Raw genomic sequence first — 56,737 nt, forward strand, 5'->3', positions numbered from 1 at the left:
GCTCGCCGTGCCCGTGGTGCCGGTTTCGCCCTGGAGGGGCTTGGCTAGGGTGCGCGCCCCCGCGTTATATCCCGGGGGTGCGCCGCCGCGACCGAAGAGAACTCGGCGGCGCACGCCAGGCGGATGTCATATGCGTTCGTCATATCGCGCTGGTCAACGTACCCAAATTCGTGTGACGGTGTCGCAGTCTTGCTGCAATCCCGGGAAAGGGCGTGGGATGCTCGCTGATGACGGCGGCGGCAGCGGGGATATGTGGGTGAATACGCAATGGGACTTGGGCAGAGACCGCTTGCCAGGACGGTCGATGTCACGGTAGCCAGCGTTGCCCGGATGTATGACTTCCTTCTGCGCGGCAAGGACAACTACCCGGCCGACCGGGCCGCGTGCGACGCGTTGCTCGACGTGACGCCCAACGCCGTTGCTCTGGTGGAGGCGCAGCGGGCGTTCTCACTGGCGACAGTGGACCGTCTCGCTACACAGCACGGGGTGCGACAGTTCCTGGACTTCGGCTGCGGCCTGCCCGCGTGGGTGAACACTCATCAGGTGGCCCAGCAGGCACATCGGGACAGCCGTGTCGTCTACATCGACAAGGATCCGATGGTCGTGGCCCACGGCAGAGCGCTCCTCGACGGCGACGGAAGCACCACAGTCGTGCAGGGTGACCTGCTTGATGGCGATGAGTTGTTCGACCACCCGCAGGTGAGCGAACTCATCGATCTCGACGAGCCGGTCGTGGTCCTGATGACGTCGGTACTTCATTGCGTTCACGACGACGAACTGCCTGGTGCCGCGTTACGTAACCTGCTGAGTCGGCTTGCCGGCGGGAGCTTTCTCGTCCTCAGCCAATGGGTGAGTGAGAATCCCGGCACCCGCAGGCGCGTTGCGCAGGTGATGCACCGTTCGACAGCGGGCGCCTGGGGACAGGTACGCACGCGGGCCGAGGTGGAAGGATTCTTCGACGGGCTCGACCTGGAGGAGCCGGGCCTGGCGGACATCTCCGGGTGGGTGCGCGAGGACCACAATTCCGCTGAGCAGCCGACGGGAATGGTCGAGTACGGCGGCGTGGCTCGTATTCAGTGGTAGCGCTTCAAGGTCTCGATGAGCATTCGACGCGTCCGGGCGGGGCTGTGGGCGATCGTCGACAGCGGGTCCAGCAGCGCTCTGAAATGCTCCGTCTGCTTCGGCCGGTCCAGGTAGTCGGCGTCCAGTGACTTCTCCAGGTAGACGATGTCGGGCAGCTCAAGAGGGAAACGGATCAGCGTGACCGGCGCTGTCACCGTCACGAAGTCCTTGGGAACGAGCTGAAGTGTGATTCTCGGATGCTTCGTCAACGCGATCAGATGCTCGATCTGCCCCCGCATCACCTCTCGGGAGCCGATCGGGCGCTCCAGGACGCCGCTGTCCATGAGCGCCCACAGCCGCGGGCCGCCACGCTTCTCAAGGATCTCCTGCCGGTCCATCCTGAGGTCGACCCGTGCCTCGATGTCCACGCGATCGGCAAGGGGGAAACCGCTCTTGGTGACGGCGAACGCGTACTGCCGTGTTTGCAGCAGCCCCGGGACCAGCAGCACCTCGTAGGTCCAGATGACGGAGGCGCCTTCCTGAAGTCCGATCAGCTTGTCGAACCACTCCGGGACGACACTTCCGTAATGCTGCTTCCACCACCCCGGTCGACTCGACAGGGCCACCAGCTCCGGTGCCGCCGCCCGCTCGACGTGGTCCGCCCCGTACAGGTTGAGGAGGGCCAGGACATCGCGTTCCTTGAGCTGGACTTCTCCGCACTCAAGACGGCTGATCTTGGAGTCATGACAGCGCAGGTGCTCGGCCGCGTCCGTGGCGGAAAGGCAAGCGGACTTGCGCAGTTTCCGCATCCGGGTACCGATTGCCTTGCGCAGCACGATGGCGCTCGAACCAGGGTCGGTGAGCATCCGGTCGAGGGAAGGGAATCCGGGGATCGAGTACGCAGACATGAGGACTCCTGCGGGGTGATGTTGGAGCGCAATTGTCCCACGCAGGAGTCCCCTCAACGCCGCGAATGCGTTATGTCCCGATAATCGTCAGGCGGTGAACGAGGTGAACTCACCGTCGTTGACGCCGGAGATGAACGCGGTGATCTCCGCGCGCGTGTAGATCAACGCCGGCCCCTGTGGGTCGCGGGAGTTCCGCATGGCGACGGTGCCGTTCGAAAGCGCTGCCAACTCTACGCAGTTGCCCTCGTGGGCGCTACGCCGGCTCTTCACCCACGTAACACCTTCGAGTGAATTGGCCGGAATCCCATTGCGATACATGTCCATTGTCTTGCACTCCTTCGCCCTTGTGTCTTGCGTCCTGTGCGTGCCATCTCGTGGTCATCACGCTCCGTTCGGATCCCGCCCCCCTCCTTTCGTCATGCAATTGCTGGTGCAATTGCATGGGCGGGAGAATGGCCTGGATACTAGCCGTGCGGCCCGACGGTGGCTCGGGGTAATCGATCGCCTGTCTGGGGGACGGATGGCGTGGACACCAGGTGTGATTACTGACGGCGACGAAGGGGAGGGGGGGAATCTCGCCGACCTGGCCGGAATGATCCCACTCGAAATCGGTAACCTGACCCTTTCAAACCCCCCGGACTGGGGTCTTGCTCTGGGGGTGAGCGCCGCAGGGTTCGCTGCGAAGAGCCTGAGTGCCGAAGAAGCTTCCGGCGTGCGTGTCCGGGCGTTCACCCGGACGGTGATGGAACAGTGGGGTGTGACTGCGGGTGCGGAGACGGCCGTGGTCGTGGCCTGGGAGCTTGCGGCCAACGCCATTCGGCACACCCTGTGCGAGGGGGCGAAGGACGGCGTACGGGGCCGCGCGTGGCTCGGCCTCGTACGCAGGGACGAGGCGGTCGTCTGTGCCGTCACCGACGATGGCCCCGCGTCCCCGCTGCTGAAGGCGGCTGATCCGGCGAAGAGCCATGGCCGGGGGCTTCAGTTGGTGGACCGCCTCAGTTCGCACTGGGGGTGGTCACGTTCCTTGAGCGGGACCAAGACCGTCTGGGCAAGAGTGCCCACCACGTGGTGAACCCGCTCCGGAAGCGCAGTCGGAATCCGAGGTGACGTCAGCGGGGGATGGTCGGCTCGTGCCCGGTTGGCTGTGACGCCCGCCTTGCCAGCTCGTTGGGCCGCTTGTGGCGCGGATCGCCGGCATGTGCCTTGATATGCCGGCGCGTCGAGGCCCCGGGCCTTTCGACGGCCGTGGCCGCCGATCCGGGGTCGGGGCCGGGGTCGCTCCGGCAGACCCGGGGAGACGCCGAGCCGTCAGACCGATCACGTCGTGAGCGGTCGGAGCGGACGCGATGTACGAGCCGACCTTCGTCGTACGAGCCGACCTTCGTCGACAGGCTCGGGCCGTACCGGGTCATCCGCGGCACGGCGTTACCGGTGAACCGGCAGTGTGCACCGATGCGCGGAGCAGCTTCGCCAGCCAGTGCGATGTACACAGAAACCAGTCCGCAAACCTGTAGCTCACGGGAAGCGGCAGGTGACATCGACGAGCGGTGTGGTCGCACCGCGCGCCGTCGTCCGGCCCGCCGGAACTCCGCCTCCCGGGAGGTCCGGTCACACGGATCCGCCGCTGCCCCGTGGGGCGTAGAGATCGAGGAGACGTATCCGGGTGGCCTGAAGCCGGTGGGCGAGGACCTGCCCGACCCAGTGGCCGACGGCCGAGCCCAGCGCGGGGTCCTCCTCCATGATGGTGCGTACGGTCGCCGCGTCGAACTCATGGGTGCGGACCGGAGTCATCGCCTCGGCGCCGAGGTGCCAGACATAGGGCTCGAACAGCCAGGCCCAGCCGACCAGTTCGCCGGGGCCGAGGCTCTCGATCACCACCGGTGGGCTGCCCGGTACACGGATGTCGAGCGTGATGGTGCCCGAGCGCAGGATCCAGAAGCGGTCCGCGTGGTCCCCCTCCTCGAAGAGACGCACTCCCTGGGCGAAGTTGGCCTCCCGTCCGGTACCCATCAGGCGGGCACGGTACTGGGCGGGCAGGGCTGCGGTGATGCGGGTCGGAGAAGCGCTCATCGACGGACTCCTCTGTCGGTTCGGGTTCCAGCATGGGCGCGCAGCCGGTGCGCGGACAGGGGCCGACCGGCCCTTGGAGCGGTTCCGTCCGGCCCCAGGAGGTCCCGGCGCGCGGGCCCGTGCGCGGCGGGGCGGGAGCAGGGCCGGGGCGCGGGAGCCCGCCCGTACCTTTTCGGTGCGGGTCCGCTTCCGCTCCCGCGGCTTCATGAGTCAGGCCCGGAGCCGCTGTCGCCGGGGCTGATGCGCCGCCCGGTGAGGCGCGTGGGCCGGATCGACACCCAGGTGTCGCGTCCGCCTCCCGCCCACGGCGTGCTGTGGGCGTGGGCGGTGAGCCGCCGCACCTCCTCGGGTTCCGTGACCGTCCGGGCGGGGCCAACGGCGAGCACGCTCCAGCCCTGTCCCACGGTCTCGTCCACGTGGTCGACCTCGAACGCGACGTCCTTGTCCGTGGCCGTGGCGGGCCCGGATCCGGGGGCGGTCCGGAAGGCGATCGTGTCGTCGACGACCTCGTAGTTCACCGGGAAGACCCCCGGGCCGTCGGCTGTCGACAGCGCGATGCGGCCGACGCCGTGGGTGGAGAGCCTGGCGCGGCATTCGTCGGGGGTCAGGTCTTCCAGCCGGGGGTTCGTGAGCGCCTGGCCCCGGCCGGGCGGCAGACCGGTGTCGCTGCCGCGCAGGGCCGAGACGGTGGTGCCGAGTACGTCGGCCAGGCTGACGAGCGTCGCCGGGCTCGGGTCGGCCGGTCGTTGCTCGATGTACGCCAGGTAGTCGGGCGCCATCCTGGCGCGGCGGGCCGTCTCGGCACGGGTCAGCCCCTGCCGCTCGCGCTCCATGGCCACGCGTCGCCCGATGTCGCCCGCGCCGGGCGTCCCGTCGGGCCGGATGCCGGCGCCCTCGGCAGTGCCCGGCCCGGACGGCGCGGGGGAGACCGGGGACGGGGATTCTTCCGGGTGGCGGAGAAGGGCATCGGGCCCGGGGAACACGAGCGTCACCCGGCCGGTGTCCGACCAGCGCACATCGTAGGGCGGGGTGCCGTCCACGTGGTGGAGTCCGACGATCTCGCCGTCGCGCCTGTCGGCGCCGTCGGCCGGGCCTCCGACAACAAGTCGATCGCCGAGATGAGCTCGCATGATCGCCGCCGTTTCCTCAGCAGGGTGCTCTTTCCAACGTGCCACGCGCGGCGTGCCGTCGCACGGGATGAGGAGCCGCGAGACCGCGAGGTCGTGCGGCTCCCCGTCGCCGGATCCGTGCCCACGGGCCCCTCGGCGGACGGGGCGGCCGCGCCGGGTCCGGCATGCGGCGCCGGAGGATGTGCGGTACTCCTCGAACGAGGAGCAGCCGTGACCGCCGTCCAGGCGCGGCCGCCCGCGGCCGCCGCGCCGACCGGCAGCAAGGACAGCCGTGAGCGGCGCGCAGGCGCGGGCGCCCGCGCCTGCGACGGCCCGTCCCGTCCGGCCGGTGCCCGCCGACGACACGGAGGCGGCGGCGGACCGGGGGACCGGCCGCGCTCGCCGTCGTCCCGCCCGCAGGACCGGACGACACCTACGAGACGGAGACAGTCGCCATGGACCCAGTCGTCACCGTGGGCCTCGACGGCTCACCCGAGAGCCTCGCCGCCGCCCACTGGGCCGCCGAGGAGGCCGACCGGCGCGGGCTCACACTGCGTCTGCTGCACGCATGGCCCCTCCTGGTGCCCGAGCCGTCCCGGGTCCCCGCGGAGATGGACCAGAACTACTGGGCCAGGCGGATCGTGCACAAGGCGCGGGCGGAGCTCCAGCGACGCCACCCCGGCCTGTCCGTCGTCGGCAGCCTGGTCGCCGACGACGCCCAGCACGCGCTGCTGCGGGCGGCTTCGGAGTCCGAGATGGTCGTGCTCGGCTCCCGCGGGCTGGTGCCCGTCGAGAGCTTCTTCCTCGGAGACATCAGCCTGCCCGTCGTGGCCCGGTCCGAACGACCGGTGGTCCTCGTACGTGCCCCCGCGGACGGGCACGGGACGCGTCCGGAACCCGCCGGGAAAGCCGGCGTCGTAGTGGCGTTGAAACTCCACGGCCCCTGCGACGGGCTGCTGGAATTCGCCTTCACCGACGCCGCGGCGCGCCGCGTGCCGCTCCGGGCCGTCCACGGCCAGAGCCTGCCGGTCGCCGCCTACGCGCCCTGGGGCGTGGATCACGACGTGACCGAGGAGATCGCCCAGGACGCGCGGAAGCGGCTCGACCAGGTGCTGCGCCCCTGGCGCGACAGGTTTCCGCGGGTGGAGGTGGACGACCGCATCGTTCTCGAAAGTCCCGCCAAGGCCGTGGTGGGCGCCGCGCACGGCGCCGGACTGCTGGTCGTCGGCCGACGCGAGCACCATCCCGCCCCGGCGCCACACCTGGGCCCGGTGGCCCAGGCCGCCATCCATCACGCGCACTGCCCCGTCGCCGTCGTCCCGCACACCTGACCGGCGACGGGCCCGGGTCGGCGCGGTCCGGGGCAGGGGACCGTGCCGCCAGGGCGTCACGACCTTGGAAAGGGCCGAGGCGTGCATGGACGTCACACGGGGTCGGTCGGAGCCCTTCCCGGTGGGCGGCGCTGGGCTTCCCGCTCGCCGCTCCCCGAGCAAGCCCGCAGCCGGAGCCCCGCCGGGCACCGCCGCCCCTCGCCTCGACGAGCATCGCTGCGTCCCCCGCCTGCTCGCGCCGACGAGCGTCACGCAGTGACCCGGCCGTCCCCGACGCTGCTCGCTGTCCCCGCCGGGCACCGCCACGTCCCCCGCCTGCTCGCCCCGACGAGCGTCACGCAGTGACCCGGCCGTACCCGACACCGCCCGCCGTCCCCGCAAGCACCGCCACACCGCACCCCCGCCCGACGCCCCCGCCGGGCACCGCCACACCGCACTCCCCGCCCCTCGACCCGACCCCATCGGTGTACCGGCCACCCCGCTCGGCCCGACGCCTGCTTCGAACGAATGAGCCCTGAGCTGGGCGGCAGCCCGTCGCTCCGCCGCGCCCCCGGACCGCCGTCCCCGTGCCGCGGGGGCAGCGCCGCGTCGCATCCACGAGGGCGTCCGTCGGGGGCTCCTGCCCGGTCGCGGTTCGAACGCGACGGCCCGGCTCGGTTCCGGCAGCCGCCCCGCCCCGTACGAAGAGCGCAGCCGGGGCGCCATACTGGACGGGCCGGGGAGGGCGCGGGAACAGGCGTAGCGACGGGGGCGACTGCGGGAGATGGCGGACACCAGGCTGATCCAGAGCCGGTACCGGCTGCTCGATCTGATCGGGCGCGGAGGCATGGGCGAGGTGTGGCGCGCCCGCGACGAGTCGCTCGGCCGCCAGGTCGCCGTCAAATGCCTCAAGCCGGTGGGGCCCCAGCACGACCAGTCCTTCACCCGTGTCCTGCGCGAACGCTTCCGCCGCGAGGCCCGGGTCGCCGCCGCGCTCCAGCACCGCGGCGTCACCGTGGTCCACGACTTCGGCGAGCACGAGGGCGTCCTCTACCTGGTCATGGAACTCCTCGACGGCCGCAACCTCAGCCAGCTCCTGGAGGACAACAAACAGCACCCCCTGCCGGTGCCCGACGTCGTCGACATCGCCGAACAGGTCGCCGACGCCCTCGGCTACACCCACCAGCAGGGCATCGTGCACCGCGACCTCAAGCCCGCCAACATCATGCGGCTGGCCGACGGCACGGTGAAGATCTGCGACTTCGGCATCGCCAGGCTCGGCCACGACATCGGCTTCACCTCCCGTCTCACCGGCACCGGCATCGCCATGGGGACCCCGCACTACATGTCTCCCGAGCAGATCAGCGGCGGCCAGGTCGACCACCGCAGCGACCTCTACTCACTGGGCTGCGTGCTGTACGAGATCGCCACCGGGGCACCGCCGTTCGACCTCGACGACGCCTGGGCCGTCCTGGTCGGGCACCGGGACACCCAGCCCCGGCCGCTGCGCACCCACCGGGCCGAACTCCCGGGCTTCTTCGACCGCGTGGTGCTGGAACTGCTGGCCAAGACCCCCGAGGAGCGGCCCGTCGACGCGGGCGACCTGCGGCGGCGGATCATCGTCGGCCGCACCGGCGAGCAGCCGCACCTGCCGTCCACCGGGCCGGTGCCGCTCGCACCGCCCGTTCCCGTCCTGCGCCCCGGGCAGCAGCTGCCGGCCTGGGCCCGCTCCATGACCACCGGGCACAAGGCGACCGGCGCCCTCCCCGGGCTCGCCCCGCCCGACCACTCCAGCGGTCTCACCGGCGAGTGGACCACGGGCGCCGCCCCGGGCCGCCTCACCGGCGAGCTGATGCCGGTCAGGGACGGGCGCCCGACCCCGTCGCCGGAACTGCTGTCCGTCCTCGCCAACCGGCACAGCGCCGGGCTCAACCTGGGCCGGCTCGGCCACTGGGAGGAGGCCGGCGAGGTGCACCGGGCGGTCGCCGCCGAACGCGAGCACGCCCTCGGCCCCGACCACCCCGACACCCTCGCCAGCAGGTACGAGATCGGCTTCACGCTCAGCCGCACCGGACGCGCCGCGGACGCCCTGCGGGAGTACGACCGGGTCGCCCGCGGCCGTGAACGTGTCCTGGGCCCCGACCATCCCGACACCCTGGCCGCCCGCCAGGAGGCGGCGTACGTGCTGGGCCGGCTCGGCCGGCACTTCGAGGCCCACCAGATGTACGCGGAGGTGCTGGCCTCCCGGGAGCGGTCGATGGGCCCCGACCACCCCGACACCCTGCGTTGCCGCCACAACCTCGCCTTCAACCTCGGCAGGCTGGGCCGTCTGGAGGATTCCTGCCGGATGGCCAGGGAGGTGGTGTCGGCCCGCACCCGGCTGCTCGGCGCCGACCACCCCGACACCCTGGCGACGCTCTACGAGGTGGCGTACACGCTCGGCAGGCTCGGGCGCTGGACGGAGGCACTCCAGGCATACCAGGACGTCGCCCACGCCCGGTCGCGCTCGCTCGGCGCCGACCACCCCGACACGCTCTCCGCCCGCTACGAGGTCGGCATCAGCCTCGGCCGCCTGGGCCGCAGCGAGGAGGCCCTGGAGCTGTACCGCCTCCTGGTCGCGGACCGGACCAGGGCGGGCGGCCCCGCCGACCCCGAGACGCTCCGCGCCCGCCACGGCCTCGGCGTCAACCTGGGGCGCCTGGCCCGCTGGGAGGAGGCACTGACCGAGGCACGCGAGGTGTGCGCGATCCGCGAACGCGTCCTGGGCCCCGACCACCCCGACACCCTCGTCAGCCGCCGCGAGGTCGCCGTGGGCCTGGGCTGGCTCGGCCGCTGGGCCGACGCCCTCCCCGTCTACCGCACGGTCGCCGCCGCCCGCGAACAGCTCCTGGGCCCCGGCCACCCCGACGCCCTCGCCGCCCGCAACGACGAGGCGCACTGCCTGGAGCAGCTCGGCCGCGGTGCCGAGGCCGTCGAGCTGTACCGGCAGGTCGCCGCGTTGCGCCGCGAGCAGCGGGCTTCGCCGGGCTGACCGGGCGCCACGGCCTCTGGCCACGGACGATCGCACCGTGCTACGAAGGGCCATGCCCGCACCCGACAGCTATGACGCAGTGATCGTGGGCGGCGGCCACAACGGTCTGGTCGCCGCCGCCTACCTCGCCCGCGCCGGACGGTCCGTCCTGGTCCTGGAGCGCCTGGCCACCACCGGGGGAGCGGCCGTCTCGACCCGCCCCTTCGCCGGGGTCGACGCCCGTCTGTCGCGCTACTCGTACCTGGTGTCGCTGCTCCCGCACAGGATCGTCCGGGAGCTCGGACTCGACTTCGCCGTACGCAAGCGCACCGTCTCCTCGTACACCCCGACCGTGCGCGGCGGCCGTGCCACCGGACTGCTCGTCGGCGGGGACCGCACCCGGGACTCCTTCGCCGCGCTCACCGGCTCCGACCGGGAGTACGAGGCGTGGCAGCGGTTCTACGGCATGACGCGGCGCGTCGCCGAACGGGTCTTCCCGACCCTCACCGAACCGCTGCCCGGCCGCGACGCCCTGCGCGAGCGGATCGACGACCCGGAGGCCTGGCGGACGCTCTTCGAGGAACCCCTCGGCGTCGCCGTCGAGAAGCACTTCGCCGACGACCTCGTCCGCGGAGTCGTCCTCACCGACGGCCTGATCGGCACCTTCGCCGACGCGCACGATCCCTCGCTGCTCCAGAACCGCTGCTTCCTCTACCACGTCATCGGCGGCTCCACCGGCGACTGGGACGTCCCCGTCGGCGGCATGGGCGCCCTCACCGACGCCCTCGCCCGCGCGGCCCGCGAGGCCGGCGCCGAGATCCGGGTCCGGCACGAGGCGACCAGGATCGAGACCGACGGGACACGGGCCGAGGTCACCCTGCGCTCACCGGGCGCGGAACACGTCGTCGCGGCCCGCACGGTGCTCGTCAACGCCTCGCCGCAGGCGCTCGCCGCGCTCCTCGGGGACGAGCCGCCCGCCCCGGCCGAGGGGGCGCAGCTGAAGGTGAACATGCTCCTCACCCGGCTGCCCCGGCTGCGGGACCGCTCCGTCGACCCGCGCGCGGCCTTCGCCGGGACGTTCCACATCGCCGAGGGGTACGGGCAGCTCGCCGCGGCCTACCGGGACGCCGCGGCGGGGCGGCTGCCCGCCGCCCCGCCGTCCGAGATCTACTGCCACTCACTGACCGACCCCTCGATCCTCGGCCCGGACCTGGCCGCACGCGGCTACCAGACCCTCACCCTCTTCGGTCTGCACACGCCCGCCCGGCTCTTCGCGGCGGACAACGCGGCGGCACGGGCCGAACTGCTGGCGGCGACGCTCGCCGAACTCGACGCGCACCTGGACGAGCCGCTCACCGACTGCCTGGCCCGCGACGAGAACGGCGAGCCGTGCATCGAGGCGAAGACCCCGCTCGACCTGGAACGGGACCTGAGGCTGCCCGGCGGCCACATCTTCCACCGGGACCTCGTCTTCCCGTACGCCACGGAGTCCACCGGCCGGTGGGGGGTGGAGACGGCACACGCCAATGTGCTGCTCTGCGGGGCCGGCGCGGTGCGCGGCGGCGGGGTCAGCGGGGTGCCCGGCCACAACGCCGCGATGGCGGCGCTGGGCCGGTGACCGGGTCCGCTACCGGCCGAACACGCCCCGCAGCGCGTCGAGCTTGCGCGGCAGGTCGTACTCGGCGCCGCCCTCGTGCCCGTTGTACGGGAACACCTCGATCCGTGCCGGGCCCGCATAGCGGTGGTAGGCGGCGAACACCGTGGACGACGGGCAGATCTTGTCCATCAGGCCGACCGAGAACCACGCCGGGGCGCTCGCCCGCGCCGCGAAGTTGACCCCGTCGAAGTACGACAGGGTCTCCATCGCCTCGTCGATCCGGAAACGGTGCCCGGACAGCCAGCGGGCGATCTCCGCGTACGGTCCGGCGTCCGTGATCTGCGAGGCGCGCCGGTAGTGGCAGAGGAACGGCACATCGGAGACGGCCGCCGCGACGTCGTCCCGCAGCCCGGCGACGGCCAGTGCGAGCCCGCCGCCCTGGCTGCCGCCCAGCACCGCCACCCGCGAGGCGTCCACCGCCCGATGGGCCTTCGCCGCGTCCACCGCCCGCACCGCGTCCGTGATCAGCCTTCGGTAGTAGTGGCGGTACGGGTCCTCGATGCCGCGGGTGAGGAAGCCGGGGGAGGAGGAGCCGTGCCCGTCGGGGCCGAGGTCCGGGGTGTCCGCGGTGTTCTTGCCGCCACCGCCCTGGCCCCGGTTGTCCATCACCAGATGCGCGTACCCGAGCGCGCTCCAGGTCAGCCAGGAGTACGGGATGCCCCGGCCGCCGTTGTAGCCGATGTACTGCACCACGGCCGGGAGCGGGCCGGACCTGGTCCTCGGCAGCAGCAGCCAGGCCTTCACGGGCTGCCCGCCCCAGCCCCGGAACGTCACGTCGAACACGTCGACGGTCGCGAATCCGGCGTCGTGGGGGACGAAGACGGCGTCCAGGCCGTGACGGGCCGTCTCGGTGAGCGTCTTCGCCCAGAAGGCGTCGAAGTCGGCGGGTTCCTCCGGCTTCGGCCGGTAGTCGCGCAGCCGGTCCAGCGGCATGTCGAACAGCAAGGGTCTAGCTCCACTTCAGGGTGAGGTTCAGGGTCGCGCCATGGCGGCCTGTGGTGTCGGCGGTGATCCGGACGCCGTCGCCGGTGGGCACGGCGGCGACCCCCGGATCGGCGGAGACGACGCTCAGGCCGCGCCGCGCGAGGTCCAGCACGACCGAGGACCGCAGCTGTGTCGGGTCGGAGAGCGACACCTTCACCGTCTTCCCGTCCGGCCGCACCAGCACCGAGGCCGGGCCGTCCGAGGTCAGCTCCTGCGCGGTGCCCGCGGTCCAGAAGTTCGCGGCGAGCAGTCCGTCCGAGCAGCGGCGCACCGCGTGCACGGCGGTGGAGCGGGCGACCGGTTTCACCGGCGGCGCGGAGGACCACTGCTCGGTCCGCTCCGGCGAGGCGGCCGGGGCCTGGAGCCAGTAGTAACCGGCGTCGTCCGGTGCGGAGCCGTGGTCCTGCCAGAGCGTCAGGTACGGGCGGGTGACCGGGGTGTCCGTGCCGTACTTGAGGTTGATCTCGCGCCAGGTAGCGGTGCGCTCCTCGCGCAGCCCGTTCAGTGTGACCGGCTCGGGGAAGACGTAGCCGCCGGTTCCGGCCACGTGCAGCCACCGGACCTGGTCGAGCCGCGCCGACCAGCCGGTGTCCGTGGGCGCCGCCGCGCCGTTGACGAGCAGGGCCGCCGCCGGGTCGCTCAGCTTCCGGTTCTCCACCACCGTCTCGGCCGTGCCCGCGTCGGCGGCGATGCCCGAGCCGACGCAGGCGATCACGTCGTCCAGACAGAACCAGCTCTTCAGCCCGCGCAGCGAACTGCCGTACGCGCGCAGCTCCATGCCGTACGCGCCGAGCGTGGTGCCCGGCAGCGCCGTGCCGCCCGCCCAGTCGGAGGTGCTGGTGGTGCGCTGCCCCGCCGCGTCGGCCGGGCGGCCCGCGACGACGGTGGTGCCGGGCAGCCGGGCCGGGTCGACGGTCGGCCAGTAGTCCTCGCTGTAGTGCCCGAGGTCGTCGGTGTAGAGCAGGACCATGCCGTCGGAGAGGTGCCAGCCGTGCAGGTTCTCGTTCTGGATCGACTCGTAGTTGTAGATCCGGGACGAGTACGCGGAGATGCCGAGCGAGAAGGACGGCCTGCGGTGCGCCGCCTTGTCCATGCGCGGGTGCTGCCTGTGCGCGACCAGCGGACCCCGGGCCGGCACCGGGGAGGCGATGACCCGGCGGGCGGCGACCAGCGAGGCGAGGTCGGTGACGGCCAGGAAGTCCCGGTAGGTGTCCTCGGCGATCCACTGCTTGACCAGGGCGGTGAACCGGTCGCCCGTCTCGCCGGGGAACCCCGGGGTCAGGCGCACCACCGCCTCGATGACCGTCTGCGCCGACACATGGCCCTGCTTGCTGGGCCGGGCGATCTCCCGCCCGCACACCGACGCCATCACGTCGCCGCGCACCAGCAGCGGGTCGAAGCCGTCGTCGACCCAGCCGCGGATGTTGTCGAGGTCGGGATCGGTGACGGCCCACGCGGTCCCGGCGAGGAGGTTCAGCAGCCGGGAGAGGGTGTTCAGCAGCTCCTTGCCGTATCCGCCGTTGTACGGGTGCTTGTAGTGCTGGAGGAACGAACCGTCTGAGTAGAAGCCCTCGCCGGTGCCCTCCGCCGCGGCGCTCACGTCGTTGAAGGCGAGGACGCTGTTGGCGCCCGAACCCTCGACGTCCGAAAGAGCGTCACGGACCCGGGTCAGGTCGTCGCCCGTGCCGCTGAGCACCGCGTTGACGGCGACCACGGTGGAGATCCACACCCGGTTGGCCCCGGTCGCGATCTGCCGGTCCGCCCGCCAGAGGTTCGGGTCGGGCGTGTAGTGCCGTACGGCCGCGGTGATCCGGCCCAGCCGCTCCGTCCCGAGCGCGTCGTACAGCAGCACGGCCGCGTCGTCGAGGGCGAGCGCGGAGCCGATCTCCCAGTCCCAGTCGTTGTCGAACCGGGTGTGGGCGGAGCCGTAGCGGTGGGTCAGCATCCAGTCGATGCCGGCCAGCAGCAGATCGCGCAGCGCGGTGTCGCCGTACTGCGGGGTGCCGGGGACGGCCCAGGCGGTCGCGACCGTGGCGAGCCGCTTGAACGACGTCGTCACATGGTTGGAGACCGTGGTGCTGGTGAGGTCGGGGAAGAGCCCGTCGGCCCTGGTCGGGTCGAGACCCTTGACCGCGGTGGTCGCGGCCCTGCCGATCCTGGCCACCGCCGCCGCGATCTGCGGGTCCGTCAGGTCGAGGCCGGGGCCGCCGGTGAGCAGGGTGAGCCAGCGGGTGCGCAGGGCGGTGGCGTCGTCGGTGACGGCGGGTCCGGCCGCCGCGCGCGCCGTGCCCGCGGTGGCGAGCGGCAGCGCGGCGGCGGCGCCGAGGGCCGCCGCCCCGGCGAGAACGGTGCGCCGGGCGGTGCCCGGAGTGGTGCCTGGCTTCGTCATACGGCCCTCACAGGAGGTGTCGGCGGTCGACGGCCGCTGCCAGCGCGGCATGACCGGAGGGGTTGGGGTGGAGTCCGTCGCCGCTGTCGTACGCGGGCAGCAGCCGCGACGGGTGTGCCGGGTCGCGCAGGGCCGCGTCGAAGTCGGCGACGGCGTCGAAGACCCGGCCGGTGCGCACCGCCGCGTTGATCCGCTGCCGCACCGCTTCGAGCCCGGGGGTCCAGCGGGTCCAGCCGCCGAACGGGGCGACGGTCGCGCCGACCGCCCGCAGCCCGGAGCCGCGGGCGCGCAGCACCAGCTGCCGGTACCCGGCCAGGACGAGCGCCGGATCGGTCTGGCTCGGCGGCTGCTGGAGGTCGTTGACGCCGAGGTGGACGAGTACCGTGCGCAGTCCGGGCAGCGACAGCACATCGCGGTCGAAGCGCGCCTGTCCGCCCGGACCGAACCGGTCGTCGTCCAGCAGCAGCCGGTTGCCGCTGATGCCGAGATTGGCGACGGCCGATCCGGGCAGCCGCCTGGCCAGCTGGTCGGGCCAGCGCAGATCGGCGTCGTCGGGGGTGCCGACGCCTTCCGTGATGGAGTCGCCGAGCACCGCGACCGCGGGCCCGTGCGCGCCCGTCACCTCGACGCCCGTCAGCAGGAACACGGAGGTGGTGCGCTCGCCGTCGACGGAGTGCGAGGCATGGGTGTTGCGGTGGAAGGAGAGCGGTCCGGTGGGGCCGGGCAGGCGGGTCTCCACGGTCAGGCGGGCCCCCTCGGCGGTGCGCAGTCCGGCGACCGGGTCGCTGGTCAGCGAGGCGCCCGCGGCGATCCACGCCTGCCGTCGCCCGCCGAACGTCACCGGCAGGTGGCCCGCCGTCACCGGGCCGATGAGAACGGGGACCGAGCCGAACGCGTGCCCGTAGCGCAGCCGGACCGTGCCGCCCGCCGACAGCCGCACGTTCGTGACGCAGCTCCCGTCGGTGAGGCCGGCGCTCGCCACCGTGTCTGTGTCGGTCGGCCGGGTCTGGGCGGTGGCCCACGACGTCGTCCAGCGCGAGGGGCTCGCCCCGCTCTTCGCGGGCCCGGCCGCCCGTGCCCCCGGCGCCGTGGCGGCGACAGCGGCGAGACCGGCCGCCGCCGTCAGTACCCCGCGTCTCGCGGGTCCACGCCCGCTCACCGGGGGCACGCACCGGTCGGGTCGTACGCGCTGCCGTAGGTGCCCACCGCGTCGCCGCCGGTGTTGCCGCTCATGGTGTTGGTGCACACCGGTCCCTGCGGGGTGCGCATGAACTTGATGCCGCCGCCCGCGTTGCCGGTGATGGTGTTGCCGTAGACGCTGGTGAGGGTGCCGTCGGTCGCGGTGTCGCCGCCGAGCCGGATGCCCGAACCGACGTTGTCGTGGATGGTGTTGTAACGGAAGACGTTGCCGCTGCCGCGTGCGTCCAGGCCGCCGGAGCCGGAGTCCTTCTGGCCGCTGCAGTCGTTGTACTCGACGTAGTTCTCGGTCGAGTTCTCCTTCACGTCGACGCACTCGTTGCCCTGGGTGGCGATGGTGTTGTGATGGATGCGGTTGTTCCTGCTGATGTCGGGGGCGGCGTCCGGGGCGCCGTTCGCGCCCTGCTGCTCGGGGGCGGTGCCGAGGTAGATGCCCTCGCCGTTCTTGCCGCCGCCGCCGAACCGGAAGTCGTCGACCCCGCAGTTGGTGATCGTGTTGTCGGAGATGTTGGCGCCGGTCACCAGATAGCGCACCCGAAGGCACTCGTCGGCGGCGTTCTTCAGTGTCATCCCGGTGATGCGCAGACCGCCCACCCCGTTGCCGGGCGTCGTGCTCATGACATAGATGAGCTTGAGGCGGTACCCCGACACATCGGTGGACGACCCGTGCAGCCCGTCCACGGTGAAGCCGCTGAGCGTCGTGGAATCGTGCCGCACCTGGACGATCCGGGCGTCGCCCGCCCCCTTCACCACGGCGTCCGCCGGGCCGGTGAGGGTGACTCCGGCGCGCCTGGTCACCACGTCCTGCTCGTACGTACCGGCGGCCAGGTTCACCACCGAACCCGTCGGCGCCAGATCGATCGCCTTCTGGATCGTGGCGAGCGGGGCCCCCGCCGACGTACCGGCGTTGGAGTCGCTGCCGGACGGCGACACGTAGTACGCCGCGGCGGCCCCGACGGCGACGGACGGCGGCGGGAAGGCGAGCGGCGCGCCGGCGGCGAGCGCGGCGACGAGGGTGGTGCGCAGTACACGGCTCATGGGGTGTGCCTCCTGGGGTCTGCGAAGGACAGGGCGAGCAGTACGGGGATGCTGGGGCCGAGGAGCAGGGGCCCCAGCGGGACGACGAGCGAGAGCAGCGCGGCGGAGATCACCGCGCCGAGCAGCGCGGTGCCACGGGCCGCCGACCCGAAGCCGAGCGCCAGCGCACCGCGTGACCAGGCGCGGACCGTTCCGTGCGGCGAGCGGCCCGCCTCGGCCGCCAGCGCCACATGGTGGATGGTGAGGGCGGCCGCGATGCCCACCTGCGCGGCGAGCAGCACGAACGTCCACGGCTCGGAGCGGCCCAGCAGATGGACGAGGTTGGCGGCCAGTACGACGGCCGCCGCGGTGGACGCCAGGGAGTGGCGCCACAGGGACCGCCAGTACCGCGGGAAGGCGGAGAAGGTGTGGGTGAAGCAGCGGCTGTCACCCTCCGCCCGCCACCGCTGGAGGGCGTGCCCCAGCGCGGCGAGCGCGGGAAGCCAGGTCACCACACCGAGCGAGAGCACGGTGAACGCGGCCCCGGCGGCCGCCGGGTAGGCCACGAACTCCAGCCGCCGCAGCAGCGTCGGCCAGGTGGACGAGAGGGGTGCCCGCATGGTGATCAGCCGACCTTTCCCGTGTACGGCTCCGGGACATCGAGCAGCACGCGGCCGTCCAGCTCCAGCCGGGTGGCCGCCACGACGTACGGCGCCGAGCCCTCGGCACCGAGCAGCACCGCCGCCGCGTCCGCCGACACCGAGGCGGTACGGATCCGGCGGGCGACGGGGGAAAGGAGCACGGTCTCCCCGCCGAACGCGACGCCCTGGCCCTGCGCGCACGGCACCCGCTCGGCGGCGGCCGGTGCCGCGCCCGGGACGATCACGGTGAGGAAGAGCGCCTGTGCCGAGCGGGCGGTCGTCGAACTCAGGGTGTGCAGCGTGCGGGTGAGCCGCAGCTCCGGCGTGCTGGACGTCGGATTGGCCTCGACCTCGGTGGCCTCGGAGACGGCCGGGGCGTCGAGCGGCGCGAACTGCCGCACCAGGGCGGTGGCCGTCCCGGACCGGATCAGCCGGCCGCCGTCCGGCCCCGGCTCGGTGGGCCGGTCGGTCTGGAGCAGAAACGTCCACTCCCGCTCCGCGTCCGCCTCGGCGAGATCCAGCAGCACGAGCCGTCCCGCCGGGGTGAACACCAGCGTGCGGTCCAGCCGCCGTACCCCGAGCACCGGGTCGTACATCGCGGCGATCTCCGCGGTGGCGTGCGCCCAGTCGCAGTCGGGACCGACGAGCACATCGCGCTGCCGGGCCTGCCGCTCGAACGGGATGTCCCGGTAGACGTGGTACCGGTCCTCATCCGCGTACCCCTGCCCGTCCACCAGCAGCAGATTGTGGTGCGCGGCCCGCTTGCGGTTGCTGTACCCCTCGTCGACCGCCAGGAAGGCACCCTGCGAGACCAGCACGAACGAGCCCGAATCGGGGTGGTGGTGCCCCTGGTTCAGGGTCTCCCAGCCCAGTTCGGCCCGGTGCTTCGCGGCGGTCTCCCACGCCTTGTGGCCACCGCCGGGGCTCGCCTTGAAGGAGACCAGCGTCGCATCGTCGTCCCACCCGGTGCGGGCCGCGAGCAGCCCCAGGTCCGGGAAGAACGCCCGGGTCTCCGTGGGCCGGGCGGCGGCCACGGACGGGTCGTACCAGAGGTATTCGAGAGAGGCCTCCGGCAGGATCCCCGGCCGCACCCCGCTCTCTGCCGCCTCCTGCCACAGCAGCTCGCCCGAGGCGAGGCGGCCCAGCCACTGCGCCTCGGGAATCCCGTACTGCGCCGCGAGACGGAAGTACAGTGCGGCGCTGTGCCCGCTACGCCGGTCGTGGCAGTCGCCGTGGTCGACGTTGAACGCGAAGCCCGGGGCCAGCTGGTGGAGCCGGTAGCGGAAGGTGTTCGCCAGGAAACCGCCCCGCCCCCACCAGTCGATGCCCTCCGCCTCCTGGAGGAGATCCAGATGGATGGCGAGGAAGGGCACGCCGTAGCGCCAGTAGACGACGCCCTCGGCGTGCGAGCCGTCGTCCGGCATCAGGTCGAGGACCGTGCCGAGGTTGTCCTTGGCGCGCTCGGTCCACGCCTCCTTGCCCAGCACATAACCCGCCGTCGCCAGGCCCGCGTAACAGATCCAGTTGTGGTTCTGCCAGTACGAGGAGGACCACCAGCGGCCCTCGGTCGCCACCGCGAACTCGTACATCCGCCGCCCCTGGAGCAGCAGCTTGTACCGCAGCAGCGCCCGCACCCCGTCCGGGAGTTCGTCACCGATCCACCGGTAGGCGAGCGACAGATGGTGCAGCAGCCAGCCCGCGTCCAGATCGTGGTCCGGCATATGGGCCTTGCCCCAGTGCGGCAGCCGCACCGCGGCCTCGATCCAGCGCCGGCTCTCCGCCAGATGGGCCGGATCGCCCCCCACCCGGTGGGCCAGCGCCGGATTGGAAGCGGCGGGCCCGAGCCAGGTGATGCTGGCCAGGGGGTGGGTACGCGGCGGGACCAGCCCGCGGTGGCGGGCGGCCTCCTCGTACAGCCGCGCCCGCTGCGCGGGGCGCGGGCCGGGCGGCGGGGTCGCCGAGAGCAACAAGGTCAGTCCTCCGTCCGGAACCGTGCGGTGTTGCCGTCGGTCAGCGACACCGTCAGCACCCCGTCGCCGTCCATCCGCACCCCGGTCACGGCGGGCCCGGCCGACGCCGCCTGGTACACCGAGGCAAAGGTGACCAGGCCCGACCGGGCGGTGAAGTCGACCCGGGTGCGCACCCGCTGCGGATCGTCCGCCGGACCGGGGCCCGGCCGGGAGACCGGGCGCACGGACGCACCGGGGGTGTGGGTGTGCCAGCCGTGCAGGGTCTCGTCGCCGTACCAGGTGGTGCGCACCTCGCCCGACGCCTGCGGCTGCACGTCCAGCGCCACGCCCGGGCGGAGCTGCGCGGCGAGGCACCGCTCCTCCCCGGCCCGCACCGTCAGCAGATCGACCAGATAGCCGCCACCGAGCACCACCCGCCGCACCGCGCGCACACCCTCGTACGCGGTCGTCACCTCGGCGGTGACGGACGAACCGTCCGAGCCGAGCAGCCGCCCGGCGCATTCGGCCTGTTCGGCACCGTCCACCCGGAACGCCGGGTGGGCCTCGGTCGATGCGTACAGATCACGGAACTCGGCGTGGGCGTAGGGAACCTGGCCCGGATCGGGCTGCCACGGCGTGCTGTCGCCGTACAGATACAGCGACAGCTTGTCCCGGTGGCCGTGCGAACCGCCGTGCGGGCCGAAGTCCAGCAGCGCGTGGATGCCCGCGTGGTGCAGCACCGCGTACCCGGCGGCCGGGAACACCGTCACCGGACCGGGCGCCAGGCGCTCGGCCGACGGCGGACCGGCGAACCAGCCGCCCAGCTCCCGGTCGAGCCCGTCGTCCCGGGCACCGAGCTCGGACCGGGCCCGTCCGGCCACCGCCTCCAGGGCCGGTGAAGGCACCAACTGCTGCGCCAGCGCCACGAGTTCCAGCCACTCCAGGGCGAGCGGACCGCGCAGATACGGGCCGTCGTGCAGCGCCGGCAGGATGCCGCCCGGAGTGGCGATCACCGCCAGCACGTCCGTCATCCCCGCCAGCACGTCCATCACGTCCGACGGCACGGACGCGGGGTCGGTGCCGCGCAGCGCCAGCAGCGCGGCCCGCAGCACGAACCCGTGGTAATAGGTGCTGCCCTCCCACTCCCAGCCGTCGTCGGCGACCGCGACCCGCAGATGCGCGTACAGCCCGTGCACGCCCCCCAGCCACCGACCGGCGCCGCCCCACGCCTCGCCGCGGGCCGCCGAGGCGCCCCGGCTCGCCGCCGCGCCGGCCGCGTTGAGCCACGCGGTGTAGTTGGAGGCGAGCAGGCCCTGTCCGGTGAGCACGACCCGGGCGTCGAGAGCCGCCCGCTCCAGCGCGTCCAGCAGCGGCAGCACCGGCGCCAGGTCCTCGGTGGAGTCCTCGGCGAGCGTGATCACGGCGTGCCCGATGTTCACCGCCCAGATGGCATCGGTCAGCGCCTGGTGGAAGAGGCGGCCGCGCAGCATCCAGGTCTGGGCCTCGCCGTGCCGCTCGGTGGCCAGCTCCGCGTACAGCCCCGCGTACTCCACCAGCCGGGCCACCGACTCCGCGCGCTCACCGCGATGGGCGAGCACCCGCAGGTGCCGTGCCCACGCCTGGTGCGAGAGCACCAGCCAGGCGCCGCGCACCGCCTCGTCGTCCACCCGGCAGCCGTACGCACAACGCGCGCCGCCCTCGGGGAACACCCCGGCGAGCAGATCGCCGTGGTCGAGCTCCACGCCGTGCGCCGGGCAGACGTACGCGTGCCACCAGCCGCCCCGCTCCCGGGCGATCCGCCTCAACGCGGCCACACGCCACCGTCGATGTCCACCGTGGTGGCGGTGAGGAAGCCGGACGACGGCGACGCCAGGTGGACGACCGCGGCGGCGACGTCCTCGGGGGTGCCGGCCCGGCCGACCGGGATGCCCGCCTCCATCGCCTGCTGCGCCTCGGGCGCGGTGAACGTGTCGTGGAAGGCGGTGCCCTTGATGAAGCCGGGCGCGACGGAGTTGACGGTGATGCCGGTGCCGCCCAGCTCCTTGGCCAGGCCCTTGGTGAAGCCGCGCACACCGGCCTTCGCCGCGGCGTAGGCGACCGAGCCGGGGCCGCCGCCGTTGTGCGCGGCCAGCGAGGACATCGTGATGACGCGGCCGGCCGACGACTCCACGAGATGCGGCAGGGCGGCGCGCACGGTGCGGAACGTGGACGTCAGATTGGTGGAGATGACCTGGTCGAAGTGGTCGTCGGACATCTCGGCGACGGTGGCCCGGCCGATCAGGTGCCCGGCGTTGCAGACCAGGACGTCCAGTCCGCCGAGGAAGCCGGTCGCCTCGTCGACGAGGCGGTCCACATCGGCGGTCACCGTGACATCGGCCCGGAACGCCTTCGCCCGGCGGCCCAGTGCCTCGATCGCGGAGACGGTCTCGGCGGCCTCGTCCGCGGAGGAGTGGTAGTGGACGGCGACATCGGCACCGGCCCCGGCGAGCGCGACGGCGATGGCGCGGCCGATGCCGTGGCCCGCCCCCGTCACCAGTGCGCGGGAACCGTTGAGATCAGCAGACATGGAGTAAGTACCTTTCGGGAAACGGTCGTTCGGGCAGCGACCGGTCACTTGAGACCTGCGGTCGCGAAGCCCTGTACGAAGTAGCGCTGGCCGATGAGGAAGAGCACGACCATGGGCAGGGTGGCCAGCGTGGTGCCGGCCATCAGGAAGTGCCACTGGGGCCCGTTCTCCGTCTTGAAGACGGAGAGCCCCACCTGGATCACCCGCAGGCTGTCCGTGCGGGTCACCAGCAGCGGCCAGAGGAAGTTGTTCCACGACGACTCGAAGGTCAGCAGCGCCACGGTGGTGAGTGCGGGCTTGACCTGTGGCGTCATGATCCGGGCGTAGATCCGGAACTCGCCCAGGCCGTCGAGCCTGGCCGCCTCCTCCAGCTCCACCGGAAGGTCCAGATAGAACTGCCGGAAGAGGAAGACCGCGAAGGGAGTGACGGCGCCGGGAACGATCAGCGCCCACCAGGAGTCCAGCCAGCCGCTGCCGCCCTGGCCGAAGAGGTCGTTGCCGCCGGCCAGCGGCATGAAGCGGACGATCAGGAACTCCGGCAGCACCTTGGTGTACGTGGGGATCATCAGCGCGGCGATGAAGAGGTAGAAGATGACCTCGCTGCCCCGGAACCTGATCCGCGCCAGCGAGTACCCGGCCATCGACGCCACGACCACGTTGATGAGGGTGTGACTGAACGCGATGATGAGGCTGTTGCGTGCGTACGTCGCGAACGGCGCCGCCTTCAGCGCGTCGACGTAGTTCCCGAACTCCCAGTGCTCCGGCAGCAGTCCGGCGTCCTGGGAGGCGATCTCCACCGGGGACTTGAGCGAGGTGAGCACCATCCAGACGAACGGCACCACCATCAGCAGCGAGACGACGGTGAGGGTCGCGTAGAGCGCGATCCGGCCGGCGGTGACCGGCCTGCCGTTCCTCACCGGCCGGGATTTCTTCGCGACCCCCGGCGCGTGCGGCTCAGTTGTGGCCACGGGTGCCTCCCATGATCCGCCGGTTGACCAGGGTGAAGCCCATCAGCAGCACGAACAGCACCAGGGACTGGGCACAGGCGTAGCCGACGCGGAACTCCCGGAAGGCGGACTTGTAGATCTCGTACGTCATCATCGTGGTGCTGTTGGCGGGGCCGCCGTCGGTCAGGATGTAGATCTGGTCGAAGGACTGGAACGCGGTGATCATCGACGTGATGAGGACGAAGAACGTCGCGGGCTTCAGCAGCGGCAGTGTGATCGAGAAGAACTGCCGCACCTTGGAGGCGCCGTCCACCGACGCCGCCTCGTACAGCTCCTTCGGCAGGTTCTGCAGCGCGGCCAGGTAGATGAGCATCTTCATCCCGATGCCCTGCCAGATGCCGACCAGGATCACCGAGGGCATCGCCCAGGAGGTCGACGAGAGCCAGGCCGGTCCGTCGATCCCGAGGAACGACAGGAGCGTGTTCAGCAGCCCGTTGCCCGGGTTGTAGATCCACAGCCAGACCAGCGCGATGGCGACGGTCGCCGTCACCTGCGGCAGGAAGACCGCGGTACGGAAGACGCCCCGGGCCTTGAGGCCGGTGTGCAGTGCCAGGGCGACGAGCAGCCCCAGCGTCATGCCGAACGGCACGGTGAAGAAGGTGTAGACGACGGTGTTGACGATGGACTTGCGGAAGACCGCGTCGCCCAGCATGTCGCGGAAGTTGTCCAGGCCCACGAACTGCGGCGCCGTCAGCACGTCGTACTTCGTGAAGGCCAGGACCACCGATGCGACGACCGGCAGGCCGATCCAGAGCGAGGCATGGAGCAGCGCGGGCGCCACCATCAACATGCCGGCGCGTTGCCTGCGGCGCCCCGGTCCCGTCGGGGCCCGTCCGGCGCGCTTCTTCGCGACCGGGTTCCCGGCCGACGGGGCGGGCGGCGCGGGGCGCGCCTTCAATACGGATGTCGCTCCCACAGTGACGGGTCCTTACATCCGGCCTATCGCGGCCTCGGCGAGCCGGCCGAGTTCCGCGATGGCGTCCTTCGCCGACTGGTGGCCCACGATCGCGGGCTCCAGCGTGGGCTTGATCTTCTCGCGGATCTCCATCCACGCGGGGGTGCCGCCCTCGGAGCAGGCGTCGCCCATGCTCCGCAGGGAGAGGTCGACGAACTTGTTCTCCTTCACGTACGCGGTGTCGCTGAGGTCCTTCAGGCCGGGCACCGAACCGCGCTGCTCGGCCGCGCCGAGGATCGACTCGGGCGTCGCGAGGTACTCGACGAGCGCACGGGCGGCGGCGGGATGCTTGGAGCTCGCGGACTGGGTGACGAGGGTGCCGCCCTGGAGCATCGCGGGCTTGCGGTTGGCCAGGACGAACGCTCCGAGCTTGTCGTCCTTGATCAGGTCCGGTGTCTGCTGCCCGGCCTGCCTCCACAGCGCGCTGGTCGTCATCATCATCGACGCCTTGCCGGTCTGTACGTTCGACGGGGCGCCCGCGTCCGTCTTCTTGGCGTAGTCGGCGGAGCCGTCCTCGATGAGGTCCTTGAAGAACTGCAGCGCCTCGACCCCGCGGGCGTCGGTGAACAGCACCTTCTTGCCGTCGGCGCTGAACAGACTGCCGCCGTTGGCGAAGAGGAAGGTCTCCCAGCACTGGCGCAGGTCGATGGAGAACGGGTCGAACCCGATCCGGCCGTCCTTGGTGAGCTGCTTGGCCACGGCGCGCAGCTCGGCCCAGTTCGCCGGGGGCTTCTTGATGCCGGCCTCGGCGAAGTGGTCCTTGCGGTAGACGACGATGCGGGTGTCCAGGACGACCGGCAGCGCGTAGAGCTTGCCGCCGTACCGGGACGGCTCCAGCACCCGCTTCTCGTAGTCGTGCGCGGCGGCGAACTTCTCCGGAAGCTCGGCGATCGCCTTCTTCGCCGCGAACGGCGGGATCCAGCCGACGCCCATCATCAGCACGTCGGGCAGCAGTCCGCCCGCGAGACCGGTGGTGATCTTCTCGTTGAGCTGGGTGTACGTGGTGTAGTCCACGTTCACCTTGACGTCCGGGTACTTCTTCCGGAAGCCGCCGAGTATCTCCTTCTCCAACAGCGTCTTGCCGTCGGATCCCTCGTAGATCGGGGTGAGCAGGGTGATCTCACCCTCGGCGGGGCCTTCGGCGGAGCCTGCCGTCGACGTACCGGTACCACATCCGCCGAGCGCGGCGGCGGCGGTACCGGCGCCGATGGCGGCAAGCAGCGACCGTCGGTTGAGTTGCATGGGACACCCCTTTTGAGGTGGAGGCTGTGGATCGATCCAGCGAGGGGTCCCGGCCATGGCTGGGAAGTGCTGGTAAATCGATGCACTGATGCTAGGAACGCCCTGAGAGCGACGTCAACAGCTGATGCACATGAATTTTCGGGGGTGTTAACGGGTGTACCGGTAAACGAAGTTCAGTAAATCGATACACTGGTAGGGTCAGACAGGTTCCGAACCGGAGGTGGCATGAGCGGGGTAACGATCCATCAGGTCGCGGAGGCCGCGGGGGTCTCCGCGAGCACGGTCTCCAACGTCCTCAACGGGCGGACGGACCGTATGCAGGCGGCCACGCTGGCCCGCGTGGAGCAGGTGATCGAGCAGCTCGGCTACCGGCCCAACCGCGCCGCCCGGATGCTGCGCACCGGCCGCATCAAGGTCATCGGCCTGATCGTGCCGTCGGTCGCCAACCCCTTCTGGGGGGCGCTCGCCCGCGAGCTGGAGGCCATCGCGCTCGCCGAGGGGTACCACGTACTGCTCTGCAACAGCGAGCGCGACCCGGCCCGCGAGCTCAAGTACGGCGAGGAGCTGCTGGCGGACGGGGTGAGCGGTGTGGTGCTGTGCTCCTCGCTGCCCTCGCTCGACCATGTGACTCCGCTGCTCAGCCGCGGGCTGAAGATGGTCGCCTTCGACCGCACCGCCCAGGCGGGCGACCCGCCGTCACTGGCCTCCATCAGTGTCGACAACGCGATGGGCGCCGAGCTCGCCACCCGCCATCTGATCGAACTGGGCCACCGCCGACTGGCGTTCGTCTCGGGTTCGGTCAACAGCGTCAACCGCCGTGAGCGGCTGCGCGGCTTCCGGGCCGCCCTGGAGTCCGCGGGGCTCGACCCGGCCGACGCGATCGTCTGGCCCGGCGCAGACGCCACCGAGTTCGGTGACAAGGACGCCGCCGAGCTGGGGCGCAACGCCGCCCGGGAACTCCTCGGCGGACCACGCCCGCCCACCGCGTTCGTCGCCATCAACGACATGTGCGCGATCGGGATCTGCCGGGGGGCCAAGGACGCCGGGCGCAGCGCGGGGCAGGACGTCTCCGTGGTCGGCTTCGACGACATCCTCCTCGCCGACCTCTTCGAGCCGCCGCTCACCACCGTCCGCCAGCCGCTGCCGGAGATGGCCGCGGAGACGTTCCAGCAGCTCCGGGCCCGGATCGACTCCGCTCCCTCGGCGGGACGGTCCCTGCTCATCCGGCCGAGGCTGGTCGTGCGGGAGTCGACGGCCCCGGCGCCGGCCGACGCGACCGTGCCGGTCCCCGCGCGGGACGGCGCCCGACGCCCGGCGGCGCAACGGGCGGGGTAGCCGCCGCGCCCCGGCTTCGCCGTACCCGGGCCGAAGGGGTCAGGGGTGGGCGAGTTCGAGTACGACGATCCCGGCGAGGACGGCCGCGCCGGCGGCGAGGCGCAGCCGGCCGAACCGTTCGCGGAAGAGAAGCGTGGCGATCAGCGCCGCGATGAGGATGCTGGTTTCGCGCAGGGCCGCGATGGTCGCGAGGTCGCCGTGGGCCTGCGCCCAGATGACCAGGCCGTACGCGGTCAGTGAGATGACACCGCCGGCCAGGCCGGTGCCGCAGGCCGGTTTCAGCTGGGCGAGCAGCGGACGGCCGCGGCGGGCGAGTGCCACCAGTGGCAGGACGGGCCCCTGGCAGAGGAAGAGCCAGGCGATGTAGCCGATGACGGTCTGGGACCGGTGCACCCCCGTGCCGTCGACGACGGTGTAGCCCGCGATGACCACCCCGGTGGCCACCGCGGCGGCGAGCGCGGGCAGCTGGGCGCGGCCGGGCCGCCCGTTCGCGAAGGCCAGTCCGGCCAGTCCGGCCGAGATCACCAGTACGCCCGCCGTCTCGGCGGCGGCGAGCGGCTGCCCCAGCAGCGTCACGGAGGCGACGGCCACGAGCAGCGGCGCGGTGCCCCGGGCGATGGGGTACATCTGGCCGAAGTCCCCCAGTTGGTAGGCCCGCAGCAGGAAGAGCTGGGAGAGCACTTCCAGTGCGGCGGAGACCAGGATGAAGGGCCAGGCCCCGGCCCCGGGCAGCGGGACGAAGCACACCAGGACCGCCGCGCAGCCGGTGTAGGCCAGGTTGATGAGGGTGAAACCGACGAGCTTGTCGGTGATGCGGTGGGCCATCGCGTTCCACAGGGCATGGAGAACGGCGGCGCAGAGCACGGCCCCGGGCACGGCCGAGCCCTGGGGAAGGAAGGAGGGCATGACGGGACTCCCTGCGGGAACAGAGTACCTGGAATGAATTTCCGCGCTACTCTAATCACATGGAACAGAATTCCAGTGACGGGTACCGGCTCGGTGCCCATGTGCGGGCCAGGCTGCCGGAGCTGCGCGAGACCGAGGCCCGGGTCGCCCGGGTGATCCTCGACCAGGGGCCCGACCTCGTCCGGCTCAGCGTCAGCGATGTGGCCGGCCTGGCCGGTACGGCTCCGTCCTCGGTCGTACGCGCCTGTCAGCGCCTGGGCTTCCGCGGCTACCAGGAGCTGAAGATCGCGGCGGCACGCCAGGGTCCGGGGCCCGGCGCCCCGGCCGCCGCCCCCGGCGACGACCCGGCGGCCCGCGCGCTCGCCGACACGCTGCACGCCTCCCGCGAGGCCCTCGACGACCTCGCCACCACCCTCACCCCCGCCGGGCTCCGGGCCGCCGCGGCCGCCCTGGACGCGGCGCCCCGCGTCGTGGTCGCCGCGTCCGGTCTCTCCGCCGCCGTGGCCACCGACGCCGCCTACCGTCTGCGCGCCCTCGGCTGCGTCGTCGACGCCCCCGCCGACGCCCTCACCGCCCAGCTCTCCGCCGCCCAGCTCCCGCCGGGCGCCGTGTGCCTGGCCATCAGCCACACCGGCGCCACCCGCAGCACGGTCGACACCGCCCGCCGCGCCCGCCTGGCCGGAGCCGAGGTCATCGGCCTGACCAGCTACGCCCGTTCACCACTGAGCGAGACCAGTACGCACACCCTCGTCGCCGGGGGACAGGACCTGGTCTTCGGTCTGGAGACCACGGCCAGCCGCATCGCCCACCTGGTCACCGTCGACGCACTCGCCCAGACCCTCCTGGCCCTGCGCACGACCACGGCGCAACGGACCCTCCACCTCTCGGCCGACGTCACGGCCGACCACTCCTACTGATCCGCCCGGAAGGCGCGGCCGGCCGTGGACGGGCCCGCGAGACCGCGGCCCCCGCCGGGCGCGCCTTCCGGCCCGCGCTCAGAGGCGATTGACGCGGTACACGTCCCTGACGCAGAGGTTGAGGAGCGTGGCCGCCACGATGACCCCGGCACAGACCAGCAGTACGGTCCGGTCGGCCCAGGCGTGCACGGCGAGCGCGGTGATCAGATAGCCGAGCGGGATCGCGAGCCGCTCCCCGACGGTGTTGAACGAGCTCATCCGGCCCATCTCCTGCTGCGGAACGTGCTGTTGGAGCGCCGTGTTCCACGTCACGATGGCGATGTCCAGCCCGATCCCCGCGAGCGCGGCGGCGAGCAGCACCCAGGGCAGGCCCAGCCCGAGACCCAGCGCGGCCGGGGGCAGACAGAGCCCGGCACCGGTGACGACGGCGACGGCCAGCAGCCGGTACGGCTTCCAGCGCAGGCACACCACCGTTCCCGCCAGCAGCCCGAACGCGAACGCGCCCTGGACCAGCCCCCAGGACCGCGCCCCGGCGTAGTGCTCGGCCGCGGCCACGGGGCCGAGCAGCTGGAACCCGGCCAGCCACGCGGCGACCACCGCCGTGCCCGAGGCGGTGTACGTCCACAGCCAGGTCCGCGACCGGAACCCGGCCCAGCCCGCCCGCAGATCGGCCGGCGCGCTGCTCGTCGTGACCGGCGAGCCCAGCCGCAGACCGAGCAGCAGCAGCGCCGCGACCAGGAAGCTGAGCGCGTCCCAGGACAGGGCCCAGGCCGGTCCGCCGACCGCGACGACCAGCCCCGCGGCCACCGGACCGAGCATCTTGACGGCATTGTTCGGAAGCCGGACCAGCGCATTGGCCCGCAACAGGTGTGCGGGCGCGACGAGTTGCCCCACCACGCCTGTCGCGGCCGGTGCGGTGAAGGCCACGGCGACCCCTGACAGAAAGCCGCACGCGGCGATCGAGGCGGTCGTCGCCCGGTCCGAGGCCACCAGCGCCGCGAGTGCCCCCTGGGCGAGAGCCGCCAGGAGGCTGCCCAGAAACAGGATCCGGCTGCGGGAGAACCGGTCCGCGAGAACGCCGCCCACGAGCGTGAGGACGATCGTGGGAACGGAGTTGGTGGCCAGCACGACACCGAGCGAGCCCGCTCCGCCACCCTGCCCGATCACCGCGTAGGCGAGCGCGAGGGGAGCCATCGCGGAGCCGGTGGCGGAGATGAGACTGGCGAGGACGAACCGCCGGAAAGCGGGTATGCGCAGGGGCGTCAGCGAGGCCGCCGCCGGCGCGGCAGCGGTCTTCACACCGCTCCCTCGACCGCCGCGCCCGGCGCCCCGGGGCCGGGGACCGGCCGGGTCCCCTCGGACGACCGGTCCGGTTCCTCCCCGGTCGCAGCGGCTCCCGCGTCCGGGCGCCGCGGGACGGTCGGGTTCCCGCCCCGCGGAGCGCTGCCCGTGCGATCGTTCTTCAAGTCGGAGAGCATCACCGGAATGTACAGGGCCCGGCCGGACCGGATCCGTCACAGACGCTGTTCGGCCAGATCCATCCAGTGCTCGACCTCGTCCGCGGTGAAGTGCCGGATCGCCCAGTCGGTCATGCGCAGACTCATGTGGGCCCAGCCGGGGCGCAGGACGTCCTCGGGCAGGGCGTCCAGGACGGCGTCGAGTCGGCCGACCACCCCCGGCGGCTGCTCGCCGGAGTGCAGCCCGAAGCGCAGGGTGATCAGGTCGAAACGGCGGTCTCCCCGCCCGGCGCCGTCCCAGTCGATGACCCCGGTGACGGTGCCGTCCACGGCGAGCAGATTTCCGTGGTGGAAGTCCTGGTGCACGACGTCGTCCCCTGCCAGTCGACGGGGGTGGCCGGCTCCCGTCGCCCTGATCCGCCGTTCCAGGGCCGCGCTGCGCCGGTTGTGACGGCGCAGCGGACCGTGCAGGCAGTAGCCGGGGCCGTCGTCGAGCAGATACAGGTCCATCGAGGGGATCTGCCGGTGCCGGGCCAGCAGGCCCGTCTGCGCGGCGTTGAGGGCGAGTGCCTGATCCAGTCCGTGGTGGTCCAGACGTTCCATCGGTGTGCCCGGCAGCAGCTGCTGGACCAGGACCGCCGCACGGCCCACCTGGAGCGCCAGTTCCGTCGCAGGGCAGGGGTATCCGTGGGCGCGCAGCACCTCGCACACCGCCAGCGGCCCCGCCCGCAGCTCCTCGATCCGGGTGTCCGGCCGCGACTTGAGGACCGACCGGCGGCCATCGGGCCCGCGCACGTACGCGGCGCCCACCTGACCGCCCGGACAGGGCCCCTCCACCACCAGCTCCACCCCTGTCTCGGCGTACACGGCGGCTGTCGTCCGGTAGGCGTCGAGGCGCTCGGCGCGCGTCCGGTGGGTGGGCGATGTGGTCATCGGGGCATTCTCCGGTGCGCCGCGGTCCGTCCCGTCGGCGGGGCCCGGGAGGGGAGCCGCCACCGGGGAGGCGACGGCGCGGGCCCCGGTCAGCGTGCCGCGCCGCGGCACCCTTCCCCGCTCGTCCGCGTCGAGCGAGGCGGAGCCGTCCGGTCCGGTCATGGTGACCCCGATGGTGGGGAAACCGGTGATGCGGTCGACGGTGAGCTGCCAGGACTTCGGGGAGCGGACGCCGAGCGTGGTCCTCGCCTCCTCGCCTCCTCGACGAGGGCGGGCAGGCCGCCGGATCGGATCCGGGCCGAGCCGAGCCGATCCGGCCCGGCCCGATCCGAACGAATGACCCTAGTCCGCCGACGCCGTCCAGCCCAGCGGCTCGATCCGCGCGGCATCGCCGGGCCTGCTCTCGTCGAAGACCGTCCGGTGGCCGTCCTCGACCCGTACGGCGTCCACGTACACGCCGCGTCCCACGTACAGCTGATCCGTGGTGTAGCGCCACCGCAGCCGTACCTCCTTGCCGCGCCAGGCGGCGAGGTCCGCGTCGAGGCGGTGCCATGTCCGGCCGGACCAGCCGGAGACCGAGCCGGTGGGATGCGGCTCGGGCTCGGTGCGGGGCTTCTCGGCCGTGGGCACGGTGGTGAACGGTACGGGCTGCCAGCTCGCTCCGGCGTCCGCCGACGCCTCCAGGAAGAGGAAGTCGGACCCGGGCTCGGTGTCCCACCACAGGGCCGAGCTCAGCCGGGGGCGCGCGGAGGCGAGCCGCAGCGCCGGCAGGGTGAGCGTGGCCGAGGCGGCGCTCGCCATCCCCGAGAACCAGGCCGTACGGCCGCGCGCGGGGCGGACCGGGACGGCGCGCGCCATGCGATTGGCCGTGGCGACGCGCGGTGCGCTGCCGGAACGCCAGCTGCGCACCGGGTGCACCGAGTTGCCCAGGACGATCAGGAAGGAGTCGGTCGTCGGGTCCAGGACGAGGCTGGTGCCGGTGAAGCCCGTGTGACCGGCGGTGCGCGGTGTGGCCATCGCCCCCATGTACCAGTGCTGGTAGAGCTCGAAACCGAGGCCGTGCGCATCGCCGGGGAACGCGGTGTTGAAGTCGGTGAACAGCAGGTCGACCGAGGCGTCGGAGAGGATCCGGGCACGGCCGTACACCCCGCCGTTGAGCAGGGTACGGGCCAGGATCGCCAGGTCCCAGGCGCAGGAGAAGACCCCGGCGTGGCCCGCCACCCCGTCCAGGCTGTACGCGTTCTCGTCGTGCACCTCGCCCCAGACCAGTCCGCGTTCCAGTCCGGACCAGGGCAGCCGGGCGTCCTCGGTCGCGGCGATCTTCGGCTTCCAGGAGGCCGGCGGGTTGTAGCGGGTGCGGTGCATCCCCAGCGGAGCGGTGATCCGTTCGCGGAGCAGGACATCCTGCGTGCGGCCGGTGATCTTCTCCAGGACCAGCTGGAGCGAGATCAGATTGAGGTCGGAGTAGAGGTACACCGTGCCCGGCGGGCTGGCCGGCACCTCGTCCCACAGCAGTCGCAGCTTGCCCTCCCGCGTCGGCGCGGCGTACAGCGGGATCCAGGCGCGGAAGCCCGAGGTGTGCGTGAGCAGCTGACGGATCGTGATGTCCTGCTTGCCGCCGCCGGCGAAGTCGGGCAGGTACGAGGCGACCTTCGCCTCCAGCTCCAGCGCCCCGCGCTCGATCTGCTGCACGGCCAGGATCGAGGTGAACAGCTTCGAGACCGAGGCCAGGTCGAAGACGGTGTCCTCGGCCATGGGGATCTGCTGGTCGGGCGGGAACTCCACCCCGGTGTCGGTCTTCTCGTCGTACGCCGAGTAGCGCACGGCCTTGCCGATCGGCCGGTGCAGCGCCACCGTGCCACCCCGCCCGGCGAGCAGGACCGCACCCGCGTACCAGGGGTGGGCGGGGGAGTCGGCGAGGTACTTCTCGGCGTCCGCCACCAACTGGTCCAGGGGTTCCTGGAGCAGCCCGGCGCGGGCCGCCGGTCCGCGCCGCAGCGTCGGCCGGCCCGGTCCGGGGGCGGCGCCCCCGGCGGTCCCTGTGCGCATGTCCGACGCCTCCGCCCCCGGCTCCATGGCAGACGCCCGCCCCGCGAACGGAATCGGCGCCAGGGCGAGTGCCCCGCCCAGAGCCAGCATCCCACCACCCAGCCTGCGTCGGCCGATCCCTCTGCCCGCCGCGTCCCCGGTCATCCGGAACCCCTTCCCGCTGCCCGAAAGTAATTTTCGAAATCTCGTCCGACCATGAAACTTCCTGCCGCCGCAGAGATTACTGTCACCCCCGCCGTCGCGGAGGCCCCCTGCGTCACAAAGAATCTGACACTGCATTAGAAAATCTCTTCCCTCGGTTGCCCGGCTGCGGCATCCTGCCGCCCATGGAGACGGAGCTGAGCAAAAAACTGGGAGTCGAGCACGCCATCTTCGGCTTCACGCCGTTCCCCGCGGTGGCCGCGGCCATCACCCGGGCCGGCGGGTTCGGCGTACTCGGCGCGGTCCGCTACACCGCCCCCGACGACCTCGCGCGCGACCTCGACTGGATGCAGGAGCACACCGACGGCAAGCCCTACGGCCTCGATGTGGTCATGCCCGCGAAGAAGGTGGAGGGGGTGACCGAGGCCGATGTCGAGGCGATGATCCCGGCCGGACACCGGCAGTTCGTCCAGGACACCCTCGCCGAGCACGGCGTACCGGAGCTCCCCGACGGCGAGGCGTCCGGCTGGCGGATCACCGGCTGGATGGAGGAGGTCGCCCGCAACCAGCTCGACGTCGCCTTCGACTACCCCATCGCGCTCCTCGCCAACGCCCTCGGATCGCCGCCCGCCGACGTCGTCGGGCGCGCCCACGACCGCGGCGTGCTCGTCGCCGCCCTCGCCGGGAGCGCCAAGCACGCCCGCCACCACGCCGAGGCGGGCATCGACATCGTCGTCGCCCAGGGGTACGAGGCGGGCGGCCACACCGGAGAGATCGCCTCCATGGTCCTGGTCCCCGAGGTCGTCGACGCCGTGGGCCCGCTGCCCGTCCTCGCCGCGGGCGGGATCGGCAGCGGCGAGCAGATCGCCGCCGGGCTCGCCCTCGGCGCCCAGGGCGTCTGGCTCGGCTCCCTCTGGCTGACCACCCGGGAGGCCGACCTCCACTCCCGCGCGCTGACCCGCAAACTCCTCGCGGCCGGTTCCGGCGACACCGTCCGCTCCCGCGCGCTCACCGGCAAACCCGCGCGTCAGCTCCGTACCGAATGGACCGACGCCTGGGACGACCCGGCGGGGCCCGGAACCCTTCCCATGCCGCTCCAGGGACTGCTGGTGGCCGACGCCGTCTCACGCATCCAGAAGTACGAGACCGGCGCGCTGCTCGGCACCCCCGTCGGCCAGATCGTCGGCCGGATGAACAGCGAACGCAGCGTACGGGCCGTCTTCGACGACTTGACCCGCGGCTTCGAGCGTGCCGTGGACCGGATCAACCGCATCGCCGGACGGAGCGACTCATGACCCCGCCGCCCAACGGCTTCTGGGCCCAGGCCACCGCCGACCCCGACCGCACGGTCCTGACCGCGCCCGACGGCGAGAGCTGGACGGCGGGCCGGCTGCACGCCGCCGCCAACCGCCTCGTCCACGGGCTGCGCGCGGCCGGGCTGCGGCGGGGCGACGCCTTCGCGGTCGTGCTGCCCAACGGAGTCGAGTTCTTCACCGCCTACCTCGCCGCCTCCCAGGCGGGCTTCTACCTCGTCCCCGTCAACCACCACTTCGTCGGCCCCGAGATCGCCTGGATCGTCTCCGACTCCGGCGCCAAGGTGCTCATCGCCCACGAGCGGTTCGCCCGGGCCGCGACCGAGGCCGCCGACGAGGCGGAACTGCCCGCCGCCCACCGTTTCGCCGTGGGCACGGTCGACGGCTTCCGGCCGTACGCCGAACTGTCCGAGGGACAGTCCGGACAGGCCCCGGACGACCGCACCCTGGGCTGGGTCATGAACTACACCTCGGGCACCACCGGCCGCCCGCGCGGCATCCGCCGTCCGCTCTCCGGCAGGCTTCCCGAGGAGAGCCACCTCGGTGGATTCCTCGGCATCTTCGGCATCAAGCCGTTCGACGACAACGTCCACCTGGTCTGCTCGCCGCTCTACCACACCGCCGTGCTGCAGTTCGCGGGCGCGTCCCTGCACATCGGCCACCCCCTGGTGCTGATGGACCGGTGGACCCCCGAGGAGATGCTGCGGCTCATCGACACCCACCGCTGCACCCACACCCATATGGTCCCGACCCAGTTCCACCGCCTCCTCGCCCTGCCCGAGGAGGTGAGGGGCCGGTACGACGTCACGGCCATGCGGCACGCCATCCACGGAGCCGCGCCCTGCCCCGACCACGTCAAACGCGCGATGATCGACTGGTGGGGGCGGTGCGTCGAGGAGTACTACGCGGCCAGCGAGGGCGGTGGCGCCTTCGCCACCGCGGAGGACTGGCTGAAGAAACCCGGCACGGTCGGCAGGGCCTGGCCGATCAGCGAACTCGCCGTCTTCGACGACGACGGCGACCGGCTGCCGCCCGGCGAGCTCGGCACCGTCTACATGAAGATGAACACCGGCGGATTCAGCTACCACAAGGACGAGACCAAGACCCGGAAGAACCGCATCGGTGACTTCTTCACCGTCGGCGACCTGGGCATCCTCGACGAGGACGGCTACCTCTTCCTCCGCGACCGCAAGATCGACATGATCATCTCCGGTGGCGTCAACATCTACCCCGCCGAGATCGAGGGCACCCTCCTCGGCCACCCGGGGGTCGCCGACGTCGCGGTCTTCGGCATCCCGCACCCGGACTGGGGCGAGGAGGTCAAGGCCGTCGTCGAACCGGCCGCCGGACAGGAGGCGGGGGAGGCCCTCGCCGCCGCGATCCTGAGCCACTGCGAACAGCGCCTCGCCGGGTACAAGCGCCCCCGGACCGTCGACTTCATCGATGTGATGCCCCGCGACCCCAACGGCAAGCTCTACAAACGGCGGCTGCGCGACCCGTACTGGGAAGGACACTCCCGGGCCCTGTGAACCACCGGCCGGACGCCGCCGACGCGCGCGCCCGCGGCGGCTCTGGCAGGGTGTGGCCCATGGAAGCGCGCGCGTCGGTCCGGACACTGGCGACCCAGTGGACGGTGGTCGTGCCGATCATCGCCGCGCTCGCCCTGGTCTTCAGCTGGGGGCGGCAGCTGCCGCCGTCCGCCGTCGCCGTGGTGGCGCTCTGCCTCGCGGGCGCCGTCCTGGCCGCCGTCCACCACGCCGAGGTCATCGCCCACCGGGTGGGGGAACCCTTCGGCTCGCTCGTCCTGGCCGTTGCCGTCACCGTGATCGAAGTGGCCCTCATCGTCACCCTGATGGTGGACGGCGGTCCCAAGACGTCCGCGCTCGCCCGCGACACCGTCTTCGCCGCCGTGATGATCACCTGCAACGGCATCGTCGGGCTCGCCCTGCTCGTGGGCGCCGTCCGGTCCCGCGTCGTCGTCTTCAACGCCGAAGGCTCCGGGGCGGCCCTCGCGACCGTCGCCACGCTCGCCACTCTCAGCCTGGTCCTGCCGACCTTCACCGTCGGCAAACCGGGCCCCGAGTTCTCCACCGCCCAGCTGACCTTCGCCGCCGTCGCCTCCCTTTTTCTGTACGGGCTGTTCGTCGCCGTGCAGACGGTGCGGCACCGCGAGTACTTCCTGCCCCTCACCCCGGAGGGCGGGCCGAAACCGGACGAGCACCACGCTCCGCTGCCCGGCAGGGGCGCCACCATCCTGAGCCTGGTGATGCTGCTGGTCGCGCTCGTCGCGGTCGTCGGCGACGCCAAGTCCGTCTCGCCGACCATCGAGTCCGGGGTGGAGGCGGCCGGGATGCCCCAGGCGGTGGTCGGGGTCGTCATCGCGCTGCTGGTGCTGCTCCCGGAGACCCTGGCGGCGGTGCGGGCCGCCCGCCGCGAACGCGTCCAGACCAGTCTGAACCTCGCCCTCGGCTCCGCGATGGCGAGCATCGGGCTGACCATCCCGGCCATCGCCCTCGCCTCGGTCTGGCTCGACGGACCGCTCCACCTCGGCCTGGGCGCCACCCATATGGTGCTGCTCGCCCTCACCGTGGTGGTCGGCGCGCTGACCGTCGTACCCGGGCGCGCCACCCTGCTCCAGGGCGGCGTCCATCTCTCGATCTTCGCCGCGTTCGTCTTCCTCGCGATCAGCCCCTGACCCCGCGCCCCGGCCCCCGCGGGCACCGCCACCCGCATCCCGACCCTTGACCCGCGCGTTCCGGCCGCACAGGATCACGCCATGACAGGTGTACGGAGCAGCACAGTCGACGGAGTCCTCGCACGCAGCGCCCGGCGCGCACCGGGGAACACCGCCCTGAGGTACGCGGACCGGACATGGAGCTACGCGGAGCTCGACGAGGCCGTCAGCACCGCGGCCGCCGTCCTCACCGAGGAACACGGACTGCACCCGGGCGACCGGGTCGCCTGCTACGCGCACAACTCCGACGCGTACCTGATCGGCTTCCTCGGCTGCGCCCGCGCCGGCCTGGTCCACGTGCCGGTCAACCACAACCTCACCGGCGACGATCTCGCGTACATCCTCGGACAGTCCGGCAGCACCCTCGTCCTCACCGACCCGGACCTCGCCGACCGGATTCCCGCCCCCCTTCCCGTACGCGCGCTGCGCGACGCACCAGGCTCCCTCCTGGCGGCCACCGCCCGCCCGCGCCCCTTCGCACCGGAACGCGCGCCCGGCGCGGACGACCTCGTCCAGCTGCTCTACACCTCGGGCACCACCGCACTGCCCAAGGGCGCGATGATGACCCACGGCGCGCTCGTGCACGAGTACGTCAGCGCGATCACGGCGCTCGACCTGCGGCCCACCGACCGGCCCGTCCACTCGCTGCCGCTCTACCACTCCGCGCAGCTGCACGTCTTCCTGCTGCCCTACCTCGCCGTCGGCGCGCCGAACATCATCCTCGACACGCCCGACGCCGACCTGATCCTCGGCCTCGTCGAGTCGGGACGGGCCGACAGCGTCTTCGCCCCGCCCACCGTCTGGATCGGCATCTCCCGGCACCCCGGCTTCGCCACCCGCGATCTCGGCGGGCTGCGCAAGGCGTACTACGGCGCGTCGATCATGCCCGTCCCCGTACTGGAACGGCTCCGCGAGCGGCTGCCCGCGCTCGCCTTCTACAACTGCTTCGGGCAGAGCGAGATCGGACCGCTCGCCACCGTCCTCGGACCGGACGAGCACGAGGGCCGGATGGACTCCTGCGGCAGACCCGTCCTCTTCGTCGAGGCCCGCATCGTCGACCAGCACGGCGAGGAGGTGCCCGACGGCACGGCGGGCGAAGTGGTCTACCGCTCACCGCAGTTGTGCGAGGGATACTGGGACCGGCCCGAGGAGACCGCGGAGGCGTTCCGCGACGGATGGTTCCACTCCGGGGACCTCGCGGTGCGCGACGCCGAGGGTTTCCTCACCGTCGTCGACCGGGTGAAGGACGTCATCAACTCCGGCGGTGTCCTCGTCGCCTCCCGGCAGGTCGAGGACGCCCTCTACACCCACCCGGCCGTCGCCGAGGCCGCCGTCGTCGGACTGCCCGACGAGCGCTGGATCGAGGCCGTCACCGCCGTCGTCGTGCTCGGCCGGGAGGCGACGGCGGCCGAACTCATCGACCACGCCCGCGAACGGCTCTCCCACTTCAAGGCCCCGAAGCAGGTCCTGTTCGTGGACGCGCTGCCGCGCAACGCCAGCGGGAAGATCCTCAAGCGCGAGCTGCGCGACCGCTTCTCCCGCCCCGCCGGACCGGCGACGTGACGGGAGCCGCCCCGGGCGGGCGGCGAAAGCCACGCCCGCTCGGCGCCGCCTGGCCTGTTCTCCGCCTGCCCGGGGCCGCCTGGCCTGTTCTCCGCCTGCCCGGGGCCGCCTGGCCTGTTCTCCGCCTGCCCGGGGCCGCCTGGCCTGTTCTCCGCCCGCTCGGCGCCGCCTGGCCTGTTCTCCGCCCGCCCGGCGCCACTCCTCGGCACACGCCCTAACGCCCGCCGCGCTCGTCCACGATCCGCCGGAACTTGCCGACCGACCGCTCCAGCGTCCCGGGATCGACGATCTCGACCCCGACCGACACACCGACCCCGTCCTTGACGGCCGCCGTGATCGCCACCGCGGCCGCCGCCCGCTGCTCGGACGTGGCCTCCGCCCGCGCCTCCGCCCGCACCGTCAGCGCGTCGAGACGGCCCTCGCGGGTCAGTCTCAGCTGGAAGTGCGGCGCCACGCCCGGGGTGCGCAGCACGATCTCCTCGATCTGGGTCGGGAAGAGATTCACCCCGCGCAGGATCACCAGATCGTCGCTGCGCCCGGTCACCTTCTCCATCCGCCGGAACACCCGGGCCGTGCCCGGCAGCAGCCGGGTCAGGTCCCGTGTCCGGTAACGGATCACGGGCGTGGCCTCCTTGGTGAGCGAGGTGAAGACCAGCTCGCCCTCCGTACCCTCCGGCAGCACCTCGCCGGTGAACGGATCGACGACCTCGGGATAGAAGTGGTCCTCCCAGATGTGCAGCCCGTCCTTGGTCTCGACGCACTCCTGCGCCACACCGGGCCCCATCACCTCCGAGAGTCCGTAGATGTCGACCGCGTCGATCGCGAACCGCTCCTCGATCTCGCGCCGCATCTCCTGGGTCCACGGCTCGGCACCGAAGATCCCGACCTTCAGCGAGGTCGAACGGGGATCGACGCCCTGCCGCTCGAACTCGTCCAGGAGCGTCAGCATGTACGACGGGGTCACCATGATGATGTCGGGACGGAAGTCCTGGATCAGCTGCACCTGGCGGGAGGTCATGCCTCCGGAGGCGGGGACGACCGTGCAGCCGAGCCGCTCCGCACCGTAGTGCGCGCCCAGCCCGCCGGTGAACAGCCCGTATCCGTAAGCCACATGGACCTTATGACCGGGGCGTCCGCCCGCGGCCCGGATGGAGCGGGCGACCACATCGGCCCAGGTGTCCAGGTCCCGTGCGGTGTATCCGACGACGGTCGGGCGGCCGGTCGTCCCGCTGGAGGCGTGGATCCTGCGGACGCGTTCCTCGGGGACGGCGAACATGCCGAAGGGGTAGTTGTCCCGCAGGTCGGCCTTGGTCGTGAAGGGGAAGCGGGCGAGATCGGCGAGCGTGCGGCAGTCGTCCGGACGCAGTCCGGCCCGGTCGAACGCGGCCCGGTAGTGGCCGACGTTCTCGTACGCGTGCCGCAGCGTGGCCCGCAGCCGCTTCAGCTGGAGTGCCTCCAGCTCGTCCCGGCCCAGTCGTTCCGCCTCGTCCAGCAGGGACGTCATCGGGGTCTCCCTCTTCCGAGCAGGCGACCGAACATTCGGCAGCAGCGATTCGGAGCGTTCGGCAGCGGACCTCGCGGCGTCGCCCGCGCTGCCCACAGCCGGACGCTCTCAGTATGTTCCGCCGGATGGCAAGAGGGGCGGCGCCGCCGATCGCGATCACGACTTCGCTGATACCGAACACGGCCGCACCACCCGGCCGGCCCTGTTTGGATGGCGGCATGCCGATCTTCCACGCATACGACGGGACCGAACTCGCCTACCGCCTTCTCGGGGAGGGCGCACCGCTGATCTGCCTGCCCGGCGGACCGATGCGGGCCGGGGCGTACCTGGGGGACCTCGGCGGGCTCTCCGCGCGACGCCGGCTCGTGGTGCCGGACCCGCGCGGCACCGGCGGATCCGCGGTGCCGGACGACCCCTCGACGTACCGCTGCGACCGGCTGGTCGACGATGTCGAGGCGCTGCGCGAGCACCTCGGCGAGGAACGCGTCGACCTGCTCGCCCACTCCGCCTCCGCCAATCTGGCCGCGCTCTATGCCGCCCGGTTCCCGGAGCGGGTGCGTACGCTGACGCTGATCACGCCCGGCACCCGGGCGGTGGGCATCGACGTCACCGACCAGGACTGGCACGAGGCGAGCGAACTCCGGCGCGATGAACCCTGGTACCCGCGGGCGCGGGCCGCCCTCGACGACTTCCTCGCCGGGCACGCCGGCGCCCAGACCCGTGCCGCCGTCGCGCCGTTCGCCTACGGGCGCTGGGACGACGCCGCACGGGCCCATGCCGAGGAGGGGCCCGGAGAGACCAACTCCGAGGCGGGGAAGGTCTATTACCAGGAGGGTGTCTTCGACCCGGCCACCACCAACGCCGCGCTGGCGGCGGTCACCGCGCCGGTGCTCGTCCTCGCGGGGGAGTACGACGCGGGACCGACCCCGGACCGCGCCGCCGAACTCGTCGCGGTCTTCCCCGACGCCGAATTCGTGGTGCAGCGCGGCGCCGCGCACTTCCCCTGGCTGGACGACCCGGGCGCCTTCGTCCGCACGGTGGGGGCCTTCCTCGACCCGGACGTGCGCAGCGTGCAGGCCGGGGGCACCCGGCTCGCCTACCGGGTGTGGGGCGATCCGGCGGCACCGCCGGTCGTGCTCGCCCACGGCCGCTGCGACGACAGCCGGACCTGGACCCGGATCGCCGGCGAACTCGCCGCCGAACACCGGGTGTACGCCTTCGACTTCCGCGGCCACGGGCTCAGCGACTGGCCCGGACGCTACTCCCTCGAACTGTTCCGGGACGACCTGCACGCCTTCCTGGAGGCCCGCAATCTGTGGGGAGCCACCGTGATCGGGCACTCCATGGGCGCCGCTGCCGCCTATCTGCTCGCCGGGCGGGAGCCGGGGCTGATCGGGCGGCTCGTCCTGGAGGAGGTGCCGCCGCCGTTCCCGCTCGATCCGCCGCGCGGAATCGCCCCGCGGCCCGACGGAAAACTGGACTTCGACTGGCCGGTGGTGCCGTCGACCGATGCCCAGTTCGACGAACCGGACCCCGGCTGGCGGGAGCTCCTCGGCGCGGTCACCGCCCCGACGCTCGTCATCGGCGGCGGCCCCACCAGCCAGATCGCCCAGGAGAGCCTGGCCTGGCTGGCGGGGCGGATACCCGACGGCCGGTTCGTCACCATCGACGCCGGACACCTCGTCCACACCGAACGGCCCGACGACTTCCTCGCCGCACTGAGGACGTTCGGTCTGGTCTGAGGCCGCCGGGGGCGAGGTCAGGAACGGTGCAGCAGCGAGGTCAGGACCTCGTGGAGGGTGCTCTCGGCGTCCGCCGAGGCGCCCGGCGACCGCCAGGCCACGAAACCGTCGGGACGCACCAGCACGGCGCCCTCGGACGTCGTGCCGTGCAGCTCGGCCCAGTTCGCACCGTTCTCGGGCACCAGATCGGCGTCCGGGCCGATGCCGTACGTCCTGAGCCGGACCGAGAGCCGGTCGGCGACCCGCGCGGCCGCCGGGCGCCACACCCGGTCCTCACCGTCCGTGAGCAGGACGAGCGTGTGTTCGTACAGATCCAGTGTGGACTTGCGATCACCGTCCTGATGGACCCACAGATGCGGTGCGCGGCTACCCGGTTCACCGTTCAACTGCATACCCTGGGGCACCACCGGCTGCCCGGGATCGGTGCCCAGCACGGCACCTTGGACGTAGCGGTAACCCAGCGCCACACCGAGCATGCCGCCCTGCTTCCCGCGGCCCACGCCCGGCGCCGCGGAGTACCCCGGGTGGCTGTGCTCGCTGGAGCGCGCCGAGGCCCGTGCGCTCGTGGCGCGGGCCACCGGCAGCCGCTCCGCCTCGTAGGTGTCCAGCAGGCCGGGGCCCGCCTCGCCCTTCAGCACGGCGGCCAGCTTCCAGGCCAGGTTGTGCGCGTCCTGGATGCCGGTGTTGGAGCCGAACGCCCCGGTGGGGGACATCTCGTGGGCCGAGTCACCGGCGAGGAAGACCCGGCCGGAGGAGTACCGCTCGGCGACCCGCTCCGCGGCATGCCACGGCGCCTTGCCGGTGATCTCGATGTCGATGTCCGGAGCGCCGACCGCCGTACGGATGTGCTCGGCGCACCGCTCGTCGGTGAAGTCCTCCATCGTTTCCCCGAGTTGGGGCTGCCACGGGGCGTGGAAGACCCACTCCTTCTTGTTGTCGACCGGCAACAGGGCACCGTCCGCTGCGGGGTTGGTCAGATAGCAGACGATGAACCTGCGGTCGCCGAGCACATCGGCGAGCTGCCGGGAGCGGAAGGTGATGCTGACGTTGTGGAAGAGGTCGCCGGGCCCCGTGCGGTCGATGCGCAGCTGGTCGCGGATGGGGCTGCGCGGACCGTCGGCCGCGATGAGGTAGTCCGCGCGCACACTGATGTGCTCGCCGGTCTCGCGGTTCTTCAGGGCCGCGTCCACCCCCGAGGGGTCCTGGTCGAAGCTCTGCATCTCGGTGGAGAACCGCAGGTCACCGCCCTGTTCCCGGGCCAGCTTCACCAGCACCGGCTCCAGGTCGTTCTGGCTGCACAGGCACCAGCCGGTCGGACTGAACCGGGCGATGCCGCCTCCCGGGTCGATCTCCTTGAACAGCCACTCCTGGTCGTCACCGGTCAGTGAACCGGCCTGCAGGATGCCGTGGTTGTCGGCGAGGACGGAGGCCGCCTGCCGGATGCCCGCCTCGGCCCCCGCCGTGCGGAACACCTCCATCGTGCGGACGTTGTTGCCGCGGCCACGCGGGTGTGTCGAGGTGGACCTGTGCTTCTCGACCAGCAGGTGTTCGATCCCGAGCCGGCCGAGGAAAAGTGAGGCGGACAGGCCCACCAGGGAGCCGCCCACGATGAGGACCGGTACGCGAATGTCGACGTTCTCGTTCATCAGTTGCTCCAGCTCGGACGCCGTTCGGTTGCATTGTTCAATGCCCTGGCGAGAGCGGTTCGGACGCCCGCTCACCTGAACGGTTCATAAATCTCGCGCCACCCGGACCAGCGTTTCACGATCGGTCACGGAGACGATGCCCGCGGCCTTGGGGGCGGACCATTCACATCCGCCGGGAGAGTCCCCGCTCCGAATCCACTCGCCAACCGACGGTTGACGGCGTGCCACCCGGTGCGACCCGAAACCGTCTCGAAGGAGATCGAAAGATGACCACCACCCTCTCGGAACGGATCTCCCAGTCCGCCTTCGACGGCTCCCGGCTGCGCGTGGTGCTGCTGCTGGACCTCTACGACGGGGCCCAGAAGGAGTTCCTGGAGGCGTACGAGCACCTGCGCAATCAGGTGGCGTCCGTCCCCGGCCACATCAGCGACCAGCTCTGCCAGTCCATCGAGAACCCCTCCCAGTGGCTGATCACCAGCGAATGGGACAGCGCGCCCCCCTTCCTCGCCTGGGTGAACAGCGAGGAGCACGTCGCGACGGTCCAGCCGCTGCACAACTGCGTCCGCGACACCCGTTCGCTGCGCTTCAGCGTCCTCCGGGAGACGGGCAAGGCGTTCGAGATGGCACCCGAGACGGTCAGGAGCCGCCTCCAGGCGTCCCCGCGCCTGGGCGACGGGGTGGTGCGCCACGCGCTCACCTTCACCGTCAGGCCCGGCACCGAGGACGTCGTGGCGAAGATCCTGGCCGACTACGACTCGCCCAACGCACGCGTCGACGAGGACACCCGGCTGCGCCGCACCTCGCTCTTCATGCACGGCAACCGCGTCGTGCGCGCCGTCGAGGTCGAGGGGGACCTCCTCGCCGCGCTGCGCCACGTCGCCCGGCAGCCCGAGGTCAGGGCCGTCGAAGAGGCGATCAACCCCTATCTGGAGCAGGACCGGGACCTCAGCGACCCGGACTCCGCCCGGATGTTCTTCACCCGGGCGGCGCTCCCCACCGTCCACCACGTGACCGCCGGCCGGCACAAGGCCGAGGACATCCGCCGCCACGCGCTCTTCTACCAGGCCAAGGAGGGCTGCGGCATGGCGCTGGCCCGGCTCCTGGCCGAGCACGACGAGGAGGCGGCCGACGACCCGGCGAGCATCATCGACAGCAGCACCATCTTCCAGCGCGACGACGTCGTCGTCCGCCTCCTCGAAGCGGTCGAGCCGATCGACGCGCAGCCCGCCCAGGCGCTGGGCATCGACGGCCCCGGCAAGGTGGCCAGGCTCGGGCGTCTCCTCGACGGCGCCAGCAACCCCGTACCCGCGGACGAGCAGGGGATCTCGCGTTTCCTCGGCCAGTCCGAGATGACCCTGATCACGGATCGGCGGGCCATGGAGTCCTGAACCGCGCATCCGCACCCTGGGGGGTTCTCGCTCAACCCGTCACCACAACGCGCAATGCGCCAGGAGGAAACAGTCATGACCATGCACCGGCCACGCATCGTGGACCTCAGTGAGACGCAGCCCAACCGCAGGCGTGGAGGAGACCTTCGCGCCATGCTCACGCCGACGGCGGTGGGAGCGACCAGCGGCTTCATGGGGCTGGCGATCGTCCAGCCCGGCGACCGCATCGGCGAGCACTACCACCCGTACTCCGAGGAGTTCGTGTACGTCGTGCAGGGTCTGCTGGAAGTGGATCTGGACGGTGAACCGCACCGGATGCGGCCCGACCAGGGCCTGCTGATCCCTCCCCATGTCCGCCACCGATTCCGCAACGTGGGCGACACCGAGGCACGCATGGTCTTCCACCTCGGCCCGCTCGCCCCGCGCCCGGAGCTCGGCCACGTCGACACCGAGCACACCGAATCCGCCGACCGCGTCGCACCTCCGGAACGAACGGAGGCCGCCTCATGACCCGCCGCGTGGCGGTCACCGGCGTGGGCGTCGTCGCTCCCGGCGGCATCGGCGCACCGGCCTTCTGGGACCTCCTCGCGAACGGACGCACCGCGACCCGCGGCATCACGCTCTTCGACCCGGCGGGCTTCCGCTCCCGGATCGCCGCCGAGTGCGACTTCGACCCGGCGGCGCACGGCCTGGACGCCGAGACCGTCGACCGGTCGGACCGCTACATCCAGTTCGCGATGGTGGCCGCCAGGGAGGCACTCGCCGACGCGGGCATCGACCCGGAGAAGGTGGACCCCTGGCGCATGGGGGTGTCGCTGGGCACCGCGGTCGGCGGCACCACCCGGCTGGAGCACGACTACGTCGCGGTCAGTGAGAGGGGCGCCCGCTGGGACGTCGACCACCAGTCGGCAGGCCCCCATCTGCAACGGGCCTTCTCGCCCAGCTCACTGGCCTCGGCGGTGGCCGAGCAGGTCGGCGCGCACGGCCCGGTGCAGACCGTCTCCACGGGCTGCACCTCCGGCCTCGACGCGGTCGGGTACGCCTTCCAGTCCATCGAGGACGGCCGCGTCGACGTGTGCGTCGCCGGGGCGTCCGACTCACCGATCACCCCGATCACCGTGGCCTGCTTCGACGCGATCAAGGCCACGTCGGCCAACAACGACGACGCCGAACACGCCTCCCGGCCGTTCGACTCGCGCCGCGACGGCTTCGTCATGGGCGAGGGCGGCGCGGTCCTCGTCCTGGAGGAGCTGGAACACGCCCGCGCCCGCGGTGCCACCGTGTACTGCGAGATCGCGGGCTACGCCACCTTCGGCAACGCCTACCACATGACCGGACTGACCCCCGAGGGCCTGGAGATGGCCGAGGCGATCAACCGGGCACTGGGCCACGCCCGGATGGACGGCTCGCAGATCGACTACGTCAACGCGCACGGCTCGGGCACCAAGCAGAACGACCGGCACGAGACGGCCGCCGTGAAGCGGGCGCTGGGCGCACACGCCTACGACATCCCGATGAGTTCGATCAAGTCCATGGTCGGCCACTCGCTGGGGGCCATCGGAGCGATAGAAATCGCGGCCTGCGTACTCGCCCTGGAGCACCAGACGGTGCCTCCGACGGCGAACTACGAGAGCCCCGACCCCGAATGCGACCTGGACTACGTGCCGCGCACCGCGCGTCCCCTGAAGCTGCGCAGCGTCCTCTCGGTGGGCAGCGGGTTCGGTGGCTTCCAGTCCGCGGTGGCCCTGACCCGAACAGGTGGGAGGACACCATGAGAACCCGCAAAGCCCGGCGCACCGTCGTCACCGGCATCGGTGTGGTCGCACCCAACGGAAACAACACCGAGGCCTTCTGGAAGCGGACGCACGAAGGAATGAGCGTCCTGGACCGGGTCACCCGGGAGGGCTGCGAGCACCTGCCCCTGCGGGTCGCGGGCGAGGTCCGGGGCTTCGAGGCGTCGGAGCTGATCGAGGAGCGTTTCCTCGTCCAGACCGACAAGTTCACGCACTTCGCGATGGCCGCCGCGGACATCGCGCTGGACGACGCCAGGCTCGGCCGCGCCGACTACGAGAACTCCCCCTTCGACGTCGGAGTGGTGACCGCCGCCGGTTCCGGTGGCGGCGAATTCGGCCAGCGCGAACTCCAGCGGCTCTGGGGCCAGGGCTCCACCTATGTGGGCCCGTACCAGTCCATCGCCTGGTTCTACGCGGCCAGCACCGGGCAGATCTCGATCCGCGGCGGCTTCAAGGGGCCGTGCGCGGTCGTGGCCAGTGATGAGGCCGGCGGTCTGGACGCGCTGGCGCACGCCGCCCGTTCGATCCGCGGCGGCGCCGAAGCGGTGGTGGTCGGCGCGGCCGAGGCCCCGCTCGCGCCCTACTCGGTCGTCTGCCAGCTCGGCTACGACGACCTGAGCACCGTCGAGGACCCGGCCCGCGCCTACCGGCCGTTCACCTCGGAGGCCTGCGGCTTCGTACCGGCCGAGGGCGGCGCGATGCTGGTGGTCGAGGAGGAGCAGTCGGCCCGTCGGCGCGGCGCCAGGGTACGGGCCGAACTCGCCGGGCACGCGGCCACGTTCACCGGGGCGTCCCGGTGGGAGGAGTCCCGGGAAGGGCTCGCCCAGGCGATCATCGGTGCCCTGCGGGAGGCCGACTGCGCACCGGACGAGATCGATGTCGTCTTCGCGGACGCCCTCGGGGTACCGGCCGCCGACCGTGCCGAGGCGCTGGCGATCGCCGACGCCCTCGGCGCGTACGGCAAGCGGGTCCCGGTGACGGCGCCCAAGACCGGTATCGGGCGCGCCTACTGCGGCGCACCGGTGCTGGACGCGGCCGCCGCGGTGCTCTCCATGGAGAACGCGCTCATACCGCCCACACCGAACGTCTACGAGGTGTGCCACGACCTCGACGTGGTGACCGGCAGCGCCCGCCCCGCCGAACTGCGGACGGCGCTGGTGCTCAGCCGCGGGCTCATGGGCTCGAACGCGGCGATGGTGCTGCGGTGCTCCGCCGACCCCCGAACGTGAGTAAGGAGAAGTCCTCATGACCGACCGACTGACCTACACGGAACTCGCCGTCCTGATGAAGAAGGGCGCCGGAGTCACCGTGGACCCGCGTGACATGGAGCAGCGCCCCGGGTCCGCCTTCGACGAGTACGGCCTCGACTCGCTGGGCCTCCTCGGCATCGTGGGCGTGCTGGAGAACCGGCACGGCCGGGCGCTGCCGGCCGACGCGGACCGCTGCAAGACCCCGCAGGAATTCCTCGACCTCGTCAACAACAGCCTCATGACAGGAGCCTGACGTGACCGGACGCACCGAGAACGAGATCACCATCGCCGCCCCCCTGGAGCTGGTCTGGGACGTGACGAACGACCTGGAGAACTGGCCGCGGCTGTTCAGTGAGTACGCGGCCGTCGAGATCATCGAACGGGACGGCGACAGCACGACCTTCCGGCTGACGATGCACCCCGACGAGAACGACAAGGTGTGGAGCTGGGTCTCCGAGCGGACCGTGGACCGCGCCACCCGGACCGTGCGCGCCCGCCGGGTCGAGCCCGGCCCGTTCCAGCACATGAACATCCGGTGGGAGTACTCGGAGGTTCCCGGCGGCACCCGGATGCGGTGGGCGCAGGACTTCGCGATGCGCCCCGACGCCCCCGTCGACGACGCCTGGATGACCGACAACATCAACCGCAACTCCAAGGTCCAGATGGAGCTGATCCGGGACAAGATCGAGCAGCGCGACCGGGAGCGCCGCACCACCTCGGTCGGGGCCAACTGACCCGCCGTCCGCCGACGGCCCGCCACCCGGCCGGGTGGCGGGCCGGGAACCAGAAAGGCATCCTCCGATGCACCACGCTCTGATCGTCGCCCGGATGGCACCGGGCTCGGCGCCGGACATCGCCGAGCTCTTCGCGGCCTCCGACAGTGGCGAGCTGCCGCACCTCGTCGGGGTCACCCGGCGCAAGCTCTTCCAGTTCGGCGACGTCTATCTGCATCTGATCGAGTCGGAGCAGCCGCCCGGCCCCGAGATCGCGAAGGTGACCGAGCACCCCGAGTTCAGGGACATCAGCGAGAAGCTCACCGCGTACGTCAGCGCGTACGACCCGCAGACCTGGCGCGGCCCCAAGGACGCCATGGCCCACGAGTTCTACCGGTGGGAGCGCGGTACCCCCGCCTGAGAACGACGATCGCCCCGGGTCCGGCCGCAAGGCCGGACCCGGGGCGATTTCCGTGGCCCGGGGGCTGGTGCCGCCGGGCCGGAAAGGTCAGTCCGGGACCACGCACTCGAAGGCGTGGAGGTAGGCGTTGACCGGGACGACGTCGCCGATCAGCAGGCCGGCGTCCGAGATCCGGGTGACCAGGCTCTCCCTGGTGTGCTTGGCGCCGCCGACGTTGAGGAGCAGCAGCAGGTCCATCGCGGTGGTGAACCGCATCGAGGGGGTGTCGTCGACGAGGTTCTCGATGACGACGACCCTGGCTCCCGGACGGCCCGCCGCGACGACGTTGCGCAGCGTCCGGCGGGTGCTGTCGTCGTCCCACTCCAGGATGTTCTTGATGATGTAGAGGTCGGCCTGGACCGGGATGGCCTCACGGCAGTCCCCGGCGACGATCCGGGTCCGGTCGACGAGCGCGCCCTGGTCCCGCAGCCGGGCGTCGGCACGGGCCACCACGCCCGGCAGGTCCATCAGGGTGCCGCGGAGGGACGGGTGCTTCTCCAGCAGGCTCGCCAGCACGTGTCCCTGGCCGCCGCCGATGTCGGCCACCGAGGACACCCCGGTGAGGTCGAGGAGCTCGGCGACGTCCAGCGCGGACTGCGTGCTGGAGGTGGTCATCGCCCGGTTGAAGATCTGCGCGGACTCGTGGGCGTCCTGGTGGAGGTACTCGAAGAACCCCTTGCCGTGCACATCGGCGAAGACGCTCCGGCCGGTGCGGACGGCGTCGTCGAGGTGCGGCCAGACGTCCCAGGTCCAGGGCTCGGTGCACCACAGCGAGATGTCGCGCAGGCTGTTGGGGTCGTCCTCGCGCAGCAGGCGCGACATCTCCGTGTGGGCGAACTCCCCGTCCGCGGTCTCGGTGAAGATGCCGTAGCAGGACAGGGCGCGCAGCAGCCGCCGCAGCGGCGCCGGCTCGGCCCGCACCACGGCCGCCAGTTCCTGTGCCGTCGCGGGCGTCTCGCCCAGCGCGTCGGCGACGCCCAGGCGGGCGGCGGCGCGTACGGCGGCGGCCCTGGCCGCGCCGAAGACGAGCTCACGCAGCTGCATGGCGGGCTGAGGGGGAGTGACGGGGTGCGGGAGGGCGGCGTGGACGGGAGCGGGGGTGGGGGTGGGGCTCACAGTGGTCATGCTGTTTCGCTTCTCCTCGTGCGGGGATGCACCGGTCAGCACATACCGGCCGGTGCGGACTTGGTGCAGACGTTGTCGGTGAAGGTGTTGCCCGTGCCGGTGTCCCCATTGGCGAGGTCGGCCGGCTTGTTGCCGAGGGCGACGTTGCCGCTGATGGTGTTGCCGGTGTTCTTCGTGCCGACGAAGCTCTTGAACAGGACGACACCGCCGGACATCGGGGTGGCGCCGGAGTTGTCGCGGATCGTGTTGGAGCGGACCTCGGTGTCCGCGGCGCCGGTGAGCACGATGCCGGAACCCTGGATGGCCGGCAGCCGTTCGGTCGCGGGGCAGAACTTGTTGTTGCCGCTGATCTCGTTGGACTCGATCCTCATCGCCCCGGCCTGCGGCCTCCCCTCGTCGCCCACGACGAACACACCGTTGCAGTTGTCGGTGAAGCTGTTGTCGTGGACCGACAGGTTGCGTACGCGCCGGGCGGTGAAACCGATCCGGTTGTCCGTGAGTGTGTTGTCCCGGAGCTCGGTGCCCAGGGTGTCGGTGGCGCCGCCCTCCTCGTCGACGGTGTTGGCGACGAAGATGCCCGCGTCGCCGTTGGCACGGGCGGTGTTGCCCGCGAACGTGCCACGGGTGGAGCGCTCCTGGGCGATGCCCCAGACGCCGTTGTGCTCTGCGGTGACCCGCCGGACGGCCAGCCGGTCGGTCCAGGAGGCCCAGACACCGTTCTTCTTGAACCCGGAGACGGTCAGCGATTCGATGCGCACGCCGTCCACGGTGTGGCCCGCCCTGCCCAGTACGCAGATTCCGTTGCCGGCCTTCGCGCAGGCGTCGGTGACCCGCGCGCCCTGCTCGGCGGGCTGGACGACGGTACGGCTGCCGGAGCCGCGCAGGGTCAGGCCGGGCGTGGTGACCAGGACGCTCTCCCGGTACGTGCCGGGCAGTACGACGACGGTGTCGCCGGGCCGGGCGGCGTCCACCGCCCGCTGGATCGACTCACCCGGGTGGACCACATGGGCGCCCGCGGCGGAGGCGGAGGGGATGGACATGCCGAGTCCCGCGGCCGACAGGGCCGCGACGGGGACCAGGATCTTGATGTTTCGTTTCCTCATGAGCCGAAGCTATGGGCGATCTCCCCCGGTTGCCACACAGAGTGAGCGGATGGGTTCGGGGCGTCCCCGAATGGCTTACGCGGGCTCCGCCGCCCGGCGGCCGGGCCGCTGCCGGCCGCGCGGGCGGAGTGCTCTCATTCCCCGGGGGCGCGGTGGGGCGCGACGACCGAGCGGGCCCACCGGTAGTCGGCCTTGCCGCTCGGCGAGCGCTGGATCCGCCGGGCGATCACCAGCCGGCGGGGGATCTTGTAGCCCGCCAGACGGGACCTGCAGTGGGTCTGGAGATCGTCGAGCGAGGGCTCGGGCGCCCCTTCGCGCAGCTGTACCACCGCCGCGACACGGTTGCCCCAGCGTTCGTCGGGCACCGCGGCGACCAGCACGTCGTACACGTCCGGATGGGCCTTCAGCGCCTGCTCGACCTCCTCCGGGTACACCTTCTCGCCCCCGGTGTTGATGCACTGCGAGCCGCGGCCGAGGACGGTGACGATGCCCGCCTCGTCGACCGTCGCCATGTCACCGAGCAGGACCCATCGCTCGTCGCCCCTGCGGAAGAAGGTCTCCGCCGTCTTGGCCGGGTCGTTGTAGTACCCCAGCGGCACGTGTCCGCGCTGGGCGATCCGCCCCGGCTCGCCCGGCGCCACCGGCTCGTACGTGGCCGGATCGACCACCGCCGTACGGGAGTTGACCTGGAGCCGGAAGCCGTTCTCCGGGCCCGAGTCGGCCGTCGCGGTGCCGTTGAACCCGGACTCCGAGGAGCCGAAGTTGTTCAGCAGCATCACGGTCGGCACCAGGGCCTGGAACTCCGCGCGCACCGAGTCCGACATGATCGCGCCCGAGCTGGAGACGGAGAACATCGACGAGCAGTCGGTCCCCTTCAGCGGGCCCTTCAGCGCGTCGATCAGCGGGCGCAGCATCGCGTCGCCCACCAGCGACACACTGGTGACCTTCTCCTTCTCGATCGTGCGCAGCACCTCCTCGGGCACGAACTTGCGGTGGAGCACGACCCGCTGCCCGAAGTTGAAACCGATGAAGGCGGTGAGCGTCGAGGTGCCGTGCATCAGCGGGGGAGTGGGGAAGAAGGTGATCCCGTCGCCCCCGGCGGCGACCCGCTCGGCCAGCTCCTGCGGGGACTTCACCGGCTCGCCGGTCGGCGCGCCCCCGCCCAGGCCGGAGAAGAAGAGGTCCTCCTGGCGCCACATCACACCCTTGGGCATCCCGGTGGTGCCGCCGGTGTAGATGATGAACTGGTCGTCGGCCGACCGCGGCGGGAAGCCGCGCTCCGGGCTGCCGGCCGCCTCGGCCCCGGTGAACGCGACGGCGTCCGGGCCCCCCGCCCCCGGCGCGCCCACCCGCACCAGATGACGCAGGCCCGGAGCCCGGGGCGCGGCGGCCGCGACCCGCTCGTCGAACTCGGCGTCGAAGACCAGGGCGGCCAGGTCCGCGTCGCGGTAGAGGTAGACCAGCTCCTCCTCCACGTAGCGGTAGTTCACGTTGACCGGGACGATCCGGGCCTTGAGGCAGGCCAGCACGGTCTGGAGGTACTCGACCCCGTTGTAGAGGTGCAGCCCCAGGTGCTCGCCCGGTGCGATGCCCGCCTCGATCAGGTGGTGGGCGAGGCGGTTGGCCGCGGCGTCCAGCTCCGCGTACGTCAGCCGGCGCTCCGCGCCCGTACCGGGATGGTCGAGGTAGACGAGCGCCTCGCGTTCCGGGACCGCGTCGACGACCGACTCGAACAGGTCGGCAAGGTTGTACTCCACCGTTCCTCCTGACCCCGGAAGCTGACTGGTTCGGCGGTCATTAGAGCGCCGGGAGGCGCAACTGGGAAGAGGCGCCGCCCAGTAAATCTGACTAGCTGTCAGAAAACTATTGAACTGGGCCCCCACCTACTGCAACCTGTTCTAGGTCTTTGGATGGGAGGCGGACAATGGCTGGTACGGAACACCTCGCCGTGCGGCGCGAGGGCGCCACACTGGTGCTCACCCTGAACAGGCCGGAGGCGAAGAACGCCCTGTCGCTGCCGATGCTGGTCGGGTTGTACGACGGCTGGCTCGCGGCGGACGAGGACGACACGATCCGCTCGGTCGTACTGACCGGCGCGGGCGGCTGCTTCTGCGCCGGAATGGACCTCAAGGCCCTGGCGGGCAAGGGGATGGAGGGCGAGCAGTACCGGGACCGGATGACCGCCGACCCTGATCTGCACTGGAAGGCGATGCTGCGCCACCACCGCCCCCGCAAACCGGTCATCGCCGCCGTCGAGGGCCACTGCGTGGCGGGCGGCACCGAGATCCTCCAGGGCACCGACATCCGGATCGCCGGCACGGGCGCCACCTTCGGGCTCTTCGAGGTGCGGCGCGGGCTCTTCCCCATCGGCGGCTCGACGGTCCGGCTGCCGCGCCAGATCGCCCGGACGCACGCGCTCGAAATGCTCCTCACCGGACGCCCGTACAGCGCCGCGGAAGCGGCCGCCATCGGACTGGTCGGCCGGGTCGTCCCCGACGGCACCGCACTGGAGGCAGCCCTCTCCGTCGCCGAGCGGATCAACGCCTGCGGACCGCTCGCCGTCGAAGCCGTCAAGGCCTCCGTCTACGAGACCGCCGAGATGACCGAGACCGAGGGACTGGCCGCCGAACTGAAACGCGGCTGGCCGGTCTTCGCCACCGCCGACGCCAAGGAAGGCGCCCGCGCCTTCGCCGAACAGCGCCCGCCCGTCTACCGGCGCGCCTGAGCCGAGGAGGCAACCGTGCCCGAAGCCCTCAGCGCCCCGCTGGTGGTCGAATTCCCCTTCACCCGCTCCCTGGGGCCCGTCCAGAGCGCCTTCCTCACCGGACTGCGCGGACGCACCGTCCTCGGCGTCCGCACCACCGAGGGAAAGGTGCTGGTCCCGCCCGTCGAGTACGACCCCGTCACCGCGGAGGAGATCCATGAGCTGACCGAGGTCGCCACCACCGGCACCGTCACCACCTGGGCCTGGAACCCCGCCCCACGCCCCGCCCAGCCCCTCGCCACCCCCTTCGCCTGGGTCCTGGTCCGGCTCGACGGCGCCGACACCGCACTCCTGCACGTCCTCGACGCACCCGGCCCCGAGGCCGTGCGCACCGGCATGCGGGTCCGGATCCGCTGGGCCCCCGAGCGGACCGGCGCGATCACGGACATCGCCTGCTTCGAACCGTACGACGGCGAGGAGACCGGGCGGAGCGCCCCGCACGACGGCGCGTTCGACGACCCCGTCACCGGCATCGTCACCCCCGCCCGGCTCGACTACCGCTACACCCCCGGCCGCGCCCAGAGCGCCTACCTCGACGCACTCTCCCGACAACGCATCGTCGGCGAGCGCTGTCCGTCCTGCCACAAGGTGTACGTACCGCCCCGAGGCGCCTGCCCCACCTGCGGCGTCGCCACCACCGAACGGGTCGAGGTCGGCCCGCGCGGCACCGTCACCACGTTCTGCATCGTCAACATCAAGGCCAAGAACCTGGACATCGACGTCCCCTACGTCTACGCGCACATCGCCCTCGACGGCGCGGACCTCGCCCTGCACGCACGGATCGGCGGCATCCCGTACGACCAGGTGCGCATGGGGCTGCGCGTCGAACCCGTCTGGACCGAGGGCGGACGGCACCCCGACCACTACCGGCCGACCGGCGAGCCCGACGCCGACTACGACGCGTACAAGGAGCTGCTCTAGATGCGAGACGTGGCGATCGTCGCCTTCGCGCAGACGGACCATCTGCGGCACACCGACGAACTCTCCGAAGTCGAGATGCTGATGCCCGTCCTCCACCGGGTCCTGGACGCCACCGGGCTCAGGACCAGCGACATCGGCTTCACCTGCTCCGGCTCCAGCGACTACCTCGCGGGCCGCGCCTTCTCGTTCACCATGGCCCTCGACGGCGTCGGCGCGTACCCGCCGATCTCCGAGTCCCACGTGGAGATGGACGGGGCCTGGGCGCTGTACGAGGCGTGGGTGAAGATCCGGACGGGCCAGGCGGACACCGCGCTCGTCTACTCCTACGGCAAGTCCTCGCCCGGCACGGTGCGCGACGTCCTCACCCGCCAGCTCGACCCGTACTACCTCGGCCCCCTCTGGCCGGACTCCGTGGCGCTCGCCGCACTCCAGGCCCAGGCACTGATCGACGCGGGCGACACGGACGAGGCCGCCCTCGCGGAGATCGCCCGCCGCAGCCGCACCGCCGCGGCGGACAACCCGCACGCCGGGGTCGCGGGACCGGTCCCGGCCGGGGACTACGTCGTGCGCCCGCTGCGTACCGGCGACTGCCCGCCGGTACGCGACGGCGCGGCCGCCGTGGTCCTCGCCGCGGACGACACCGCACGGGCCCTGTGCACCCGCCCCGCCTGGATCCGCGGCATCGACCACCGCATCGAGGCCCACGGCCTCGGCGTCCGGGAGCTCACCGACTCACCGTCCACCCGGCTCGCCGCGACCCGCGCCGGTCTCTTCGAACGCCCCGTGGACACGGCCGAGCTGCACGCGCCCTTCAGCTCCCAGGAGGTGGTGCTGCGCAAGGCGCTCGGACTCGACGACCGGGTCGACGTCAACCCCTCGGGCGGCGCGCTGGCCGCCAACCCCGTCATGGCCGCCGGGCTGATCCGCCTCGGCGAGGCCGCCGCCCGCATCCACCGCGGCGAGTCCGACCGGGCGCTCGCCCACGCCACCTCCGGGCCCTGCCTCCAGCAGAACCTGGTCGCCGTCCTCGAAGGGGAGAGCGCTCATGTCTGAGGAGCCCGTGGCCGTCGTCGGCATCGGCCAGACGAAGCACGTGTCCGCGCGCCGGGACGTCTCCATCGCCGGACTGGTCCGCGAGGCGGCCGTCCGCGCGCTGGAGGACGCGGCACTGACCTGGGCGGACATCGACGCCGTCGTCATCGGCAAGGCACCCGACTTCTTCGAGGGCCTGATGATGCCGGAGCTCTACCTCGCCGACGCCCTCGGCGCGGTCGGCAAACCGATGCTCCGGGTGCACACCGCGGGCTCCGTCGGCGGCTCCACCGCGCTCGTCGCCGCCAACCTGGTCTCCGCGCGGGTGCACCGCACCGTGCTCACGCTCGCCTTCGAGAAGCAGTCCGAGTCCAACGCCATGTGGGGGCTCTCGCTGCCCATCCCGTTCCAGCAGCCGCTGCTGGCCGGAGCCGGCGGCTTCTTCGCGCCGCACGTGCGGGCGTACATGCGCCGCACCGGCGCGCCCGACACGGTCGGCTCCCTCGTCGCGTACAAGGACCGCCGCAACGCGCTCAAGAACCCGTACGCGCACATCCACGACCCGGAGATCACTCTGGAGAAGGTCCGTTCGGCCCCGATGCTCTGGGACCCGATCCGCTACTCGGAGACCTGCCCCTCCTCCGACGGGGCCTGCGCGATGATCCTCACCGACCGTGCCGGAGCGGCCCGTTCGCCGCATCCGCCCGCCTGGGTGCACGGCGGCGCGATGCGCAGCGAGCCGACGCTCTTCGCCGGCAAGGACTTCGTCTCGCCGCGGGCGGGCCGCGACTGCGCCGCCGATGTGTACCGCCAGGCGGGCATCGGCGACCCGCGCCGCGAGATCGACGCCGTGGAGATGTACGTGCCCTTCTCCT

The 56,737-nt window shown here is 72.0% G+C and carries 47 protein-coding genes (1 of these 47 cut by a window edge); 23 read left to right on the forward strand and 24 right to left on the reverse strand.

Annotated features, from left to right (window positions below; all coding sequences use genetic code 11):
- The first annotated feature begins 267 nt into the window (after nt 1-267).
- The gene (locus ACFVFH_RS14480) at nt 268-1,083 is read left to right on the forward strand and encodes an SAM-dependent methyltransferase (RefSeq protein WP_383767441.1); all 816 of its coding nucleotides are present in this window, start codon (nt 268-270) and stop codon (nt 1,081-1,083) included.
- Here the strand turns inward: ACFVFH_RS14480 and ACFVFH_RS14485 are convergent.
- Both ACFVFH_RS14485 and ACFVFH_RS14490 read right to left on the reverse strand, forming a co-directional pair.
- The gene (locus ACFVFH_RS14485; protein ID WP_383767443.1) at nt 1,074-1,970 is read right to left on the reverse strand and encodes a helix-turn-helix domain-containing protein; all 897 of its coding nucleotides are present in this window, start codon (nt 1,968-1,970) and stop codon (nt 1,074-1,076) included. The two genes, ACFVFH_RS14480 and ACFVFH_RS14485, sit on opposite strands and share 10 nt — an antisense overlap.
- An 87-nt stretch (nt 1,971-2,057) precedes the next feature.
- Nucleotides 2,058-2,294, reverse strand: coding sequence for a DUF397 domain-containing protein (locus ACFVFH_RS14490; RefSeq protein ID WP_383767445.1), 237 nt, complete (start codon nt 2,292-2,294; stop codon nt 2,058-2,060).
- A 94-nt stretch (nt 2,295-2,388) separates the two neighbouring features.
- Between ACFVFH_RS14490 and ACFVFH_RS14495 the strand changes: the two genes are divergently transcribed.
- Nucleotides 2,389-3,042: an ATP-binding protein gene (locus ACFVFH_RS14495; protein WP_383767448.1), complete on the forward strand. Its 654-nt coding sequence runs from the start codon at nt 2,389-2,391 to the stop codon at nt 3,040-3,042.
- 536 nt (nt 3,043-3,578) lie between these two features.
- Here the strand turns inward: ACFVFH_RS14495 and ACFVFH_RS14500 are convergent.
- On the reverse strand, nt 3,579-4,040 hold the full coding sequence (locus tag ACFVFH_RS14500; protein ID WP_383767451.1) for a cyclic nucleotide-binding domain-containing protein: 462 nt from the start codon (nt 4,038-4,040) through the stop codon (nt 3,579-3,581).
- Between the two features lie 203 nt (nt 4,041-4,243).
- Entirely contained in the window at nt 4,244-5,170 is a 927-nt protein-coding gene (locus ACFVFH_RS14505; protein WP_383767454.1) for a pyridoxamine 5'-phosphate oxidase family protein, read from the reverse strand.
- Between the two features lie 434 nt (nt 5,171-5,604).
- Here ACFVFH_RS14505 and ACFVFH_RS14510 point away from each other — a divergent pair, with 434 nt between their 5' ends.
- The 3 genes from ACFVFH_RS14510 (at nt 5,605) to ACFVFH_RS14520 (ending at nt 11,087) form a co-directional block, all read left to right on the forward strand.
- Nucleotides 5,605-6,480 (forward strand): universal stress protein, encoded by an 876-nt coding sequence (locus ACFVFH_RS14510; RefSeq protein WP_383767457.1) that lies wholly within the window; start codon nt 5,605-5,607, stop codon nt 6,478-6,480.
- 763 nt (nt 6,481-7,243) lie between these two features.
- Nucleotides 7,244-9,490 (forward strand): tetratricopeptide repeat protein, encoded by a 2,247-nt coding sequence (locus ACFVFH_RS14515; protein WP_383767459.1) that lies wholly within the window; start codon nt 7,244-7,246, stop codon nt 9,488-9,490.
- Nucleotides 9,491-9,542: 52 nt separating this feature from the next.
- A complete protein-coding gene (locus ACFVFH_RS14520; protein ID WP_383767462.1) occupies nt 9,543-11,087 on the forward strand; it encodes a phytoene desaturase family protein in 1,545 nt (514 codons plus the stop codon).
- Nucleotides 11,088-11,096: 9 nt separating this feature from the next.
- On the opposite strand, the gene ACFVFH_RS14525 is transcribed toward ACFVFH_RS14520, so the two are convergent.
- From ACFVFH_RS14525 to ACFVFH_RS14575, 11 genes are read right to left on the reverse strand one after another with little or no spacing between them, the layout of a single operon-like run.
- On the reverse strand, nt 11,097-12,071 hold the full coding sequence (locus ACFVFH_RS14525) for an acetylxylan esterase (RefSeq protein ID WP_383767465.1): 975 nt from the start codon (nt 12,069-12,071) through the stop codon (nt 11,097-11,099).
- Between the two features lie 4 nt (nt 12,072-12,075).
- Nucleotides 12,076-14,499: a polysaccharide lyase 8 family protein gene (locus ACFVFH_RS14530; RefSeq protein WP_383767467.1), complete on the reverse strand. Its 2,424-nt coding sequence runs from the start codon at nt 14,497-14,499 to the stop codon at nt 12,076-12,078.
- Nucleotides 14,500-14,506: 7 nt separating this feature from the next.
- Nucleotides 14,507-15,658 carry an SGNH/GDSL hydrolase family protein gene (locus ACFVFH_RS14535; protein WP_383767470.1) on the reverse strand — a complete coding sequence of 384 codons (1,152 nt, stop codon included), beginning with the start codon at nt 15,656-15,658 and terminating at the stop codon, nt 14,507-14,509.
- Nucleotides 15,655-16,734: a DUF1565 domain-containing protein gene (locus tag ACFVFH_RS14540; protein WP_383767472.1), complete on the reverse strand. Its 1,080-nt coding sequence runs from the start codon at nt 16,732-16,734 to the stop codon at nt 15,655-15,657. Before ACFVFH_RS14540 ends, ACFVFH_RS14535 begins: the two co-directional genes overlap by 4 nt.
- Entirely contained in the window at nt 16,731-17,333 is a 603-nt protein-coding gene (locus tag ACFVFH_RS14545) for a hypothetical protein (protein WP_383767475.1), read from the reverse strand. The genes ACFVFH_RS14540 and ACFVFH_RS14545 overlap by 4 nt, the downstream gene beginning before the upstream one ends.
- A gap of 5 nt (nt 17,334-17,338) precedes the next feature.
- Nucleotides 17,339-19,324, reverse strand: coding sequence for a hypothetical protein (locus ACFVFH_RS14550; protein WP_383767476.1), 1,986 nt, complete (start codon nt 19,322-19,324; stop codon nt 17,339-17,341).
- Between the two features lie 2 nt (nt 19,325-19,326).
- Nucleotides 19,327-21,117, reverse strand: coding sequence for a heparinase II/III family protein (locus ACFVFH_RS14555; protein WP_383767479.1), 1,791 nt, complete (start codon nt 21,115-21,117; stop codon nt 19,327-19,329).
- Entirely contained in the window at nt 21,105-21,869 is a 765-nt protein-coding gene (locus tag ACFVFH_RS14560; protein WP_383767482.1) for an SDR family NAD(P)-dependent oxidoreductase, read from the reverse strand. The genes ACFVFH_RS14555 and ACFVFH_RS14560 overlap by 13 nt, the downstream gene beginning before the upstream one ends.
- Nucleotides 21,870-21,913: 44 nt before the next feature.
- Nucleotides 21,914-22,837 carry a carbohydrate ABC transporter permease gene (locus ACFVFH_RS14565; protein WP_383767484.1) on the reverse strand — a complete coding sequence of 308 codons (924 nt, stop codon included), beginning with the start codon at nt 22,835-22,837 and terminating at the stop codon, nt 21,914-21,916.
- A complete protein-coding gene (locus ACFVFH_RS14570) occupies nt 22,824-23,792 on the reverse strand; it encodes a carbohydrate ABC transporter permease (protein ID WP_383767487.1) in 969 nt (322 codons plus the stop codon). The genes ACFVFH_RS14565 and ACFVFH_RS14570 overlap by 14 nt, the downstream gene beginning before the upstream one ends.
- A 12-nt stretch (nt 23,793-23,804) precedes the next feature.
- Nucleotides 23,805-25,073, reverse strand: a complete 1,269-nt coding sequence (locus ACFVFH_RS14575; RefSeq protein WP_383767490.1) for an ABC transporter substrate-binding protein — start codon at nt 25,071-25,073, stop codon at nt 23,805-23,807.
- A 225-nt stretch (nt 25,074-25,298) separates the two neighbouring features.
- Between ACFVFH_RS14575 and ACFVFH_RS14580 the strand changes: the two genes are divergently transcribed.
- Entirely contained in the window at nt 25,299-26,408 is a 1,110-nt protein-coding gene (locus tag ACFVFH_RS14580) for a LacI family DNA-binding transcriptional regulator (RefSeq protein ID WP_383767493.1), read from the forward strand.
- Nucleotides 26,409-26,447: 39 nt separating this feature from the next.
- Here ACFVFH_RS14580 and ACFVFH_RS14585 read toward each other — a convergent pair whose 3' ends face one another.
- Nucleotides 26,448-27,314: an EamA family transporter gene (locus ACFVFH_RS14585; RefSeq protein ID WP_383767496.1), complete on the reverse strand. Its 867-nt coding sequence runs from the start codon at nt 27,312-27,314 to the stop codon at nt 26,448-26,450.
- 59 nt (nt 27,315-27,373) lie between these two features.
- Between ACFVFH_RS14585 and ACFVFH_RS14590 the strand changes: the two genes are divergently transcribed.
- A complete protein-coding gene (locus ACFVFH_RS14590; RefSeq protein ID WP_383767499.1) occupies nt 27,374-28,231 on the forward strand; it encodes a MurR/RpiR family transcriptional regulator in 858 nt (285 codons plus the stop codon).
- A gap of 78 nt (nt 28,232-28,309) precedes the next feature.
- Here ACFVFH_RS14590 and ACFVFH_RS14595 read toward each other — a convergent pair whose 3' ends face one another.
- The 3 genes from ACFVFH_RS14595 to ACFVFH_RS14605 all read right to left on the reverse strand — a co-directional run bounded on the left by ACFVFH_RS14595 (nt 28,310) and on the right by ACFVFH_RS14605 (nt 32,814).
- Nucleotides 28,310-29,530, reverse strand: a complete 1,221-nt coding sequence (locus tag ACFVFH_RS14595; RefSeq protein WP_383767502.1) for an MFS transporter — start codon at nt 29,528-29,530, stop codon at nt 28,310-28,312.
- Nucleotides 29,531-29,745: 215 nt separating this feature from the next.
- Nucleotides 29,746-30,783 carry a phosphotransferase gene (locus ACFVFH_RS14600; RefSeq protein WP_383767504.1) on the reverse strand — a complete coding sequence of 346 codons (1,038 nt, stop codon included), beginning with the start codon at nt 30,781-30,783 and terminating at the stop codon, nt 29,746-29,748.
- Nucleotides 30,784-30,963: 180 nt separating this feature from the next.
- Nucleotides 30,964-32,814, reverse strand: coding sequence for a serine hydrolase (locus tag ACFVFH_RS14605; protein ID WP_383767507.1), 1,851 nt, complete (start codon nt 32,812-32,814; stop codon nt 30,964-30,966).
- Between the two features lie 182 nt (nt 32,815-32,996).
- On the opposite strand from ACFVFH_RS14605, the gene ACFVFH_RS14610 reads away from it, so the two are divergent.
- The 4 genes from ACFVFH_RS14610 (at nt 32,997) to ACFVFH_RS14625 (ending at nt 38,421) form a co-directional block, all read left to right on the forward strand.
- Nucleotides 32,997-34,106, forward strand: coding sequence for an NAD(P)H-dependent flavin oxidoreductase (locus ACFVFH_RS14610; protein ID WP_383767510.1), 1,110 nt, complete (start codon nt 32,997-32,999; stop codon nt 34,104-34,106).
- A complete protein-coding gene (locus tag ACFVFH_RS14615; protein ID WP_383767512.1) occupies nt 34,103-35,653 on the forward strand; it encodes an acyl-CoA synthetase in 1,551 nt (516 codons plus the stop codon). The genes ACFVFH_RS14610 and ACFVFH_RS14615 overlap by 4 nt, the downstream gene beginning before the upstream one ends.
- A gap of 59 nt (nt 35,654-35,712) precedes the next feature.
- On the forward strand, nt 35,713-36,819 hold the full coding sequence (locus tag ACFVFH_RS14620) for a calcium:proton antiporter (protein WP_383767515.1): 1,107 nt from the start codon (nt 35,713-35,715) through the stop codon (nt 36,817-36,819).
- An 81-nt stretch (nt 36,820-36,900) separates the two neighbouring features.
- The gene (locus tag ACFVFH_RS14625) at nt 36,901-38,421 is read left to right on the forward strand and encodes an acyl-CoA synthetase (protein ID WP_383767517.1); all 1,521 of its coding nucleotides are present in this window, start codon (nt 36,901-36,903) and stop codon (nt 38,419-38,421) included.
- Between the two features lie 214 nt (nt 38,422-38,635).
- Here ACFVFH_RS14625 and paaK read toward each other — a convergent pair whose 3' ends face one another.
- Complete coding sequence (paaK, locus tag ACFVFH_RS14630; RefSeq protein WP_383767520.1) at nt 38,636-39,925, reverse strand: phenylacetate--CoA ligase PaaK; 1,290 nt, start codon at nt 39,923-39,925, stop codon at nt 38,636-38,638.
- Between the two features lie 218 nt (nt 39,926-40,143).
- Between paaK and ACFVFH_RS14635 the strand changes: the two genes are divergently transcribed.
- Complete coding sequence (locus ACFVFH_RS14635) at nt 40,144-41,667, forward strand: alpha/beta fold hydrolase (protein ID WP_383767522.1); 1,524 nt, start codon at nt 40,144-40,146, stop codon at nt 41,665-41,667.
- Between the two features lie 17 nt (nt 41,668-41,684).
- On the opposite strand, the gene ACFVFH_RS14640 is transcribed toward ACFVFH_RS14635, so the two are convergent.
- The gene (locus ACFVFH_RS14640) at nt 41,685-43,313 is read right to left on the reverse strand and encodes an FAD-dependent oxidoreductase (RefSeq protein ID WP_383767525.1); all 1,629 of its coding nucleotides are present in this window, start codon (nt 43,311-43,313) and stop codon (nt 41,685-41,687) included.
- A 266-nt stretch (nt 43,314-43,579) separates the two neighbouring features.
- Here ACFVFH_RS14640 and ACFVFH_RS14645 point away from each other — a divergent pair, with 266 nt between their 5' ends.
- The 7 genes from ACFVFH_RS14645 (at nt 43,580) to ACFVFH_RS14675 (ending at nt 48,878) form a co-directional block, all read left to right on the forward strand.
- Nucleotides 43,580-44,701 (forward strand): SchA/CurD-like domain-containing protein, encoded by a 1,122-nt coding sequence (locus ACFVFH_RS14645; protein ID WP_383767528.1) that lies wholly within the window; start codon nt 43,580-43,582, stop codon nt 44,699-44,701.
- Nucleotides 44,702-44,776: 75 nt separating this feature from the next.
- Nucleotides 44,777-45,211 (forward strand): cupin domain-containing protein, encoded by a 435-nt coding sequence (locus ACFVFH_RS14650; RefSeq protein WP_383767530.1) that lies wholly within the window; start codon nt 44,777-44,779, stop codon nt 45,209-45,211.
- Nucleotides 45,208-46,476, forward strand: a complete 1,269-nt coding sequence (locus ACFVFH_RS14655) for a beta-ketoacyl-[acyl-carrier-protein] synthase family protein (protein ID WP_383767533.1) — start codon at nt 45,208-45,210, stop codon at nt 46,474-46,476. Before ACFVFH_RS14650 ends, ACFVFH_RS14655 begins: the two co-directional genes overlap by 4 nt.
- Nucleotides 46,473-47,723: a ketosynthase chain-length factor gene (locus ACFVFH_RS14660; protein WP_383767536.1), complete on the forward strand. Its 1,251-nt coding sequence runs from the start codon at nt 46,473-46,475 to the stop codon at nt 47,721-47,723. Before ACFVFH_RS14655 ends, ACFVFH_RS14660 begins: the two co-directional genes overlap by 4 nt.
- A gap of 16 nt (nt 47,724-47,739) precedes the next feature.
- A complete protein-coding gene (locus ACFVFH_RS14665) occupies nt 47,740-47,997 on the forward strand; it encodes an acyl carrier protein (RefSeq protein WP_072484754.1) in 258 nt (85 codons plus the stop codon).
- Nucleotide 47,998: 1 nt separating this feature from the next.
- The gene (locus ACFVFH_RS14670; RefSeq protein ID WP_383767539.1) at nt 47,999-48,478 is read left to right on the forward strand and encodes an SRPBCC family protein; all 480 of its coding nucleotides are present in this window, start codon (nt 47,999-48,001) and stop codon (nt 48,476-48,478) included.
- 67 nt (nt 48,479-48,545) lie between these two features.
- Complete coding sequence (locus ACFVFH_RS14675; RefSeq protein WP_383767542.1) at nt 48,546-48,878, forward strand: TcmI family type II polyketide cyclase; 333 nt, start codon at nt 48,546-48,548, stop codon at nt 48,876-48,878.
- Nucleotides 48,879-48,965: 87 nt separating this feature from the next.
- On the opposite strand, the gene ACFVFH_RS14680 is transcribed toward ACFVFH_RS14675, so the two are convergent.
- The 3 genes from ACFVFH_RS14680 to ACFVFH_RS14690 all read right to left on the reverse strand — a co-directional run bounded on the left by ACFVFH_RS14680 (nt 48,966) and on the right by ACFVFH_RS14690 (nt 52,902).
- Nucleotides 48,966-50,042, reverse strand: coding sequence for a methyltransferase (locus ACFVFH_RS14680; RefSeq protein WP_383767547.1), 1,077 nt, complete (start codon nt 50,040-50,042; stop codon nt 48,966-48,968).
- Between the two features lie 35 nt (nt 50,043-50,077).
- Nucleotides 50,078-51,145, reverse strand: coding sequence for a nitrous oxide reductase family maturation protein NosD (locus tag ACFVFH_RS14685; RefSeq protein WP_383767551.1), 1,068 nt, complete (start codon nt 51,143-51,145; stop codon nt 50,078-50,080).
- Nucleotides 51,146-51,279: 134 nt separating this feature from the next.
- The gene (locus tag ACFVFH_RS14690; RefSeq protein ID WP_383767554.1) at nt 51,280-52,902 is read right to left on the reverse strand and encodes an acyl-CoA synthetase; all 1,623 of its coding nucleotides are present in this window, start codon (nt 52,900-52,902) and stop codon (nt 51,280-51,282) included.
- 167 nt (nt 52,903-53,069) lie between these two features.
- On the opposite strand from ACFVFH_RS14690, the gene ACFVFH_RS14695 reads away from it, so the two are divergent.
- The 4 genes in view from ACFVFH_RS14695 to ACFVFH_RS14710 are tightly spaced (at most 15 nt apart) and all read left to right on the forward strand, a layout consistent with a single transcriptional unit that may run on beyond the window.
- Nucleotides 53,070-53,870, forward strand: coding sequence for a crotonase/enoyl-CoA hydratase family protein (locus ACFVFH_RS14695; RefSeq protein ID WP_383767557.1), 801 nt, complete (start codon nt 53,070-53,072; stop codon nt 53,868-53,870).
- Nucleotides 53,871-53,885: 15 nt separating this feature from the next.
- Nucleotides 53,886-54,830: a Zn-ribbon domain-containing OB-fold protein gene (locus ACFVFH_RS14700; RefSeq protein ID WP_383767560.1), complete on the forward strand. Its 945-nt coding sequence runs from the start codon at nt 53,886-53,888 to the stop codon at nt 54,828-54,830.
- Entirely contained in the window at nt 54,831-55,883 is a 1,053-nt protein-coding gene (locus ACFVFH_RS14705; protein WP_383767563.1) for a thiolase domain-containing protein, read from the forward strand. It abuts the gene before it with no gap.
- Nucleotides 55,876-56,737, forward strand: partial view of a thiolase domain-containing protein gene (locus ACFVFH_RS14710; RefSeq protein WP_383767566.1) — the 5' portion only. The gene runs 305 nt beyond the window's last position; the window shows 862 of its 1,167 coding nt (coding positions 1-862); it begins with the start codon at nt 55,876-55,878; its stop codon lies beyond the right edge, outside the window. Before ACFVFH_RS14705 ends, ACFVFH_RS14710 begins: the two co-directional genes overlap by 8 nt.

The sequence above is a fragment of the Streptomyces sp. NPDC057697 genome (genome assembly GCF_042799335.1).
GTDB lineage: Bacteria > Actinomycetota > Actinomycetes > Streptomycetales > Streptomycetaceae > Streptomyces.

What these genes read in the sequence shown, in the direction of transcription:
- ACFVFH_RS14480 (WP_383767441.1), top strand. Translation starts at nt 268, where the DNA reads ATGGGACTTGGGCAGAGACCGCTTGCCAGGACGGTCGATGTCACGGTA.
- ACFVFH_RS14485 (WP_383767443.1), bottom strand. Translation starts at nt 1,970, where the DNA reads ATGTCTGCGTACTCGATCCCCGGATTCCCTTCCCTCGACCGGATGCTC.
- ACFVFH_RS14490 (WP_383767445.1), bottom strand. Translation starts at nt 2,294, where the DNA reads ATGGACATGTATCGCAATGGGATTCCGGCCAATTCACTCGAAGGTGTT.
- ACFVFH_RS14495 (WP_383767448.1), top strand. Translation starts at nt 2,389, where the DNA reads ATGCAATTGCTGGTGCAATTGCATGGGCGGGAGAATGGCCTGGATACT.
- ACFVFH_RS14500 (WP_383767451.1), bottom strand. Translation starts at nt 4,040, where the DNA reads ATGAGCGCTTCTCCGACCCGCATCACCGCAGCCCTGCCCGCCCAGTAC.
- ACFVFH_RS14505 (WP_383767454.1), bottom strand. Translation starts at nt 5,170, where the DNA reads ATGCGAGCTCATCTCGGCGATCGACTTGTTGTCGGAGGCCCGGCCGAC.
- ACFVFH_RS14510 (WP_383767457.1), top strand. Translation starts at nt 5,605, where the DNA reads ATGGACCCAGTCGTCACCGTGGGCCTCGACGGCTCACCCGAGAGCCTC.
- ACFVFH_RS14515 (WP_383767459.1), top strand. Translation starts at nt 7,244, where the DNA reads ATGGCGGACACCAGGCTGATCCAGAGCCGGTACCGGCTGCTCGATCTG.
- ACFVFH_RS14520 (WP_383767462.1), top strand. Translation starts at nt 9,543, where the DNA reads ATGCCCGCACCCGACAGCTATGACGCAGTGATCGTGGGCGGCGGCCAC.
- ACFVFH_RS14530 (WP_383767467.1), bottom strand. Translation starts at nt 14,499, where the DNA reads ATGACGAAGCCAGGCACCACTCCGGGCACCGCCCGGCGCACCGTTCTC.
- ACFVFH_RS14540 (WP_383767472.1), bottom strand. Translation starts at nt 16,734, where the DNA reads ATGAGCCGTGTACTGCGCACCACCCTCGTCGCCGCGCTCGCCGCCGGC.
- ACFVFH_RS14545 (WP_383767475.1), bottom strand. Translation starts at nt 17,333, where the DNA reads ATGCGGGCACCCCTCTCGTCCACCTGGCCGACGCTGCTGCGGCGGCTG.
- ACFVFH_RS14560 (WP_383767482.1), bottom strand. Translation starts at nt 21,869, where the DNA reads ATGTCTGCTGATCTCAACGGTTCCCGCGCACTGGTGACGGGGGCGGGC.
- ACFVFH_RS14575 (WP_383767490.1), bottom strand. Translation starts at nt 25,073, where the DNA reads ATGCAACTCAACCGACGGTCGCTGCTTGCCGCCATCGGCGCCGGTACC.
- ACFVFH_RS14580 (WP_383767493.1), top strand. Translation starts at nt 25,299, where the DNA reads ATGAGCGGGGTAACGATCCATCAGGTCGCGGAGGCCGCGGGGGTCTCC.
- ACFVFH_RS14585 (WP_383767496.1), bottom strand. Translation starts at nt 27,314, where the DNA reads ATGCCCTCCTTCCTTCCCCAGGGCTCGGCCGTGCCCGGGGCCGTGCTC.
- ACFVFH_RS14590 (WP_383767499.1), top strand. Translation starts at nt 27,374, where the DNA reads ATGGAACAGAATTCCAGTGACGGGTACCGGCTCGGTGCCCATGTGCGG.
- ACFVFH_RS14600 (WP_383767504.1), bottom strand. Translation starts at nt 30,783, where the DNA reads ATGACCGGACCGGACGGCTCCGCCTCGCTCGACGCGGACGAGCGGGGA.
- ACFVFH_RS14605 (WP_383767507.1), bottom strand. Translation starts at nt 32,814, where the DNA reads ATGACCGGGGACGCGGCGGGCAGAGGGATCGGCCGACGCAGGCTGGGT.
- ACFVFH_RS14610 (WP_383767510.1), top strand. Translation starts at nt 32,997, where the DNA reads ATGGAGACGGAGCTGAGCAAAAAACTGGGAGTCGAGCACGCCATCTTC.
- ACFVFH_RS14615 (WP_383767512.1), top strand. Translation starts at nt 34,103, where the DNA reads ATGACCCCGCCGCCCAACGGCTTCTGGGCCCAGGCCACCGCCGACCCC.
- ACFVFH_RS14620 (WP_383767515.1), top strand. Translation starts at nt 35,713, where the DNA reads ATGGAAGCGCGCGCGTCGGTCCGGACACTGGCGACCCAGTGGACGGTG.
- ACFVFH_RS14625 (WP_383767517.1), top strand. Translation starts at nt 36,901, where the DNA reads ATGACAGGTGTACGGAGCAGCACAGTCGACGGAGTCCTCGCACGCAGC.
- paaK (WP_383767520.1), bottom strand. Translation starts at nt 39,925, where the DNA reads ATGACGTCCCTGCTGGACGAGGCGGAACGACTGGGCCGGGACGAGCTG.
- ACFVFH_RS14635 (WP_383767522.1), top strand. Translation starts at nt 40,144, where the DNA reads ATGCCGATCTTCCACGCATACGACGGGACCGAACTCGCCTACCGCCTT.
- ACFVFH_RS14640 (WP_383767525.1), bottom strand. Translation starts at nt 43,313, where the DNA reads ATGAACGAGAACGTCGACATTCGCGTACCGGTCCTCATCGTGGGCGGC.
- ACFVFH_RS14645 (WP_383767528.1), top strand. Translation starts at nt 43,580, where the DNA reads ATGACCACCACCCTCTCGGAACGGATCTCCCAGTCCGCCTTCGACGGC.
- ACFVFH_RS14650 (WP_383767530.1), top strand. Translation starts at nt 44,777, where the DNA reads ATGACCATGCACCGGCCACGCATCGTGGACCTCAGTGAGACGCAGCCC.
- ACFVFH_RS14655 (WP_383767533.1), top strand. Translation starts at nt 45,208, where the DNA reads ATGACCCGCCGCGTGGCGGTCACCGGCGTGGGCGTCGTCGCTCCCGGC.
- ACFVFH_RS14660 (WP_383767536.1), top strand. Translation starts at nt 46,473, where the DNA reads ATGAGAACCCGCAAAGCCCGGCGCACCGTCGTCACCGGCATCGGTGTG.
- ACFVFH_RS14665 (WP_072484754.1), top strand. Translation starts at nt 47,740, where the DNA reads ATGACCGACCGACTGACCTACACGGAACTCGCCGTCCTGATGAAGAAG.
- ACFVFH_RS14675 (WP_383767542.1), top strand. Translation starts at nt 48,546, where the DNA reads ATGCACCACGCTCTGATCGTCGCCCGGATGGCACCGGGCTCGGCGCCG.
- ACFVFH_RS14680 (WP_383767547.1), bottom strand. Translation starts at nt 50,042, where the DNA reads ATGACCACTGTGAGCCCCACCCCCACCCCCGCTCCCGTCCACGCCGCC.
- ACFVFH_RS14685 (WP_383767551.1), bottom strand. Translation starts at nt 51,145, where the DNA reads ATGAGGAAACGAAACATCAAGATCCTGGTCCCCGTCGCGGCCCTGTCG.
- ACFVFH_RS14695 (WP_383767557.1), top strand. Translation starts at nt 53,070, where the DNA reads ATGGCTGGTACGGAACACCTCGCCGTGCGGCGCGAGGGCGCCACACTG.
- ACFVFH_RS14705 (WP_383767563.1), top strand. Translation starts at nt 54,831, where the DNA reads ATGCGAGACGTGGCGATCGTCGCCTTCGCGCAGACGGACCATCTGCGG.